44 protein-coding genes and 1 other RNA gene are annotated in these 45,840 nt (G+C 61.3%); 13 read left to right on the top strand and 32 right to left on the bottom strand.

What is annotated here, in order from left to right; genetic code table 11:
* Positions 1–80 precede the first annotated feature (80 nt).
* The 3 genes from U1A24_RS21055 to U1A24_RS21045 all read right to left on the bottom strand — a co-directional run bounded on the left by U1A24_RS21055 (position 81) and on the right by U1A24_RS21045 (position 5,904).
* Entirely contained in the window at positions 81–1,256 is a 1,176-nt protein-coding gene (locus tag U1A24_RS21055) for an aspartate aminotransferase family protein (protein WP_322323947.1), read from the bottom strand.
* Positions 1,257–1,548: 292 nt separating this feature from the next.
* Positions 1,549–4,254: a hypothetical protein gene (locus U1A24_RS21050; protein WP_322323946.1), complete on the bottom strand. Its 2,706-nt coding sequence runs from the start codon at positions 4,252–4,254 to the stop codon at positions 1,549–1,551.
* A gap of 312 nt (positions 4,255–4,566) precedes the next feature.
* On the bottom strand, positions 4,567–5,904 hold the full coding sequence (locus U1A24_RS21045; protein WP_322323945.1) for an 8-oxoguanine deaminase: 1,338 nt from the start codon (positions 5,902–5,904) through the stop codon (positions 4,567–4,569).
* A gap of 242 nt (positions 5,905–6,146) precedes the next feature.
* On the opposite strand from U1A24_RS21045, the gene U1A24_RS21040 reads away from it, so the two are divergent.
* Entirely contained in the window at positions 6,147–7,844 is a 1,698-nt protein-coding gene (locus U1A24_RS21040; protein WP_322323944.1) for a calcium-binding protein, read from the top strand.
* A 77-nt stretch (positions 7,845–7,921) separates the two neighbouring features.
* Here U1A24_RS21040 and U1A24_RS21035 read toward each other — a convergent pair whose 3' ends face one another.
* Both U1A24_RS21035 and U1A24_RS21030 read right to left on the bottom strand, forming a co-directional pair.
* On the bottom strand, positions 7,922–8,722 hold the full coding sequence (locus U1A24_RS21035) for an inositol monophosphatase family protein (RefSeq protein ID WP_322323943.1): 801 nt from the start codon (positions 8,720–8,722) through the stop codon (positions 7,922–7,924).
* A gap of 153 nt (positions 8,723–8,875) precedes the next feature.
* Positions 8,876–9,235, bottom strand: a complete 360-nt coding sequence (locus tag U1A24_RS21030) for a helix-turn-helix transcriptional regulator (RefSeq protein ID WP_322323942.1) — start codon at positions 9,233–9,235, stop codon at positions 8,876–8,878.
* Between the two features lie 406 nt (positions 9,236–9,641).
* Here U1A24_RS21030 and U1A24_RS21025 point away from each other — a divergent pair, with 406 nt between their 5' ends.
* Complete coding sequence (locus tag U1A24_RS21025) at positions 9,642–10,604, top strand: NADPH:quinone oxidoreductase family protein (RefSeq protein ID WP_322323941.1); 963 nt, start codon at positions 9,642–9,644, stop codon at positions 10,602–10,604.
* Here U1A24_RS21025 and U1A24_RS21020 read toward each other — a convergent pair.
* Entirely contained in the window at positions 10,601–11,473 is an 873-nt protein-coding gene (locus tag U1A24_RS21020) for a LysR family transcriptional regulator (protein WP_322323940.1), read from the bottom strand. The two genes, U1A24_RS21025 and U1A24_RS21020, sit on opposite strands and share 4 nt — an antisense overlap.
* A 134-nt stretch (positions 11,474–11,607) precedes the next feature.
* Here U1A24_RS21020 and U1A24_RS21015 point away from each other — a divergent pair, with 134 nt between their 5' ends.
* The 3 genes from U1A24_RS21015 to U1A24_RS21005 all read left to right on the top strand — a co-directional run bounded on the left by U1A24_RS21015 (position 11,608) and on the right by U1A24_RS21005 (position 13,134).
* Positions 11,608–11,838 (top strand): DUF1127 domain-containing protein, encoded by a 231-nt coding sequence (locus U1A24_RS21015; protein WP_322323939.1) that lies wholly within the window; start codon positions 11,608–11,610, stop codon positions 11,836–11,838.
* A 238-nt stretch (positions 11,839–12,076) separates the two neighbouring features.
* On the top strand, positions 12,077–12,811 hold the full coding sequence (locus U1A24_RS21010) for a Bax inhibitor-1/YccA family protein (RefSeq protein WP_322323938.1): 735 nt from the start codon (positions 12,077–12,079) through the stop codon (positions 12,809–12,811).
* Between the two features lie 116 nt (positions 12,812–12,927).
* On the top strand, positions 12,928–13,134 hold the full coding sequence (locus U1A24_RS21005) for a hypothetical protein (RefSeq protein WP_322323937.1): 207 nt from the start codon (positions 12,928–12,930) through the stop codon (positions 13,132–13,134).
* A 273-nt stretch (positions 13,135–13,407) separates the two neighbouring features.
* Here U1A24_RS21005 and rpmG read toward each other — a convergent pair whose 3' ends face one another.
* The 6 genes from rpmG to gatC all read right to left on the bottom strand — a co-directional run bounded on the left by rpmG (position 13,408) and on the right by gatC (position 17,627).
* Positions 13,408–13,575: a 50S ribosomal protein L33 gene (gene rpmG / locus U1A24_RS21000; protein WP_054005708.1), complete on the bottom strand. Its 168-nt coding sequence runs from the start codon at positions 13,573–13,575 to the stop codon at positions 13,408–13,410.
* Between the two features lie 330 nt (positions 13,576–13,905).
* Positions 13,906–14,338: RNase P RNA component class A (gene rnpB, locus U1A24_RS20995), an RNA gene on the bottom strand.
* A 12-nt stretch (positions 14,339–14,350) separates the two neighbouring features.
* Positions 14,351–15,025, bottom strand: a complete 675-nt coding sequence (locus U1A24_RS20990; protein ID WP_416173514.1) for an N-acetylmuramoyl-L-alanine amidase — start codon at positions 15,023–15,025, stop codon at positions 14,351–14,353.
* Positions 15,026–15,036: 11 nt separating this feature from the next.
* A complete protein-coding gene (locus U1A24_RS20985) occupies positions 15,037–15,810 on the bottom strand; it encodes a hypothetical protein (protein WP_322323936.1) in 774 nt (257 codons plus the stop codon).
* A 36-nt stretch (positions 15,811–15,846) separates the two neighbouring features.
* Positions 15,847–17,343, bottom strand: a complete 1,497-nt coding sequence (gene gatA, locus U1A24_RS20980) for an Asp-tRNA(Asn)/Glu-tRNA(Gln) amidotransferase subunit GatA (protein ID WP_322323935.1) — start codon at positions 17,341–17,343, stop codon at positions 15,847–15,849.
* Positions 17,340–17,627, bottom strand: a complete 288-nt coding sequence (gene gatC, locus U1A24_RS20975) for an Asp-tRNA(Asn)/Glu-tRNA(Gln) amidotransferase subunit GatC (RefSeq protein WP_322323934.1) — start codon at positions 17,625–17,627, stop codon at positions 17,340–17,342. Before gatC ends, gatA begins: the two co-directional genes overlap by 4 nt.
* 209 nt (positions 17,628–17,836) lie before the next feature.
* Here gatC and U1A24_RS20970 point away from each other — a divergent pair, with 209 nt between their 5' ends.
* From U1A24_RS20970 to U1A24_RS20950, 5 genes are all read left to right on the top strand, one after another.
* Positions 17,837–18,805 (top strand): aminoglycoside phosphotransferase family protein, encoded by a 969-nt coding sequence (locus tag U1A24_RS20970; RefSeq protein ID WP_322323933.1) that lies wholly within the window; start codon positions 17,837–17,839, stop codon positions 18,803–18,805.
* Positions 18,806–19,098: 293 nt separating this feature from the next.
* The gene (locus U1A24_RS20965; RefSeq protein ID WP_322323932.1) at positions 19,099–19,989 is read left to right on the top strand and encodes an S-methyl-5'-thioadenosine phosphorylase; all 891 of its coding nucleotides are present in this window, start codon (positions 19,099–19,101) and stop codon (positions 19,987–19,989) included.
* Positions 19,977–21,248, top strand: coding sequence for an SDR family oxidoreductase (locus tag U1A24_RS20960; protein ID WP_322323931.1), 1,272 nt, complete (start codon positions 19,977–19,979; stop codon positions 21,246–21,248). Before U1A24_RS20965 ends, U1A24_RS20960 begins: the two co-directional genes overlap by 13 nt.
* Positions 21,248–21,718: a DUF2269 domain-containing protein gene (locus tag U1A24_RS20955; protein WP_322323930.1), complete on the top strand. Its 471-nt coding sequence runs from the start codon at positions 21,248–21,250 to the stop codon at positions 21,716–21,718. Before U1A24_RS20960 ends, U1A24_RS20955 begins: the two co-directional genes overlap by 1 nt.
* A gap of 11 nt (positions 21,719–21,729) precedes the next feature.
* The gene (locus tag U1A24_RS20950) at positions 21,730–22,272 is read left to right on the top strand and encodes an adenine phosphoribosyltransferase (RefSeq protein ID WP_322323929.1); all 543 of its coding nucleotides are present in this window, start codon (positions 21,730–21,732) and stop codon (positions 22,270–22,272) included.
* 217 nt (positions 22,273–22,489) lie between these two features.
* Here the strand turns inward: U1A24_RS20950 and U1A24_RS20945 are convergent, their stop codons facing one another.
* The 12 genes from U1A24_RS20945 to coxB all read right to left on the bottom strand — a co-directional run bounded on the left by U1A24_RS20945 (position 22,490) and on the right by coxB (position 32,570).
* Positions 22,490–22,846: a DUF1428 domain-containing protein gene (locus U1A24_RS20945; protein WP_322323928.1), complete on the bottom strand. Its 357-nt coding sequence runs from the start codon at positions 22,844–22,846 to the stop codon at positions 22,490–22,492.
* Positions 22,847–22,949: 103 nt separating this feature from the next.
* Positions 22,950–24,362 (bottom strand): FAD-binding oxidoreductase, encoded by a 1,413-nt coding sequence (locus tag U1A24_RS20940; RefSeq protein WP_322323927.1) that lies wholly within the window; start codon positions 24,360–24,362, stop codon positions 22,950–22,952.
* Between the two features lie 33 nt (positions 24,363–24,395).
* Positions 24,396–24,941 carry a DUF1697 domain-containing protein gene (locus U1A24_RS20935; RefSeq protein WP_322323926.1) on the bottom strand — a complete coding sequence of 182 codons (546 nt, stop codon included), beginning with the start codon at positions 24,939–24,941 and terminating at the stop codon, positions 24,396–24,398.
* 40 nt (positions 24,942–24,981) lie between these two features.
* Entirely contained in the window at positions 24,982–25,566 is a 585-nt protein-coding gene (locus U1A24_RS20930; protein ID WP_322323925.1) for a GNAT family protein, read from the bottom strand.
* On the bottom strand, positions 25,566–26,840 hold the full coding sequence (locus U1A24_RS20925) for a pitrilysin family protein (protein WP_322323924.1): 1,275 nt from the start codon (positions 26,838–26,840) through the stop codon (positions 25,566–25,568). The genes U1A24_RS20930 and U1A24_RS20925 overlap by 1 nt, the downstream gene beginning before the upstream one ends.
* Positions 26,837–28,222 (bottom strand): threonine synthase, encoded by a 1,386-nt coding sequence (gene thrC / locus U1A24_RS20920; protein ID WP_322323923.1) that lies wholly within the window; start codon positions 28,220–28,222, stop codon positions 26,837–26,839. Before thrC ends, U1A24_RS20925 begins: the two co-directional genes overlap by 4 nt.
* 9 nt (positions 28,223–28,231) lie before the next feature.
* A complete protein-coding gene (locus U1A24_RS20915) occupies positions 28,232–28,900 on the bottom strand; it encodes an SURF1 family protein (protein WP_322323922.1) in 669 nt (222 codons plus the stop codon).
* Positions 28,901–28,964: 64 nt separating this feature from the next.
* Positions 28,965–29,771, bottom strand: coding sequence for a cytochrome c oxidase subunit 3 (locus U1A24_RS20910; RefSeq protein ID WP_322323921.1), 807 nt, complete (start codon positions 29,769–29,771; stop codon positions 28,965–28,967).
* Between the two features lie 27 nt (positions 29,772–29,798).
* On the bottom strand, positions 29,799–30,401 hold the full coding sequence (locus tag U1A24_RS20905; RefSeq protein ID WP_322323920.1) for a cytochrome c oxidase assembly protein: 603 nt from the start codon (positions 30,399–30,401) through the stop codon (positions 29,799–29,801).
* The gene (locus tag U1A24_RS20900; RefSeq protein ID WP_322323919.1) at positions 30,398–30,631 is read right to left on the bottom strand and encodes a hypothetical protein; all 234 of its coding nucleotides are present in this window, start codon (positions 30,629–30,631) and stop codon (positions 30,398–30,400) included. Before U1A24_RS20900 ends, U1A24_RS20905 begins: the two co-directional genes overlap by 4 nt.
* Entirely contained in the window at positions 30,631–31,563 is a 933-nt protein-coding gene (cyoE, locus tag U1A24_RS20895) for a heme o synthase (protein ID WP_322323918.1), read from the bottom strand. The genes U1A24_RS20900 and cyoE overlap by 1 nt, the downstream gene beginning before the upstream one ends.
* Positions 31,564–31,631: 68 nt before the next feature.
* Positions 31,632–32,570, bottom strand: a complete 939-nt coding sequence (gene coxB / locus U1A24_RS20890) for a cytochrome c oxidase subunit II (RefSeq protein WP_416173513.1) — start codon at positions 32,568–32,570, stop codon at positions 31,632–31,634.
* A 340-nt stretch (positions 32,571–32,910) separates the two neighbouring features.
* Between coxB and tldD the strand changes: the two genes are divergently transcribed.
* On the top strand, positions 32,911–34,344 hold the full coding sequence (tldD, locus tag U1A24_RS20885; RefSeq protein WP_322323917.1) for a metalloprotease TldD: 1,434 nt from the start codon (positions 32,911–32,913) through the stop codon (positions 34,342–34,344).
* A gap of 323 nt (positions 34,345–34,667) precedes the next feature.
* On the opposite strand, the gene U1A24_RS20880 is transcribed toward tldD, so the two are convergent.
* The 3 genes from U1A24_RS20880 to U1A24_RS20870 all read right to left on the bottom strand — a co-directional run bounded on the left by U1A24_RS20880 (position 34,668) and on the right by U1A24_RS20870 (position 36,823).
* Positions 34,668–35,789, bottom strand: a complete 1,122-nt coding sequence (locus U1A24_RS20880) for an aminotransferase class V-fold PLP-dependent enzyme (RefSeq protein WP_322323916.1) — start codon at positions 35,787–35,789, stop codon at positions 34,668–34,670.
* A gap of 120 nt (positions 35,790–35,909) precedes the next feature.
* Positions 35,910–36,368, bottom strand: coding sequence for an Lrp/AsnC family transcriptional regulator (locus U1A24_RS20875; protein ID WP_322323915.1), 459 nt, complete (start codon positions 36,366–36,368; stop codon positions 35,910–35,912).
* Positions 36,365–36,823 carry an Lrp/AsnC family transcriptional regulator gene (locus tag U1A24_RS20870; RefSeq protein ID WP_322323914.1) on the bottom strand — a complete coding sequence of 153 codons (459 nt, stop codon included), beginning with the start codon at positions 36,821–36,823 and terminating at the stop codon, positions 36,365–36,367. Before U1A24_RS20870 ends, U1A24_RS20875 begins: the two co-directional genes overlap by 4 nt.
* A gap of 127 nt (positions 36,824–36,950) precedes the next feature.
* Here U1A24_RS20870 and ilvC point away from each other — a divergent pair, with 127 nt between their 5' ends.
* Together ilvC and U1A24_RS20860 are read left to right on the top strand one after the other, a co-directional pair.
* On the top strand, positions 36,951–37,973 hold the full coding sequence (gene ilvC, locus U1A24_RS20865) for a ketol-acid reductoisomerase (protein ID WP_322323913.1): 1,023 nt from the start codon (positions 36,951–36,953) through the stop codon (positions 37,971–37,973).
* A gap of 114 nt (positions 37,974–38,087) precedes the next feature.
* On the top strand, positions 38,088–38,573 hold the full coding sequence (locus U1A24_RS20860; protein WP_322323912.1) for a hypothetical protein: 486 nt from the start codon (positions 38,088–38,090) through the stop codon (positions 38,571–38,573).
* Positions 38,574–38,773: 200 nt separating this feature from the next.
* On the opposite strand, the gene glmM is transcribed toward U1A24_RS20860, so the two are convergent.
* The 5 genes from glmM to U1A24_RS20835 form a co-directional block, all read right to left on the bottom strand.
* Positions 38,774–40,117, bottom strand: coding sequence for a phosphoglucosamine mutase (gene glmM / locus U1A24_RS20855; RefSeq protein ID WP_322323911.1), 1,344 nt, complete (start codon positions 40,115–40,117; stop codon positions 38,774–38,776).
* Complete coding sequence (gene folP / locus U1A24_RS20850) at positions 40,114–41,124, bottom strand: dihydropteroate synthase (RefSeq protein ID WP_322323910.1); 1,011 nt, start codon at positions 41,122–41,124, stop codon at positions 40,114–40,116. Before folP ends, glmM begins: the two co-directional genes overlap by 4 nt.
* Positions 41,125–41,169: 45 nt before the next feature.
* Positions 41,170–42,078 (bottom strand): dihydroneopterin aldolase, encoded by a 909-nt coding sequence (locus tag U1A24_RS20845; RefSeq protein WP_322323909.1) that lies wholly within the window; start codon positions 42,076–42,078, stop codon positions 41,170–41,172.
* Positions 42,079–42,234: 156 nt separating this feature from the next.
* On the bottom strand, positions 42,235–42,948 hold the full coding sequence (locus U1A24_RS20840; protein ID WP_322323908.1) for a cell wall hydrolase: 714 nt from the start codon (positions 42,946–42,948) through the stop codon (positions 42,235–42,237).
* 184 nt (positions 42,949–43,132) lie between these two features.
* Entirely contained in the window at positions 43,133–45,688 is a 2,556-nt protein-coding gene (locus tag U1A24_RS20835) for a putative PEP-binding protein (protein WP_322323907.1), read from the bottom strand.
* Between the last annotated feature and the right edge of the window lie 152 nt (positions 45,689–45,840).

Genomic DNA, 45,840 nt, shown 5'->3' with positions numbered 1-45,840 from the left:
CAGAGGATGACCAAAAGGTCAGCCCCATACTCGTCGGGACGCACAATGGGCAGCTTCCGCGCTGGGGTGGATCAGCCGCATTACGCCGCCTCAACCCGAAGGGCTGTGCGATCCAGCCGCGCCAAAGCCTCGGTGATATCGGCCTCGGGAATGTTCAACGCAGGTAGCAACCGCAGCACGTTATCCGCCGCAGGCACGGTCAGCAGATGCTCCGAATACGCCGCCTTCACCACATCAGAGTTCAGCGCCTTGCACTTCAGCCCAAGGATCAAGCCCTGCCCACGCACGGCCTCAAACACCGTCGGGTGCGAGGCCACCAGCCCCTCCAACCCCTGCCGGAACTGCGCCGCCTTGCGCGACACGCGCTCCAAAAACGCGTCTTCGGCGACGATCTCCATCACTTTCGCCCCCACAGCACAGCCCAACGGGTTACCGCCATAGGTCGAGCCATGCGTGCCCGCCACCATGCCGCTGGCGGCATTTTCGGTGGCCAGCACCGCGCCCAACGGAAAGCCGCCGCCGATGCCCTTGGCGACCATCATGATATCCGGTGTCACACCGGCCCATTCATGCGCAAACAGCTTGCCAGTGCGGCCCACGCCACATTGCACCTCGTCGAAAATCAACAACGTGCCGGTCTCATCGCACAGATCGCGCAGCAATTGCAGGAAAGCGTCCGAAGCCACCCGAATGCCGCCCTCGCCCTGCACCGGCTCGATGATCACCGCACAGGTGCGGGTGGTGATTGCGGCGCGAACAGCCGCCTCATCCCCCCATTTCAACTGCGAAAACCCCGGCATCAGCGGGCCAAAACCCTTGACCATCTTCTCTGCCCCTGAAGCTGCAATTGCGGCAGTCGAGCGGCCATGGAACGCGCCCTCAAAAGCAATGATATCGACCCGGTCGGCCATATCATTGTCATAGTGATATTTCCGGGCCATTTTTATCGCCAGTTCGCAGGCTTCCGTGCCGGAATTGGTAAAGAACACCGTGTCGGCAAAGGTCTTGTCCACCAGCAGCGCCGCCAGCTTTTCCTGCTGCGGAATGCGGTAGAGGTTCGAGACGTGCCACAACTGCCCCGCCTGTTCGGTCAAAGCCTGCACCAGCGCCGGATTGGCATGGCCCAAAGAGTTCACCGCAATGCCTGCGCCCAGATCAAGGTATCGGCTGCCATCCTCTGCCGTAAGCCAAGAGCCTTCGCCTTTGACGAAAGCCATCGGCGCGCGGTTATAGGTGGGCAAAACAGCGGTGATCATGGGCAGGGCCTTTCACGGGAAAGCCTAGGCGTAGCCAAGGACATGTGGGAGAGTCAACGAGGGATGCCCCAAACGCAGGGCAAAGCGGATCAGACGTCAGGCTTACAAGCGCTGGCGTCGGGGACGGGCAATAAAGGCGGTCCGGGTGATCATGATCTGGGGATTAGCCGAAACCCGCAGGGCTGTAAATCAAAACCTGTGAAACCATCGCCCGCCACGCAAAAAATACGCTCCGAAAAATGCCACAGGGCCGGGGATCACCCCGGCCCTGTGCTTTGTTGTCTGGCGCGGATCAGACGAACAGAATGTCGCTGCCCGAAAGCAGGAAGTTCGCTCCGGCAAAGCTGCCGGTAAGGTCGATGTGCAAATCGGCCCCCGCAGTGGCATCCAGCCCGATATGCAGCGTGCTGACGCCGCCCGCGCTGGAAACCTGAACCCCGCCGGTCAGAAGCGTGCCGCCATTGCCAGCCCCGACCGACCCGGTGACAGAATAGCCCGACAACCGGATCAGATCCCCCGCACCGAAATCGCTGATCAGATCCTGCCCCGCGTTGTAAAGATCGCTGAAGATGAACAGGTCGGCCCCGCTGCCTCCGGTCAGGGTGTCATCACCCTTGCCGCCGTCAAGGAAGTCAGTGCCGGCCTTGCCGTTCAGCGTATCCGACAGATCAAAGCCGTAGATGTGGTCACTGTAAGCAGTCCCCGCCACGTTCAGATGATCCACCCCGGCTATATCAGCGGTATAGCTGCCATCGGCGGCCTGAAGCCGCGTATAGCCGCTGCCGATATACCACTCGCGCAGGCCCTCCGTTGCCAGCGACGCATCCAGCGTCAGCGTGTCGATACCAAGCCCAAGGTCGACGCTTTCATAGATGCCACGCCCCAAGTTCACCACATCATCGCCGTTGCCGGTAGCAAGCGTATCGCTGCCACTCGCCGCCGCGAGGTTGATCACGTCAGCCCCGGCTCCGGTGGTCAGGCTGATGTTCTCAATCGTGGCCAGCTTGGTGCCGACCCCGATGATGGTGCCAGACCCTGCCGCCGTCAGCGTCAACGTGACCGCCGTGGCTAGGTTGCCGTAATCACCGATATAGGTATCCCGGCCAGCCCCCCCGACAATGCTGTCCAGTCCGCGGTAGCCGTTCAGCACATCATCGCCATTGTTGCCGACCAACGTATCGCCCGAGGCACCCCCGTTCAGCGAGTCATTGCCAAGCCCACCAGTCAAGGCAAACCTTTCCATGTTGATCCAATCCACGCGCGCCGTGCCATCTGCCATTTGGTAACGGTAAAACCCGCTTCCAACATAGACGTTGCTGACGGCACTGGTCGCCGAGGCATAGTTCAGCGTCATAAGATCACTGCCGCTGCCGCCATCCAGTGTATCAAAGCCCAAGCCACCGTTCAGCTTGTCATTGCCGCCCGAGGTCGCGATGTAGTCGTTCAGCGCATAGCCCTCGGTGCTGATCACATCGGCAAAGTTGCCAGTGGTCAGGCTCAGCCGTTCGATTGCACTGACCGAAAGACCAAGGCCCGTCACCTGCGCGGCAGTCTGGCTGGCCGTCGCATCAAACAGGGCAATGCTCTGCGCCGACAGATCGGCCGTCCACAGATCGTTACCTGCACCGCCATCAAAGGTGCCGTCGCCGGTGCCACCGTTCAGCGTGTCATCGCCACCGTTGCCGATCAGCGTGTCGTTCAGCGCACCGCCGGTCAGCGCGTCATCGCCTGCACCACCGCGCAGGTCATAGGTCTCGAAGTAACGGAAATCCAGCCGATCGCCACTTGTCGCCTGATACCGCCACCAATCCGAGCCGACATAGCTCAGGCTGATGCCCTGACGCGGGTCGCTGATCGCGCTCCAGTCCATCACCAACTTGTCAACGGTGCCAACACCACCGTCAGCGCTGTCCACACCGCGTCCGGTTGACACCAGATCGTTGCCGTTGCCGGTCGAGATCACATCGTTATAGATGCCAGCCAGCGCCGTGACTTGATCAGCGCCATTGCCGCCGGTGAACTCGATACGCTCGATCCCGGCAAGCACTGCACCATAGTTGGTGGTCTGCGTTTGCAGGTTGATCTGCGTGGCCGCCGAGCGGGCCGAGGTATCAACCCGCCAGATATCAATGCCGTCACCGCCGCTGACATTGTCGACACCGCCGCCCGAGGCCAACAGATCGTTACCCGCATTGCCGGTCAGCGTGTCGTTCATCTCACCGCCATACAGCACATCGCCGCCCGCGCCACCGATCAGGTCATAGCGCTCGAAACCCTGATAATCCAACCGATCCGTGCCGTTGCCATAGCGATACCAACCGCTGCCGACATAGACATTGCTGATGCCCGCATTCGGATCGGTCATGCCCGACCAATCCATCCGCAACGTATCGACATCATCGCCGCCATGCGCGCTATCGACGCCCCGGCCAAGCGCCACATAGTCGTTGCCAGCAGCAGTCGATACATCATCATTGGCACGATAAGCAGCGGTGTTGATCACATCCGCCCCCGCCCCCGTGTTCAAAGAGATCGCCTCAATGCCACTCAGCGTCACGCCGCTGCCGACCACTGTCGAAACCCCGACGCCCAACAGGTTCAGGCTAACGGCGCTGGCAAAGGTGGAATAATCCGCGACCCAACGGTCCATACCGGTTCCGCCGACGATCGTATCGGCCCCCAGCCCGCCCTCAAAGCGATCATTGCCCGCGTTGCCCACCAGACGGTCAGCCAAAGCGCCGCCGATCAGCAGATCAGAGCCCGCCCCGCCCGTGATATCATAGCGTTCGAAGTTCACAAAATCGACCGTGGTGCGCACGCCATCGGTGTAGCGGTAATAGCCGCTGCCCACATAAGTATAGCCGATATCCCCTCCCAAAGATGAGAAATCCAACACCAGCTTGTCGTTTCCCGCCAGCCCGTCGACCGAATAGGTGCCGGTCGGCGTGACCGTGACGATGTTGTCACCAGTTGTCGTCGGAGTACCGATAATAGCCATGATATCCTCCAGAGTTTGCCCTAACTCTCGTATTCTGATCTCTGAATACGGGGGGAGCCATGATCTGGAACAACACCGAAAACCGGGTTCCATGGTAGGATAAAGGCAGCAATTACACGCTGGGAACCGAATTTTCAGCGCCAGCGCCGGATCAGCCCGCCGCTTTCAATCTGATGGCCAAGATGCGCAATCTCAAGTTGAGCATGTGTATTGGCGCGCAAGCCTAAGCCGCGTCCTTCCCGACACCCAGACCATACCAGCCGACGAATCAGGCTCTGTTTCAGCCTGCGTCAAAACGTCCGGGCACAGGGTTCAGCCCGCCAACCGCCGCGCCAACTGGTTCTGCCGCACGATCACCTGCGGCAGATCAATCGTCGCCATCTGGCCATCCCGCACCACCGCGCGGCCCTCGACGAACAAATCCCGCACCCGAGTCGGCCCGCACAGGATCAAACTCGCCACCGGATCCCAAGACCCCGCGGCCTCTATCCCCGACACATCCCAGATCGCAATATCGGCGCGCTTGCCAACCTCCAGACTGCCGCAATCGCCCCGCCCCAGCACCTTTGCGCCGCCCAAAGTGGCAATCTCCAACGCGTCGCGCGCCGCCATCGCATCCGCCCCGCGCGACACCCTTTGCAGCAACAGCGCCTGCCGCGCCTCCAGAATCAAATTCCCCGCGTCATTGCTCGCCGAGCCATCCACCCCCAGCCCCACCTTCACCCCCGCATCCCGCATCAAACGCACCGGCGCAATCCCCGACCCCAGCCGACAATTCGAACACGGGCAATGCGCCACCCCAGTGCCCGACCTTGCAAACAGATCAATCTCACCCGCGTCCAGCTTGACACAATGCGCGTGCCAAACATCTTCACCCGTCCAGCCCAGATCCTCGGCATATTGCCCCGGACGACAGCCAAATTTCGCCAGCGAATAGGCAATATCTTCATCATTCTCGGCCAGATGGGTGTGCAACATCACGCCCTTGTCGCGTGCCAAAATAGCAGCCTCGCGCATCAGATCGCGGCTGACCGAGAACGGCGAACAGGGCGCAATCCCCACCCGCACCATCGCGCCCTCACCCGCATCATGGAAACGGTCGACCACCCGGATGCAATCCTCAAGGATCGCCGCCTCACGCTCCACCAGACTGTCCGGCGGCAATCCGCCATCCGAAACCCCAATGCTCATCGCCCCGCGCGTCGGATGAAACCGCAGCCCCACCTCGCCCGCCGCCGCAATCGTATCATCCAACCGCGATCCATTCGGGAACAGATAGAGATGGTCCGAAGTCAGCGAACAGCCCGACAGGGCCAACTCGGCCAGCCCGACCTGTGCGCTGACAAACATCTCCTCCGGCCCGAACTTCGCCCAGATCGGATACAGCGTCTGCAACCAGCCAAACAGCAGCGCGTCCTGCCCACCCGACACCGCCCGCGTCAGCGTCTGATACAGATGATGATGGGTGTTGACCAAACCGGGGGTGACCACGCAGCCCGCCGCATTGACCACCGCGCCCGAACTGACCAACCCCTGCCCCACAGCGGCAATCACCCCGCCCCGGATCAGCACATCGCCACCGGTAATTTCAGTCCGCGCGCCATTCATGGTGACAACGGCATCGGCATTTCTGATCAGAATTTCGGACATGGTGCTTCCCTTTGTGCCCAGCCTTCGGTGGATCGGGAACACGGCGCGCGACAGAAGGGGGAAGGACTCGGGCACCAGCGCGGTCAGATTAGCGTGACAACCTGTCACAGGGCAAGAGCGCCCAACTTCCCACCCCATCCGCCCCGATTTGCGCAAGATCACGGCGCGCGCGCCAACGGCATGGCAGCCTTTCAGCGTTCCGGGAACAACTGTTTCCCTCCAGCGTCAGGAAAGAGAACCACATGTCGACCTACACCATTCAAGGCTTCTCGCGGGTCATCAACTATGACTCGGGCCTGTATCAAGACTATGCTGGCACCACGATCCAAGCGGTGCGCCAAGACCCAGATAGCGATTTTCTCTATAGTTATCCGTGGATTGATGAAACCGGCATGGGTCCGAAATTCGCCGAAGTGATCGACCCTTGGTCGCAAAACGCCGGCCTGACCCGCGAAGGCAGCACGCCCCTGGACATGTGCGATGACAGCTTTTGGGCCGAGCGTCAGGTGTTTTCCGTGACCTGGGCCACCGGCAAGACCGCCTATGTCTACGCGATCTTTCAACCGGTCGAGGGCATCGAGCATTACTTCATCATCGGTGGCGACATCCCGACGATCACCTCGCTGGCGACGCTGAACAGCTTTTTGGCTCAGCCGCATGACTATGTGCTGGATGGCCCGTTTGAAGCGGGCAACGCCATTGCCTTGGCAGGCTTTGCCAACACCACGGTCAGCCAGGACGATTGGGTCACGGCGCGGGCAGATGAAGCGCTGCACTGGAATGCCGGGTTGGGCAATGACACCATCACCGGCAATACCGGCAATGATGTGCTGAACGGCGGCGCGGGCAATGATGTCATCACCAGCGGTGGCGGGTCGGATACAATCTGGGGGGCTGCGGGTGACGACAGCCTCACCGGCGGCAGCGGCTATTCCAACCTTCTGGGCGGTGAAGGCAATGACACCCTGATCGGTGTTTCGAGCTTTGGCGAGTTTCTCAGCGGCGGGGCTGGCAATGACTATATCGAAATCACCGATGGCCAGCAGATGGGCGACATCTGGGTCAACCACGGCCACACCAGCGGCGGCTCGGGCGATGACACGATCTACGGCGGGCTTGCGGGCGATGTCGTGCAGGGTGGCAATGGCAATGACATGATCGTCAGCAACGAAGGCGATGACTGGGTGCAGGGCGGTAATGGCAATGACGAGATCTACGGCTATTCCGGCAATGATCGGCTGGACGGCAATGCCAATGCCGACTCGGTGATGGGTGGCACTGGCGATGACGTGATTGATGGCGGAACCGGCATCGACTCGCTTTATGGTGAAGAGGGCAATGACACCCTGCTTGGCGGCGCTGACGCGGACGACGTCTTCGGCGCGCTGGGCGACGACAGCCTTTCCGGCGGCACTGGCAATGACCGGCTTTACGGCGATGCGGGCAATGACATCCTCAACGGCGATACTGGCAACGATCAGGTCTATGGCGGGGTGGGCAACGACCTGTTGCGCGGCAGTGGCGGCAATGACCTGTTGCGCGGCGATGCCGGGGCGGACACCCTTTATGGCGATGCGGGCATCGACACGCTTTGGGGCGGTGCCGGGGCTGACGTCCTGATCGGCGGGATCGGCGCGGATGTCTTCCGCTTTACCACGCTGGCCGACTCGACCGCTGCCGCCAAAGACAAGGTTCTGCTGTTCGAGCTGGGCATTGACGACATCGACCTAGCTACCCTTGACGCCAACCCCGTCCTTGCCGGCAATCAGGCCTTTACCTTCATCGAGACCGACGCCTTCTCGGCGGTGGGTCAGGTCAGAGTATCCATCGTCGGCACCAGCAGCCAGATCGAGGTCAATACGGTCGGCACCAGCGGGGCTGAAATGGTCATCCTGGTGCAGAACGTGATCGGGCTTCTGGCAACAGATTTCCTGCTCTGACCAAAGCTGCAACCGGAAAGGGCGGACCCCACGGTCCGCCCTGTTCCACATGTCCACCAAAAGATTCGCCGAAAGGATTAGCCGTTCAGCAAAGCCAAAGCCTCGGCGTGGATCGCCTTATTCGCCGCCGCCAGCACCTGCCCACCCTCCAGACAGGGCCGCCCCGACCAATCGGTGACAATCCCGCCCGCAGCTTCAATCACCGCAATCGGCGCTTGCACGTCATAGGCCTGCAACCCGGCCTCAATCACCAGATCAATCTGCCCCGCCGCGATCAGGCCGTAAGCGTAGCAATCCATGCCATAGCGCACCAGCTTGGCTTTCGGCGCCACCCGCCGGAACGCCGCACCCTCCTCGGCCGTGCCCACTTCCGGGAACGTGGTGAACAAAATCGCCTCCGACAACGGCCGCGCCGCCCGCGTGCGCAAAACCTTGCGCCCCATCGGGCCATTCACCTCAGCCCGACCCAAGCCGCCCTCAAACCGCTCACCGATATAGGGCTGGTCGATCACGCCATAAATCACGCCATCCGCGTCACGGACCGAGATCAGCACCCCCCAGGTTGGCGTTCCCGACAGATAGCCGCGCGTGCCGTCAATCGGGTCCAACACCCAAGTCAGCCCCGACCTGCCCACAACCGGCGCAAATTCTTCGCCCAGAATGCCGTCATCCGGCCGCGCCCGCGCCAGAATCGCGCGCATGCGTTCTTCCGACAGCCGATCCGCCACCGTCACCGGGTCAAACCGCACACTTTCCTTGTTATCCGCCGTCAGACCATCGCTGCGAAAATGCTGCAAGGTCGCCACACGCGCCGCATCCGCCAGCTCTGCTGCTGTGCGGATGATGTCCTGCGCCTCGATGTCTGAAAATTTCGTCATGTTTCACCCTCAAGGAAGGGCAAACGCCCGCCGCCCGCAATGCCAGCCATTGGCTAAGCAGTTGCGGGCGAGGGGTCAAGCCTTGTCACCGACGTGATTGGGGGCAATTCACGCAGTGGCAACGCGGCTTCACTGGTTACACAGGTTCACTGGTTACGCAGCTTCACTCAACACGCGGGCCAGATCGAACAACCGACGCCGCTGAGCTTCCGGGATCGCGTAATAAGACCGCACCAATTCCAGTGCTTCCTTATCCGCCATCATGTCATGCCCAGCTTGCGTGGCTTGCGCACCCTCGGCCAGACCTTCGAAGAAGAACGCAATCGTCACCCCAAGCGCATCGGCAATATCCCACAGCCGCGAAGCCGAAACCCGGTTCATCCCGGTCTCATACTTCTGGATCTGCTGGAATTTGATACCGACCTTGTCAGCAAGCTGCTGCTGCGTCATGCCAATCATCCAGCGGCGGTGGCGGATGCGTTTGCCGACATGTGCGTCAACGGGGTGCTTCATAACAGTCTCCACTTTCAATGCTACCTTAACACCTTTCTATAAGCAATTTTCGTGCCAAAATTTGCAAACCGAACTTTCTCCTCAGATTTCGCCAAAGCTCTCTAAAAACCTGTCTTTTTGGATATGTCCAATTATACAGGCGGACAAGAAACAGCCGCCAGATGTGGGGCACACCCCCACGCGTTTACGCAGACTCGCAAACTCACCCCTAGCGTGTTCTTCATTTTGCATTGCATTTTGCAATACATCTTGGCGAAAATTCGCATTTTGCTATGATATATCTCTCTGGTATCGTTTCCACGACGTCATTTTCACCGCATCTCTAGGCTCAGATTTCGCGCCAGATTTTTTTTTGGCCTTTGCCTGCCATTTCTGCCACCAAAGGTGCGGAAAACCGGAGACGAAGATGCAGATTTGGCAGGTTACAGCCTTGGACAGCCCCGCAACGCGCATGCAGGCCAGTGTGCCCACACCCCAAACCGGGCAGGCCCGCCTGAAGATCGCGGCCGTCGGGCTGAACTTCGCAGATCTGTTGATGGCGCAAGGCAAGTATCAAGAACGCCCCAACCTGCCGTTCACACCGGGGATGGAATTCGCCGGCATCATCGACGCCCTCGGCCCCGAGACCCCCGACACCCTGCCCCCCGGCACCCGCGTCGCCGGTTTCGCCAGCCACGGCGCATTGGCCGAATATGTCACAGCGCCCGCCGCGACCCTGATCGCGCTGCCTGACAGCATGAGCTTCCAGCAAGCCGCCGCGTTCCAGATCGCCTATGGCACCTCGCATCTTGCCCTCGCCCACAAAGCCCGCCTGCAACCCGGTGAGACTCTGCTGGTGTTTGGCGCTGCCGGAGGCGTCGGCCTGACCGCCGTTGAAATCGGCAAACGCATGGGGGCCACGGTGATCGCCTGCGCCCGTGGCCCGGAAAAGCTGGAAATCGCCCGCGCCGCCGGGGCCGACATCACCATCGACAGCGACACGCCCGATCTGAAAGCCGCCCTGAAGGCGCTCGGTGGCGTCGATGTGGTCTATGATCCGGTCGGCGGCCCTGCCTTCAGCGCCGCGCTTTCAGCCTGCCGCCCCGAGGGCCGTCTGCTGACCATCGGTTTCGCCAGTGGCCAGCTGCCCGACATCCCCGCCAATCACCTGCTGGTGAAAAACCTCAGCGTGATGGGGCTATACTGGGGCGGCTATCTGACCTTCGCGCCGCAGATCCTGACCGACAGCCTGCGCACCCTGCTACAGTGGTTCTCGGAAGGCGGCCTGCGCCCCCATATCAGCCACGAGCTGCCCTTTGCCGATTACCTCAAAGGTCTGGACCTACTGAAAACCCGTCAGGCCACCGGCAAAGTTGTGATCACACTTTAAGCAACCGACCGGATCGCCTTTGCCTGATAAACCTGCCGGATCATCGTGGCCAAGGCCGAGATCGCCTCGGAATGCACCGGATCGGCGACATACATATTGACCTTGATCACCGCCAGATCCGGCAGCGTGCCGCCATGCGCGATGCGTTCGACAAACGGCGGCTCTGATCCCGCCAGCACCGCATGCACCGCCAGATCCGCTGAGACCGAGGCCTCGATCCCGCGCGTATCATCGCTTTCCACCGCCATCTCCCACGGCATCCCCGCCGCGTTCAACGCCGCCTGCACGCCTTGCCGGAAGATGCAGTTATGCGCGAAGGCCAGCCGCAATGGCCGCCCCTTCCACGCCGCACCCTCTGGCGCGCCGACCCAGACCAGCGGTAGTTCCGCCAAAGTCTGCCCGGCAGGATCAACCGATTCCTCGGTGGTCAGGATCACATCACACTCGCCGCGCGCAAACTGCGCTTTCAGCACCCGCGTGAAGGATGAGGTCAGCGAGACCTTCATCTTCGGATATTCCTTGGCAAACCGCCGCAGCACCTGCGGGATCGCCGGATAAACAATATCATGCGGCACCCCCAGCACGATCTCACCCTCGTGCTGATCCTGGGTCAACCGCCCAAACACCTCGTCATTCAGCGACAGCATCCGCCGCGCATAGCCCAGCAACTGCTCACCCGAGGCCGTCAGCCCAACCTGCCGCGCCGAGCGGTCCAGCAGCTGGGTGTCCAGCATTTCTTCCAGCCGCTTGATCTGCATCGACACCGCCGATTGCGTCAGGTTCAAAAACCCCGCCGCGCGGGTGACGCCACCAGCATCCGCGATGGCCACAAAAGACCGCAACGAGGTCATATCCAGATTTCTTGCCATATCACAAATCCTGATGCGAGAAGTCAAAAGCATTCATTTTCATAATGTCACCGATTCGGGCATAAGGATCAAGTGCTGTGATGAAACAAACGACTCACATCACCGATGACGATGAACCCTGAAAGGATACGACCATGTTCGCCTCGCTCCACACCTCCACGCTGGCAGTTGCCCACGTGCAGTCGCGCGGCACTCTCGCGGATCTCAGCAAACGCCTGCGTTTGGCTCTGACCGCCCGCCGCCAGCGCGCCCAACTGGCCCGCCTTGACGATGCCATGCTGGCCGATATCGGCGTCACCCCGCGCGAAGCCGCAACCGAAGCTGCCCGCCCGGCATGGGATGTGCCCAGCAACTGGCTGCGCTAAGCGGTTCGGGATTTCCGAAAAGCAATAGTATCGGACCGCGCGTGCGCGCCAAATCACCGGTAGCGGTTTGCGATTCAATATGAATTTGAACCGCTAAACCCCCAGTTAAACCCTTATTTACGGTTCAAGGATTTCCTGTAGCGGAAATCCTTGAAATAGTAGGGCACAACCCCGATATTGACCCCATCAGGTATAGCAGGGTTCTGCGACCACCTTCAGTCCATAATCGGAGGCTTCCATGGCTGACTATCAGACGATCCGCCCCTCGGGCCAGACCGCCGGCGTTGGCGCGCGGAGCGCACAGATCGACGCAGGGCTGCGCGCCCATATGAATAAAGTTTACGGGCTGATGTCCGTGGGCATGCTGCTGACCGGCGGTGTTGCTTGGGCCGTCGGCACCAATGATGCGATGGTTCAGGCCATCTTCGCGACGCCGTTGAAATGGGTGGTGATGTTCGCACCGCTGATCATGGTCTTCGCGTTCAGCGCGCTGATCAACCGTCTGTCGGTCGCCGCCGCACAACTGTTCTTCTACGTCTACGCGGCCGCAATGGGCCTGTCGCTGTCGTTCATCTTCGCGGTCTACACCGACACCTCGATCGCCCAGACCTTCCTTGTCACCGCCATCGCTTTCGCGGGTCTCAGCCTCTACGGCTATACCACCAAGAAAGACCTGTCGGGCATGGGCACGTTCCTGATGATGGGCCTGATCGGTCTTATCGTCGCCTCGATCGTGAACATCTTCCTCGCCTCTTCGGCGATGGCTTTCGCAATCTCGGTGATCGGCGTGCTGATCTTCGCAGGCCTGACCGCCTATGACACCCAGTCGATCAAGAACACCTACCTGCAACACGCAGAAATGGGTGATCAGGAATGGCTGGGCAAAGCCGCGATCATGGGTGCGTTGAACCTGTATCTCGACTTCATCAACATGTTCATGTTCTTGCTGCAATTCCTCGGCAACCGCGAATAAGCAACAGCGCTGAACCTGATCTTTCAAACCCTGCCAGCCCCGCGCTGGCAGGGTTTTTCTTTTGTGCGGAACCCCGCGCCAACCGAGGCGTTGTCTTGCCACAGGAGGAGCGGATCATGACAAAACTTGACCAGACCAAACAGGCCGCCGACACCAAGTTCAACGTGCAGGCCGAGGCGCAAAAGCACAAGATGGATGCGGCGGCCACCAAACACGCCAACAAGATCCCCGGCAACACCGAGCCGAACGCCGGTGGCCAGAACCGCGAGGCCGGCGACCGCAAGGCCCGGCAGAATGACCGCGCCACCAATGGCGGTGAATGATTTCAAAACATCAGGGCCGGGTGCATCCCCGGCCCTTTGCTTTGCCGGAAACTGCCTAAAATTTATCTAAAATTTTGCGTTTCTCTTCTTGCGTTGCTCTTTTGGAAATACTCGCGGGGGAGGCGCTCTTCGCGCCGGGGGAGGCAGCCCCCTTTTTGGGAGCTGCGCAGGCGGCGGCCGTCCCCTATCTGGCCTGCAACAATCCGATCATCCAAAACGAAAAACCGCGCCCAAAGGGCGCGGCACTTCCGATTGAACGAAAGCCTGAAGATCTTACTTGATCTTGCCTTCTTTGTATTCAACATGCTGACGCTTGACGGGGTCATACTTGTTGACCGTCATCTTTTCGGTCATGGTCCGAGCATTCTTCTTGGTCACATAGAAGTGCCCGGTGCCAGCCGTCGAGTTCAGACGGATCTTGATCGTCGCCGGTTTGGCCATAGTCGTCTCTCCTGCATCAAGGCAACACCGTTGCCCTGCGAAATCTCTTGAAGCCTGCCTTTTACGGATCACCGGGGCAGAGTCAACAGCCAAACCGCAAGTTCTGCGATCTATGGGTGATCTAATTGCGCGCGTGCCGCGCAAGTCTCTTGAGCGCTTGCGCGCGGTGGGTGCTTGGGGCGACTGGACCGCAGGATTTCGGTTACAGGAGGTGCCAAAAGCCTTGGATTTTGAGTATTTGCAAAAGAGCAACTCACAGCCGCTGCGCATTTCAAGCTGCGAGATGCTTTCGCAAATAGCAGAGGTCTGCGGTATCGCTGCGGTCGAAAATTGCGCGGATGGCCTATAAGCCGGATTTTGTCCAAGAGCTTGCGCTCTCTGGATGACCATTCCTCTGCCACCCGTGTTACCACGGGCAGTCAAGCTGCCAACCCGGACCTCTGGGCTGAAGATCCCTGTGGTGGTCTCCGCTATCGCCGCCAGCTTGCGCCTTTGTCAGTCGCGGACCTTACCACGCGAGGCCCCTATTCGGCATTGCTCCGGGTGGGGCTTGCCATACCGTTCTTGTTACCAAGACCGTGGTGGGCTCTTACCCCACCGTTTCACCATCACCATGGAACCGTTCAACTTGCGCCGAACACCATGGCAGTCTTTTCTCTGTGGCGCTTTCCCTGGGGTTACCCCCGCCGGGCGTTACCCGGCACCCTTCCTTCATGGAGTCCGGACTTTCCTCGGGTTTCCCCGCGGTCATCCAGCCATCCGCGCGAGGTGGGACTTATGCTTGCGCAGAGGCGACGTCAACCGCGAAGCGCTGCGCCAGATCGCAAGCAAGCCCCGCATCGACCCGGTCAAGCGGCCCAAACGCCCAAGGCCGAAACCGCAGCCGGAACGCCGCCAGCAGGTCTGCCTCGGGCGCCTCCGGGTAGCCAAAGCGCCGCAGGGCAGGCAGGAACGCAGCTGCATCAGCCTCGGCAGCCGCGGGCCACACTGCCAGCCCCTGCAACGCCAGCCTGCGCCAGTCAAACCGTGCGCCGGGATCACCCTTGCGCGCCGGGGCCATATCCGAATGCGCAATCACCCGGTGCGCAGGAATGGCCCAACGCTGCATGATGCCGCTGAGTAAATCCTCCAGCGCTGCGATCTGCGGCTCGGCAAACGGTTGCCGCCCGGTATTGGCCAACTCGATGCCAATCGAGGCCGAGTTCACATCCGTAACCCCCGCCCAAGCCCCCGCGCCCGCATGCCACGCCCGCGCGACCTCTGGCACCAAGGCCTCAACCTCGCCCGCTTCCGAGATCAACCAATGCGCCGAAACCTCAAACGCCGGATCGCACAGCCGTGCGCGCGCCTCGGCGCAGCTGGCCATAGCGGTGTAATGGATCACGATGAGGGATGGCAAAACGCCGCCCCGCCGGTCGCCATAGTTGGGCGAGGGCCAAGGCGGCGTGATCGCAGTCAAGCTCAATTCTGAACGGCAGCCCGGAACGGCGTCGGATCCCACGCACAGGCATAGCCGTCGCCATCCGGGTCGAGACCCTTGCGATCCCGGTCCGGCCCGCCTGCCGCCAGAAACGCCTCTTGTGCCAGATCTGGCGAGGGGAATTTCGCGCAGGCCGCGTTATAGCTGTTCAGCCGCAGGCTGGAACGCTTGTACATCTGCGTGCCTTTGGGGTGATTGGCCGAGATCGCATATTGCACGATATTCGGCGCATCCCCTCCCGAACGCTGCGGCAGCGCCGTCGGCTGATCGACCTGATATTGCGCGCGGTTACGTTCGATCCGGGCCTTGTCGCTTTCGATGGTTTCGCGCGCGCTCACGGCCTCAAAGTCCTGCTCATCCGAGACCCCGGCATTGGCCGCCGAGCCGGGAATATTCGCCATTTCCGATGTGGTTTCCACAATCCCCGCAGGCGCGTTGCCGCGCGGCCGATTCGCCCCGCCAATCACCGCGCCCTGGGGTTGCCCGTAGGGCTGGGCATAGGGCGAGCCTTGCGCCTGCGCACTTAGCGGCACATTGGTCGGCGTCAGCGCAGTATCAGTGTTCTTGCCCTCGGCCTTGTCAATCGCCGCCAGCGCGCCGCCCGGCGTAAAACCAGCAGGCGGCGTCGAGGCGGCCGGAGGCGTTACGTTGAAGTCCGTATAATCCTGAAACCCCACACCTGCACCCGAATCGGGCACCGAGGTTCCACACGCGGCCAACCCAAAGGCGGCCAAAATCATCACAGCGCTACGCATCGTCTCTGCCTCGGCGGTTCATTCTGATATTGGCGCTTACCACCATTTATCCGGCTTGGCCACAAAGCCTGCAGCCCGCTCCAAAACATAAGCGTGATTGAGCAATCCGGCCTCATCCCAAGGTCGCCCCAGCAGTTGCAGCCCCATCGGCAGCCCCTTGCTGTCCAGCCCCATCGGCACCGCCACCCCCGGCAATCCGGCCAAGTTTGCGGTCACGGTGAACACATCGTTCAGATACACCTCAACCGGGGTCGCCTTGTCCATCTCTCCCAGCCCAAAGGCCGAGGTCGGTGTCGCAGGTGCCAGGATCGCCTCGATCCCCGCCGCAAACGCCTGCTCAAAGTCGCGCTTGATCAGCGCCCGCACCTTGCGTGCCCGGTTGTAATAGGCGTCATAGAACCCCGCCGACAGCACATAGGTGCCGACCATGATCCGCCGCTGCGTCTCTGGCCCAAAGCCCTCGGCCCGGGTTTTCTCATACATCTCGGTGATGCCATCGCCCGCAGCCAGTGCCGCCCGATGCCCATACCGCACCCCGTCATAGCGCGCGAGGTTGCTCGACGCCTCCGCAGGCGCGATCACATAATACGCAGGCAACGCATATTTCGCATGCGGCAGCGAGATATCAACAATCTCGGCCCCCGCATCGCGCAGCATATCCCGCCCCTGCGCCCACAACGCGTCAATCTCCGCCGGAATGCCCTCAATCCGGTACTCGCGCGGAATACCGATCTTCTTGCCGCGAATATCCCCGGTCAAAGCCGCTTCAAAATCCGGCACCGCCATATTGGCAGAGGTCGAATCCTTCGGGTCATGCCCCGCCATCGCCTGCAAGAAAATCGCCGCATCGCGTACCGATTTCGTCATCGGCCCCGCCTGATCCAGAGACGACGCATACGCCACGATCCCCCAGCGGCTCACCCGGCCATAGGTCGGCTTGATCCCGGTCGTGCCGGTGAACGCCGCAGGCTGCCGGATCGACCCGCCGGTATCCGTCCCGGTCGCAGCCAAACACAAATCCGCCGCCACCGCCGCCGCCGATCCGCCCGAAGACCCACCGGGAGTGCGCAGCACATCATCGACCTTCCACGGGTTCACCGCAGGGCCATAACAGCTGCTCTCGGTCGACGAACCCATCGCAAACTCGTCCATGTTCAGCTTGCCGAGCATCACCGCCCCGGCGCCAAACAGCTTCTCAGTCACCGTCGATTCGTACTCCGGCACAAACCCCTTCAGGATGTTCGACCCGGCCTGCGACGCCACCCCCTTGGTGCAGAACACATCCTTGATCCCCAACGGAATCCCGCACATGTCCGGCGCATCGCCCGCCGCAATCCGCAGATCCGCCGCCCGCGCCTGCTCCAGCGCCATCTCCGGCGTCTTATGCACAAAGACGTTCAACGCATCGCCCGCGTCCATTGCCGTGAGGCACGCCATCGTCAGATCAACCGCCGAAATCTCGCCGTTGCGCAACGCATCCCGCGCCGCCGCAATGGTCCAGGTGTTCGCCCCACCCGACATAGACGCGCTCATTCCACCACCTTCGGCACTGCAAAAAACCCTTCCCGCGCGTCCGGCGCATTGGCCAGAACCGCCGCCTGCTGATTGCCATCCGTCACCACATCCGCCCGCCGCGCCAGCCGCATCGGCGTCACCGACACCATCGGCTCGATGCCCGAAACATCGACCTCATTCAGCTGCTCCATGAACCCAAGGATGCCAGACAACTGCTCGGCGAGCTTCGGCAAAGCCGCTTCCTCCACCCGGATACGCGCCAGCTTGGCCACCTTGCGCGCGGTGTCGATGTCGATGGACATGGGGTCTCTCCGCAATTTGATTGCGCGACGTTTACCCGCCAAGCCCCGATGCCGCAAGTAGGGTGGACGTCCCCCATCAGACAACCCATCGCACCCAACCCATACCAGCCAACAAACGGATTACCGCTTGCGAGCGCAGCATAATTCACCCACGCTCGCACAAGGCAGTCCCGCAAATCACGCCTGTAACCCGTTGGAATTTGGTAAGTATGCTCGATGCCGCCTATAGCGTAAAAGCCGCACACCGGGCTTTGCGCGTGTTTTTGCCAGAAGAAGAATTCGCACTGGCCTCCCTCAAAGACCCCACAAAGCTTTATGATACATGGGTATTTCGCTGCAAACTGCGCGGCAAGAACACCACTTTCGTCTGCAAACTCAGCACACCAGACGCGCAAGGCCGTGCAAAAATATCGAACCAGTATGATCGGCTCAAATCAACCCATGCCAATCTGAAAAACCCTCTCCTGACGACACCACAAGCCTTGGCCTTTGTGGAAAATGAATGCGCCCTGATCATGGAGCATGTGAAGGGTGACTCGCTTCAACACCTGCTGCCACAATTTTCAGATATCAGCGAGGCCAGCCCCTATCTCAGACAGGCAGGCCGCTGGATTTCCAGTTTCCAACAGTCCACGATGAAATCTGCCGCATTCGATGCCAAGCCGCACATGAACTGGCTGATGAAAAAGCTCGAACGGCACCAAGAAAAGTCGATCGTCATTCCTGACTACGATGCGTTCATGGTTCACTTTCACCAACTTGAGCAACGCGCCGCTGAAGCTCAAGCACGGCCATCCCTGCGCTGCGTGACGCACCGAGACTTCCACCTCGGCAACTTGATTTTTGGCCGCAAAGGTTTGGTCTATGGCATCGATTTTGAAAACAAGAAGGAGGATGACGCGCTTCGCGACGTCGTCTCATTTCTGTTCGATTTCATGATGAAATGGCGTGGAAATGCCCCCGGAATTGCAGGTTTCCAAACCGCCGCTGCGGGTTTTTGGGAGGGATACGCCGACCACTCAACCGCACCTACGGTGCTGGAGTTTTTTCAGAAGTTCTCAGCCCTGAACGGATGGTCTGGCTTGGAGGCGCGCAAGCTTGCAGATCAAAACAAGCAACAAAGGTTGGAGAGTTTGAAACAATTGGCGGAAACTGCCCTCCTCGACATTGCACGCTGATGTGTCAGTCAATCGGGCCGGTCCCGCCGCAAGATGAGTATCCACCGCACCGCCCAGCAATTTGCTCTTTCTAAAATACTCCCGCGCGGAGCACTCCCCAGCCACCCCACACGATTTTCAAACTTATGCAGCGTTGCACCCCCGATCTTAACCCCGCATTAACCATACCCCCCACCCCCCTAAAATTCCCCCATAAAAACAATGGTCCCGAGTTGGGACCGCCCCGAAATCCCGCTTCCCCTGCCCGCAATCCGCCCCTAAACTCCCTGCGAACACCAAGCCCGGAGCCCGCAATGACCCCCAAGCCCCCCGCCCCCATGATCGGCGTCATCGGCGGCTCTGGCGTCTATCAGATCGACGGCCTCGAAGGCGCATCCTGGGTCAAAGTTCCCACCCCCTGGGGCAAACCCTCGGATGAAATCCTGTTGGGTCGCCTCAACGGCACCCCGATGGCCTTCCTGCCCCGCCACGGCCGCGGCCACGTCCACTCCCCCACATCCGTGCCCTACCGCGCCAATATCGACGCCCTGAAGCGCCTCGGCTGCACCGATATCCTCGCGGTTTCAGCGGTGGGAAGCCTCCGCCCCGATTACCACCCCGGCGATTTCGTGCTGGTCGACCAATACATCGACCGCACCTTTGCCCGCGAGAAGAGCTTCTTCGGGCAAGGCTGCGTCGGCCATGTCTCCCTCGCCCACCCCACCTGTCCCCGCCTCGGCCAAGCATGCCTGCAAGCCGCCCGCGAAGCCGGGATCAAGACCCACGAAACCGCCACCTACCTCGCGATGGAAGGTCCGCAATTCTCGACCCTCGCGGAATCCCGCCTCTACCGCAGCTGGGGCGCCGATGTGATTGGCATGACCGGGATGCCCGAAGCCAAACTCGCCCGCGAAGCCGAGCTTTGCTACGCCTCGCTCGCCATGATCACCGATTTCGATTGCTGGCACCAAGACCACGGCGCGGTCGACGTGGCCGCGGTGATCCAGACCCTGACCGCCAACGCCCACGCCGCCCGCAATCTTGTCACCAACCTGCCCGCGCTGCTGCCCGATCACCCGACCTGCCCGCACGGCTGTGACCGCGCCCTGACCTACGCGCTGATGACCGCGCCCGACAAACGCGACCCAGACCTGCTTGCCAAACTCGACGCCGTGGCGGGGCGCGTGCTGAAATGCCCGAACTGAAAATGAAAGTGCTGGTGCTGGGGGCCGACGGTTTTATCGGCCGCCACATCGCCTTTCATCTGCGCGAAAACGGCATCCAAGTCACCGCCCAAGCCCGCAACCCCAGCAAACTGGCCCGCATGGGCTTTGCCACCCTGCACGCCGATTTCAACAACCGCGCCACCCATGCCCCCGCCTTCTGGCAGCCGCATCTTGATGCCAACACCCATATCATCAACGCCGCTGGCCTGCTGACCGGGACCACCCGCGCCTTTCAAGCCGTGCATGTCACAGCCCCCGCAGCCGCCTATGCCGCCCGCCACCCCGGCACGCAGGCCCTGCTGATCTCGGCCATCGGCATCGAGGCCGACACGCCGTTTTCGCACTGGCGGCGCGAGGGCGAAGCCACCGCCCGTGCCGCCGAGGCCACCATTCTGCGCGCGGGCCTTGTGCTGGCCGACACCTCTTACGGCGGCTCCTCCTTGATCCGCGCCCTCGCCGCCCTGCCCTTCGTCACCCCGGTGATCGGCACGGGCGAGCAATCCTTCAACCCGATCCACGCCAGCGACCTTGCCGCCGTGGCCCTGCACTGCCTGCAATCGCCCCCCGGACCCGGCACGTGGCAGATCGGCGGGCCGCAGACTGTCAGCCAAACCGGCATGCTGCGCGCCACGCAAAGCTGGCTCGGCCTGCCACACCGCCCGCTTTGGCACATCCCGCTGCCCCTTGCCCACCGCTTGGGTCAAATCGGCGACGCGCTGCACATCGGCCCGATTTCCGCCACTTCGGTCGCGCAACTGGAACAGGGCGTTCTGGCCGATCCCGCGCCGCTGCTGGCGAAACTCCAGCACCACCCCCGCCCTTTCAGCCAATTCCTGCAAACCCGCCCGGCGGGCACGCAAGACTTGTGGCAGGCGCGGCTTTATCTGCTGAAACCGCTGATCCGCCTGACCCTCGCCGCCCTCTGGCTCACCTCGGCAGCCCTCGGCCTGCTGCTACCGCCCGAGACATACCTCGCCCAGATCGCCCTGCCCCCAACGCTCGCGCTGATCCTCGCCAAAGCCGGAGGCCTTGCCGACGCCGCCCTCGGTATTGCCTTGCTGCGCAACTGGCGACCCAAAACCACCGCGATTCTGCAAATCATGATGGTGCTGGGCTACACCCTTGGCCTGACGCTGATTGCCCCGGCGCTCTGGCTTGACCCATTCGGCGGCCTGCTGAAAAACCTGCCTATCCTCGCCCTGCTGCTGGCCCATCTTGCCCTGACCGAGGAGCGCTGATGGACGCGTATCTGACTGCCCGCTGGCTGCATATCCTGTCCTCGACCGTGCTGTTCGGCACCGGCATGGGCACTGCGTTTCAGATGGTCTGGGCGATGCGGACGGGCCGCGTGGAAACCATCCACTCGGTTGCATCCGGCGTGGTGATCGCCGACTGGATCTTCACCACCCCCGCCGGGATCATCCAACCCCTCACCGGCCTCTGGTTGATCTACCTTGCGGGCTATTCGTTGATTGAGCCGTGGCTTCTGGCCACCTACGCCCTCTATATCTTCGCCTTCCTGTGCTGGGCCCCGGTTGTCGTCCTGCAACTCAAAATCCGCGACCTCGCTGCCGAGGCTCTTGCCGCAGGCACGCCCTTGCCACCACAAGCCCGGAAACTCTACCGCATCTGGTTCGCCTTGGGCTGGCCCGCTTTTGCAGCCCTTGTCGGGGTGTTCTGGCTGATGGTAAACAAACCCGACTTCTGAAAGGCCCGCCGATGTCCTCTGCCAAGAAAACCGTCAAAGACTACATCCGCACCATTGTTGATTTCCCACACGAAGGCATCCTGTTCCGCGATGTCACCACGCTGTTCGCCGATCCACGCGGCTTTCGCATGTGCGTTGACCAGTTGCTCGCCCCCTACGCCGGGATGCGGATTGATAAGGTGGTGGGGCTGGAAGCGCGCGGTTTCATCCTTGGCGGCGCTGTGGCGCATCAACTTTCCACCGGCTTCGTGCCGATCCGTAAAAAGGGCAAGCTGCCGGGCCAGACCATCAGCCAAGCCTATACGCTGGAATATGGCGAGGCGGTGGTCGAGGTCCACGACGACGCCATGCAGCCCGGAGAGAAAATCCTGCTGGTCGATGATCTGCTGGCGACCGGCGGCACGGCTGAGGCTGGCATCAAACTGATCGAGCGCCTTGGCGCGCAGGTGGTCGGCTGCGCCTTTGTCGTCGATCTGCCCGATCTGGGCGGGCGCAAAAAGCTGGAAGACATGGGCATGGAGGTCCACGCCCTCTGCGCCTTTGAGGGGCTTTAGGCGGCTCCAACTGCAAATGCCAAAAACCGCCTGCGTCCTCGGTCACACCGAAGTCACGCTAAACTGAAACCGCTTAACGGTCCGTTTACCGAATCATTCTAGACCTGAGCTTCTAAGGCCAACCCAGCCTTAGGGTGACGCTGCTTGCAACACGTTACCCACCCAACCCCAGCGCCCTGTCGGTTTACCGGCAGGGCGTTTCTTGACGCCTGACCCGCTACGATTGCGTATCAAAGATCGGATCAAACCCGCCCCAGACCATGCGCTTGGCGTCAAATGGCATATCCATCATGTTTTTCATGCGCGGATCGGTCTGCATCTTGGCTTCTGCGGCGTCAGAGGTCTGCTTGTCCGGCCATTCGATCCACGAAAATGCAATCGCTTCATCTTCGGTGGCCAATACCGCGCGTTTGAAGTCGGTCACTTTGCCGTCGGCAATCGTCTCGCTCCACGTTTCAACCATACGCAGCGCGCCGTATTCTTGAAAAATCGGCGCAACAGCCCGCGCAGAGTCGAGATAGGCTTGCTTGTTCGCCTTCGGCACCGCGACTATAAATCCCTGAACATAGCTCATGATTGGTCCTCCAGTTTCGGCATGATACCGCAGAAACCGCGAAACCTGCGGTCCGTTCCCCAATCCCCCCGACAGATGAACAAATTTCCGCCGAAACCGCGCGTTATCCGCGCAGCACCGCGCCCGGATTCATAATCCCCACCGGGTCCAGCGCCGCCTTGATCGCCCGCATCGCCGCAAGCTTGCCCGGATCGCCGTAACGCTCCAGATCCTCCACCTTCAGCCGCCCCAGACCATGCTCGGCAGACATTGACCCGCCCAATTCATCGACCAGATCATGCACGCAGGCCTTCACCGCATCGCGCTGATGCTCATAGTCTTTCCGGCTGCGGCCAAACGCCGGGAACACGTTGTAATGCAGATTGCCATCGCCCAGATGGCCAAAGCAATTCACCCGGAAATCGCCCATCGCCGCCAGCCGAGGCCCCGCTTTGGCGATGAACTCCGCCACCAGCCCCAAAGGCACCGAGATATCATGGCTGCTGACCGCGCCGATCATCCGGTTGGCTTCCGGGATTGCCTCGCGGATCCGCCACAACCCCGCCCGCTGCGCTTCCGACGCCGCAATGACGCCATCCGACACCAGACCGGCCTCCAGCCCAGCCTCAAACAGCCCGCCCAAGTGATCCTCGGCAAGCCCGAAGCCGCTCGGCAGGCCGATTTCGATCAGCACCATCCATTCCGGCATCCCGATCGGCAGTTTCACCTCGGGGATCCGTTCGGCCAGAAATTCCAGCCCCATCCGCCCGATCAGCTCGAACGCCGACACCATCCCCGACAGCCGCGTCTCGGCCAGTGACAGCAACCGCAACGCAGCCGCGGGGCTTTCCACCGCCAACAACGCCGTGCCAATCACCCCCGGCTGCGGATACAGCCGCAGACTGGCGGCGGTGATCACGCCCAAAGTCCCCTCGGCCCCGATCAGCAGATGCCGCAGATCATAGCCGGTGTTATCCTTGCGCAACCGCTTCAAGCCGTTGAAAACGCTGCCATCCGGCAGAACCGCCTCAATGCCCAGACACAAATCCCGCGCATTGCCATAGCGCAGCACGTTCAGCCCGCCGGCGTTGGTGGACAGGTTGCCACCAATCCGGCAGGTGCCCTCTGACGCCAAAGCCAGCGGAAACACCCGCCCCGCCGCCGTCGCATGGGCCTGCACATCGGCCAGGATCATCCCGGCCTCGACCACCAGCACGTTTTCCTCTGGATAGCTGCCGCGCAAAGCCGCCATCCGCTCCAGCGACAGCACCACAGGCGCTGGCCCTTCAGACATCAACTGCCCGCCGACCAGCCCGGTGCCGCCACCCCAAGGCACGATGCCAACCCGCGCACTTGCACAAGCCCGCACCACCGCCGACACTTCCGAAACTGTCCGAGGCAGCGCCACCACCCCCGCCAAACCCTGCCAGCGCCCGCGCGGCTCTTCCAGATAGCGGGGTTCTGCTGCGCGCAAAGTCCCATCGGGCAGCAGCCGACGCAGATGATCAACAAACGCAAGGTCGGCAGGGTTCAGCATGGTGTCGTCTCACTCAAGGTCTTGATCGCAGGCTCACACAGTGATCGTGCGGGCCAAAGCTGCAATCGCCGTGGCCGAGGTCTGGTTGCGCGCGGTCTTCACCATGCTCAGACCCGTCTCCAGCTTCGTCGCCAGAACCGAGCGCCCGATTCCGTTCGGTGCTAGCAGATATGCCGCCTTGTCAGTGAACAAGATCTGCTCACCATTCGCCGCATGGGCCGACAAAGTCTGTGCCGCCGCAGCCGCCGCAGGGCTGGCGAGGAAATAGATATGCACCGCAGCGCCATCCGCCGCACCCTGCTTTTTGAACGGGTTCGCCGCCAAAATCGCATCATATTCTTTCAGCGTCATCACGAACATCGGCGGCGCAAAGCCGAAACGCTCTTTCATCGCGGTGGTGATTTTCGTCTCAACCTCGGCCACGCCCGGATCAAGATACACCGCATTGCCGCTTTGCAGATGGGTGTGGATTTGCTGAAGCCCTTGTTCCAGCAGCATTTGCCGAAACTCCGGCATCGGCAGGCGGTTGGCGCCCGACACATTCACGCCGCGCAGCAGCAGGACTTTCACTTCACTCATAGGGCTCTCCAGACAGGACCCCACCCGCTCCGGCGTAGGATTAGCCTACGTCCGTGCGACCACGTCGGTCGTTCCGTAAGTTGGCGTATAACACATGGTTCCGCCAGCGCCCGTTGATTTGCAAATAAGATTGCGCGACGCCTTCATATTTAAAGCCGGATTTCTCCAAAACCCCGCGCGAAGCAAGGTTTTCCGGCAAACACGCACTTTCAATCCGGGAAAGGTCCAGTTGTGCGAAGGCGAAATGCACCAAAGCCTGCACCGCTTCCTTCATATAGCCGCGCCGCGCAAACGGCGCACCGATCCAATAGCCCATCGTGCCCGCCTGCACCGGACCACGCCGGATGTTGTCCAGCGTCACAGCCCCCAGCAACTGCCGATCCTCACGACGAAACATCAGCATCGGCAAGGCCGTGCCGGTGGCTTCCGCCCGCCCCGCCCAATACACCCGGTTGGTGAACGCCTTACGGCTGAGGTGGTCGTGCGCCCAGACCGGCTCCCACGGCGTCAAATGCTCCACCGAAGCCTCGCGCAGACCCGCCCAAGCTTTGTAGTCGCCATGCACCGGCAACCGCAAAGTCATTCGTTCGGTTTCAACCGTGGGGCGGCGGCGGAACGATAGCATTATGCCGCCAGACGCTTGCGGATATCCTCAAGCGAGGGGGCATCCGCAACCGGGCCATACAGCGCCAGCGCCGAATCCGACCCTGCGAGCTCGCCAGCATAGCGCCGCACATCACCCACCGTCACCGCGTCAATCCGCGCGACAGCCTCATCGACCCCCGGCACCCGGTCATAAATCGCCAGCAACCGCGCGATGCGTTCGGCCCGAGACGACGGGCTTTCCAGCCCCATCAGCATCCCCGCCTTGATCTGCGTCCGCGCACGGGCCACTTCGGCCTCAGACATATCATCCGCCGCGCGCTTCAATTCATCCATCGTGATCTGGGTCAGCTCGCCGATTTCCTCGGCGCTGGTGCCTGCATAAAGCGTGATCTGGCCTGCATCCTCATAAGCCCCCGACTGCGCGAAGATCGAATAGCAAAGGCCGCGTTCTTCGCGCACCTTCTGGAACAGGCGGCTCGACATGCCGCCGCCCATCGTCATCGCATAGACCTGCGCCGTATAAACGTCCGGGTGCCGATAGCCGGGCGCATCAAACGCCATCGCGAAATGCACCTGCTCCAGATCCTTGACCTCACGACGCTCCGAGCCTTTGAAGGTCGCCGCCTGGAATGTCGTCGCAGGTTTGGCCTTCATGCTGCCAAACATCGCCTCGGCCTGTTTCACAATCGCGTCGTGATCGACAGCACCCGCCGCCGCCAAAATCATCTGGCCGGGCCCGTAGTGTTCAGCCACAAAGCCCTGCAAATCCTTGCGGGTGAAAGAGGATACACGCTCTTCCGGCCCCAGAATCGTGCGACCAAACGCCTGATCGGGATAAGACGCCTCTTGCAGCCAATCGAACACGATATCATCCGGCGTATCCAACGCCTGACCGATTTCCTGCAAGATCACATGGCGCTCAACCTCGATTTCCTTCTTATCGAAGGCCGGATTGAGAACAATATCGCCAATCACATCCAGCGCGAGGCCAACATCCGCCTGCAACACCCGTGCGTAATAGGCGGTCATCTCGCGTGAGGTATAGGCGTTGATGTAACCGCCAACATCCTCAATTTCCTCAGCAATCTGCAAGCTGGTGCGCCGTTTGGTGCCCTTGAACGCCATATGCTCCAGAAAATGCGCGATGCCGTTCTGCTTGGGCTTTTCGTGCCGCCCTCCCGCCATCACCCAGATCCCGGCGCTGGCAGACAGCAGCCCCGGCATGTTTTCGGTGACGATGCGGAAGCCGTTCGGCAGAGTGGTCAGACGCAGACCGGCAGATGCAAGGCTCAACGGGCAATCCTTTCGCGGATCAGCGCCTGCAAAGCGCCCAGATCATTCGGCACACGCGTGACACGTTCCGGGCGGTCAAACAAGTCCGCCATGCGCGGCGGCAGTTGCGGCCGCACGCCCATTGCCGCCTCAACCGCATCGGGAAACTTCGCCGGATGCGCCGTGGCAAGGGTGATCATCGGGGCCGCGCTCAGATGCTCCTCGGCCACCTTCACCCCAACGGCGGAATGCGGGCACAGGATTTCCCCAGTTGCCGCGTAGGCCTTCTGAATCGTCGCGGTGGTTTCTTCTTCCGAACAGCGCCCCGACGCAAACGTCTCGCGCAGCATCGCCATAGCCCCTTGGGAAATATGGAACCCGCCCGCTTTCAACTCTTCCATCAAAGCCGAAATCGCAGCCCCATCGCGGCCATAGGCATCAAACAACGCACGTTCAAAGTTCGAGCTGACCTGAATGTCCATCGACGGCGAGATCGAGGCCGTCACCCCGTTCTGCACATAATCCCCGGTCTTCATCGCCCGGTCGAGAATGTCGTTCTGGTTGGTCGCGATCACCAGCTGCTCGATCGGCAACCCCATTTTCCGCGCGATATAGCCCGCGAAAATGTCACCGAAATTGCCCGTCGGCACAGTGAAGCTGACAGAACGTTCCGGCGCGCCCAAAGCCACCGCCGCGCTGAAATAATACACCACCTGCGCCAAAACCCGCGCCCAGTTGATGCTGTTCACCCCCGCCAGACGCACACCATCACGGAAGGCGAAATCGTTGAACATATCCTTCACGCGGGCCTGGCAATCGTCAAAATCGCCATCCATCGCCAAGGCATAGACATTCGCCTCAGACGGCGTGGTCATTTGACGGCGCTGCACATCACTGACACGCCCATGCGGATACAGAATGAACAAATCGACATTGGCGAGCCCCCGAAACGCCTCCATCGCCGCCGACCCGGTATCGCCCGAGGTCGCCCCGACAATGGTAATCCGCTCGCCGGTTTTGGCCAAAGCCGCCTGCATCATCTGGCCGATCAGCTGCATGGCAAAGTCTTTGAACGCCAAAGTCGGGCCGTGAAACAGCTCCAGCAGGAAATGGTTCGGCCCGAGTTGCACCAAAGGTGCGCGCGCCGCATGGCCAAAACCCGCATAAGCCTTGGCCAGCAGCCCCTTGAACTCGGCATCCGTGAAGGTCGAGCCCAGATACGGCCGCATCACCCGAAACGCGATTTCCTCATAGGGCAAACCCGCCAGCGCCGAAATCTCAGCCTTCGACATCGCAGGCACGACCTCTGGCACATACAGCCCGCCATCGCGCGCCAGCCCTGTCATCATCGCTTCGCTGAAATTCAAAACCGGAGCCTGCCCCCGCGTCGAGATATACCGCATCCGTCCCCCCTAGATTTGCCGCCTGATACGCCAGACCAGCCCCGCTGTCATCACCGCCCACACAAAGGCCAGCGAAAACCATGTGATTGCATAGCCCCAATGATCATTGGGAATAGACGATGTATCAATCGGCATCGCCTCGATCCCGTCGCCCGTTGGCACACGCGCGACAATGAATGTCGGCTCGGTGTGCAAAACTGCCGCCATCGCGTCGGCATCACGGGCAAACCACAGCCCGGTCTTGGCATCAGGCGGTGGGGTAAATTCATTGCTGTCGCGCGGCCACATCAGATTGCCCTGCACCGTCACATCGCGCACATGCAGCGCCTTGTGCTTGTCATCATCTTGCAGAAAGCCGCGGTCCACCAGCAAGCGCCGCCCGTCTGCCATCTGCAAAACCGAGATCACCTGCACCCCGGCGCCAACCATCGGCTGACCCGACAGCACATACAGCGTCTCTCCGGTAAACTGCCCCGCTGCGATCACCGGGCGATAGCGATCGCGTTCAGGGTCCAACACCGCAGGCACCACCACCGCAGGCTCGGAAATCCCCGCCGTCATCTCATCCAGTTGCGCGCGTTTTTCATACATGCGCTGCACTTGCCAGATGCCAAGGCTGCACAGAAATGCCACGCCCGCCAAACCCAGCAGCAGCGCAGACATCAAACGGAATTTCATGACCAAACCCTGAAAAAGCTGCGCGGGCCGCATCGGGCCCGCGCGCTGTCTTCGTTCTGAAGGCTTACTGGCCGCCCCAGATGTAAACGGCAGCGAACAGGAACAACCAGACCACGTCCACGAAGTGCCAGTACCAGGCCGCAGCCTCGAACCCGACATGCTGTTCGGCGGTGAAATGGCCCTTGTAGGTGCGGATCAGACAGATCGTCAGGAAGATCGTGCCGATCACCACATGGAAGCCGTGGAACCCGGTCGCCATGAAGAAGGTCGCGCCATAGATGTTTCCGGCAAACCCGAAAGCCGCGTGGCTGTATTCATAGGCCTGGAAGAAGGTGAACAGCACGCCCAAGGCAATCGACAGGATCAGGCCCTGCTTCATGGCTTCGCGGTTGTTGTTCTCATGCACCAAGGCGTGGTGCGCCCAGGTCGCAGCACAGCCCGAACACAGCAGGATCAGCGTGTTGATCAAGGGCAGATGCCACGGATCGAACAACACGATGCCTTCAGGCGGCCAAACGCCATCTTTCAGCGGCGACAGCGGCCCCATCGGATACATCGCGTGTTTGAAGAAGGTCCAGAACCATGCCGAGAAGAACATGATCTCCGACATAATGAACAGGATGAAACCATAGCGCAGACCGATCCGCACCACCGGGGTGTGATCGCCGGTCTGGCCCTCATGCACCACTTCAGCCCACCATGCATACATGACGTAAAGCACGAGCGCGAAGCCGATCAGCCCCATCCACGGGCCCGAACCGTGCATCCACAGCACCGCCCCAAACAGCATGATGAACGCGCCAAGCGCACCGGCAAACGGCCAGATCGACGGCGGCAGAATATGGTAGTCGTGGTTCTTGGCGTGGGCCATGATTGGGTTCCCTCGGTTTTCTTAGTTTTATTCTAGCGCTTTGGCGGGTGCGTCGGCAAGAGCGGGCTGGACAGCAAGGGCCGCCTGTTTTTCCGGTATATCAGCGACGTGGAAGGTGTAAGACAAGGTGATTTCCTTGATCAGTTTCGCTTCCGGGTCTTTCATGATCTCGGGATCAACGTAAAAGCTGACCGGCATCTGCACCCGCTCACCGGGCTGCAAAATCTGCTCGGTGAAGCAGAAACACTCGATCTTGGTGAAATAACCGCCCGACTGATCCGGCGTCACATTATAGCTCGCCTGCCCGCCCACCGGCTTGTTGGTCGGGTTATAAGCCTCATAGAAGGCAAGCCCGGTCTCGCCGATGCGAATGGTCATCGACGGCTGCATCGCGCGGAACTCCCACGGCATCCCGGCTTCAAGCGAGGCGTCAAAGCGGATTTTCACCGTCTGATCCAGCACCTCAGCCGCACCGCCCGAGGCAGACACCGATGTGGTCCCGGCATAGCCCGTTACCCGGCAGAACCAGTCGTAGAACGGCACCGCCGCAAACGACAGCGACAGCATCAACGCGGCCACCCCGGCCAGATAGGCTGCGGTTTTCTTCTGCGCGCTCACCGATTTCCTCATGGGCTGACCTGCGGCGTGGCGGGTGCCGGTGCAGGCTCTTCCGGCGCAATGGGCACGGTCGAGCCGAACATCCCCGGCATGTCATTGGCATGGCCCAGATCGCCCTGCGTCACCTTCACCACGGTCAGCGCAAACACCAGCGCGACAAAGCTGACCAGCGCCAGCCCCACACCCAGATTGCGCGAAAACCGCCTGCGGTGAATCTCATGTTCCGGTGTAGGAAATGCCATCACCAGCCCCCCATTCCATAGGTATGCAGCACGGCTTCGGCCAGCAACGCGCCAAAATGCAAGAACAGATACAAAAGTGAGAACCGGAACACCGATTTCTCCACCTTGTAGTTGTCAGCCTCTGCCACCGCCTCATCGCGCCGCCAGATCCGGTAGGCCCCGCGCAAAAACTCGGCATTCAGCAGCACCGACACCGCCATATAAACCGGCCCGCCGATCGAGGTCAGCCCCAGACCAAGCGCAAACGGAATCAGGGCCAGCGTATAGCCCAGCACATGGTTGCGCGTGACCCGCTTGCCATGCGTCACCGTCAGCATCGGCACCCCGGCTTTCGAGTAATCCTCGTTCATGAACAAGGCCAAAGCCCAGAAATGCGGCGGCGTCCACATGAAGATCAGCATGAACATCAACGCCGCCTCAACCGAGACAGATCCCGTCACCGCCACCCAGCCGATCATCGGAGGGAAGGCCCCAGCCGCGCCGCCAATCACGATATTCTGCGGCGTCGAACGTTTCAGCCACATCGAATACACGACGGCATAAAAGAAGATCGTGAACGCCAGCAACGCCCCCGCCAGCAGATTGGTCGCCAGCGCCAGCATCACCACCGAAATGCCCGACAGCGCCAGACCAATCGCCAAAGCCTCACCCGGCTGCACCAGCCCCGCAGGCACCGGACGCCCCTTGGTCCGGCGCATGATCACGTCGATATCGGCGTCCCACCACATGTTCAGCGCACCCGAAGCCCCAGCCCCCAGCGCAATGAACAAAATCGCCGCAAACGCCTCGACAGGGTGCAACCGCACCGGTGCCACCAGCAGCCCGACCATCGCGGTAAACACCACAAGCGACATCACGCGCGGCTTCAAGAGCTGCACGTAATCGCCAAATCCCGCTTCTTTCGGGGCCTCAAAAGACCGGATATCGGTCATAACGTCCTGGCTTTCTGGTATAGGGAAGGCCCCCAACTGCGGGAGCCCTCTTTGCCATAGCTTGGGTCTCAGTTTGCCGCGAGCCGGATATTGCCCGTGGTCGTCGCCTGCGCGATCCACGCGTCATAAGCCGCCTGGCTGACCACTTTGACGGTGATCGGCATATAGGCATGGTCCTTGCCGCACAAAGTGGTGCATTGGCCGAAATAGACGCCCTCACGGTCGGCCTTGAACCACAGCTGCCCCAGACGCCCCGGCACCGCCGATTGCATCACACCAAAGGCTGGCATCGCCCAAGCGTGGATCACATCCGCGCCGGTCACCTGCATCACCACGGTCTTGCCCACCGGGATCACCACGGCGTTGTCGGTGGCCAGCAGGAAATCTTCTTTCTTGTAGCCGTAATAGGCCAGCTTCTGCACCGCGACATCGCTCATCACATTGGCGGTCGACATCGGCTGATCATCGCCCCAGCCTGCGGCAGCGTCATCAATCTTGGTCGCACCGTCTATGCGGAAAGCGTCGAACCGCAGCGTCTCATCCTCGGCAACCTTCACATCCGGGTATTCATAGGACCAGTACCACTGGTTCCCCGTCGCCTTGATGGTGATATCGGCCACCGGAATTTCCTGCTGGGTGAACAAGGCGGGCAGCGAGAACGAGCCGATGAACACCAGAATCAGGATCGGCACGATGGTCCATGCCACTTCCAGCGGCGAGTTATGCGTGAAGGTCGCAGGCACCGGGTTCCGTTTCCGGTTATACCGCACGATGATATACAGCAGCAGCAGCGTCACAAAGGCCACGATCAGGCCGATGATGATCAGGATCATATGATCCAACCATTGCAGATCGCGCGCGATGTTGGTCGCGGCGGGCTGATGCTCGGTGCCATACGGAACCGGAGCCCCCACGGTTTCCAAAGCCTGCGCCATGGCGGTGCCCGACTGCATCAGCAGACCAAGGCCAGCTACTGCGGCAGCGTTGAAAGACGACATAAGACGCATGTTCATTTCCCGTATCCAAGGGCGGCTTGCATACCGCCTTTTTGACCATGCCCAAACAGGGGGCAGAATCCCGTTATCTCTGGCCTGTGAAACCATATTAGCCGCTTCCCGACAAGAGTAAGCTGCGGCAAAACCGCCCCACTTGCGCCAGATCAAAGCAAAAATCCCACGCAGCAGCGAAGCGCGCGGTGTTGGCAACAGCCGAGCCGCATCGCACGCAATCGCCGCAGCTGGCCCGCACGTCGCCGTGAAAACCCCAAACCGCGCCTTGCGATGCCCCCGCCCGCCGCCTAAGTTCGCTTCAACCGGGCCAAATCGCGCCCTGAAAGGCTCCGTGCTGATGTCCACCGCCTCCACCGACACCCCGTTCCGCCCGTTCGAGTCGCATCTGGACGAAGCCACAGCCCTTGCCACCCTACGCGCCGCCACCGCTGGGGCCGATGATGGCGAGCTGTTCTTTGAACGCCGCCGCTCCGAAGCCATCGTGCTCGACGATGGCCGCATCAAGAATGCCAGCTACGACGCCTCCGAAGGCTTTGGCTTGCGCGCGGTGCGGGGTGAGGTCGCAGGCTACGCCCATTCTACCGAAATCTCTGAATCCGCGCTGAAACGCGCGTCAGAGACCGCCCGCTTGGCCGTAGGCGACGGCGGCGGCACGCTGGCCGATGCCCCCGCCCGCACCAATATCAAGCTTTATGGCGACGCCGATCCGATGGCCGATGCGGTCTTTGCGGTGAAAATCGACCTGCTGAAAGAGATCGACGCCTATGCCCGCGCACTTGATCCGCGTGTGGTGCAAGTCTCGGCCACCATCGCCGCAGGCCTGCAAGAGGTGGAAATCCTGCGCCCCGAAGGCCTGCGCTACAGTGATGTGCGCCCGATGGCCCGGATGAACGTCTCGGTGATCATCGAAGACAAGGGCCGACGCGAGCAAGGCGGCACCGGCGGCGGTGGCCGCTACGGCTTGGCCGCCCTGATGGAAGCCAGCCACTGGCAGCCGATGCTGAAAGAGGCCCTGCGCATCGCTCTGGTCAACCTCGATGCCGTCCCCGCCCCCGCAGGCATGATGGATGTGGTCTTGGGGCCCGGCTGGCCCGGCATCCTGCTGCATGAGGCGATTGGCCACGGGCTGGAAGGTGACTTCAACCGCAAGAAAACCAGCGCCTTCGCGGGCCTGATGGGCCAGATGATCGCGGCCCCCGGCGTCACCGTGCTGGATGATGGCACCATCCCCAACCGGCGCGGCTCGATCTCGGTCGATGACGAAGGCACGCCGTCGCAGAAAAACACCCTGATCGAAGATGGCCGCTTGGTTGGCTATATGCAGGATCGCCAGAACGCGCGGTTGATGGGGGTTGCCGCCACAGGAAACGGTCGGCGCGAAAGCTACGCCCATATCCCGATGCCCCGCATGACCAACACCTATATGCTGTCCGGCAAGGATGATCCGGCTGGCATCGTCGCCTCGCTGAAAGACGGCATCTACGCGGTCGGCTTCGGCGGCGGTCAGGTTGACATCACCAACGGCAAATTCGTGTTCAGCTGCACCGAAGCCTACCGCGTCCGCAATGGCGTGATCGGCGAAGCGGTAAAGGGTGCCACCCTGATCGGCGACGGTGCCACCGCGCTGAAACAAATCCGCGCCATCGGCAACGACCTGAAACTCGACCCCGGCATCGGCAACTGCGGCAAAGCCGGCCAATGGGTGCCAGTGGGGGTAGGCCAACCCACCCTGCTGATCGGCGGCCTGACAGTCGGCGGCTCGCAAACCTGAGACGGCCTCCAGGACGATTTTCAACCCGAAAATCGGGGCCCGGCCCAAACGCTCCACCCATGCGACAGGCCGCAACACGCGGCCTGTCCACTTGAGCACCGCCCCCGGATTTGCTCTTTTCGAAATACTCCCGTGCGGAGCACTCCCACCACAGCAACCCAAAACAACAGCGCAAAACCCGCAGACCCGCGCGCCCGGACCACGATTTTCGGCCTTCCCGAAAATCGCCTCCCCGGCGGCAGCAATCCTTACCAATGGGTTAACGACATACCGCTAACCCCCTGATAAATAACAATCCGCCCCCCTGTCCACACGCGGACAGATCACAAAACCGCGTCCACCCCGCGCCGCAACCGCGCCACCGTGGCCCCAACATCAGCCAACTTGTCCAACCCAAACAACCCCAGCCGAAAAGTGCGGAACTCCGCCCCCTCGCCCACCTGCAACGGCACCCCGGCGGCAATCTGCATCCCCAATTCCCGGAACTTCGCGCCGTTCTGCACCGCCGGATCCTCGGTGAAACTCACCACGACGCCCGGAGCCTGAAACCCCTCCGCCGCCACCGAAGCCACACCCTTTTCAGCCAGCAGCCCCCGCACCGCCGTGCCCAATGCCCACTGCGCTGCCTTGGCGGCCTCAAACCCCATCGCCTTGGTCTCCAGCATCGCATCGCGGAAGCCAACAATCGCATCGGTCGGCATCGTGGCATGATACGCATGCCCGCCACCCTCATACGCCGCCATGATGCTGCGCCATTTCTTCAGATCCAGCGCGAAACTGTTCGAGGTGGTCTCCGCCAACCGAGCCTCCGCCCGCGCGCTCATCACCACGATCCCCACCGCCGGAGAAGCCGACCACCCCTTCTGCGGCGCGGAAATCAGCACATCCACGCCCACAGCCTCCATATCCACCCAAACGCAGCCCGAGGCGATGCAATCCAGCACCATCAGCGCCCCCACCTCATGCGCCGCCGCAGCCACCTGCGCGATATAGTCATCCGGCAGAATGATCCCCGACGAGGTCTCGACATGCGGCGCAAACACCGCTTCTGGCCGCACCTCACGAATCTTCGCACAAACCTCCTCGACCGGAGGCGGTGCAAAAGCCGCCTGCGCCCCATTTCCCGAAGCCCGCGCCATCACCACCGTCGGCTCGGCAAACCCGCCCGCCTCAAAGATCTGGCTCCAGCGATACGAAAACCACCCGTTCCGCACGATCAAGGCCGAGCCCTGCCCAAACTGCCGCGCCACCGATTCCATCGCGTAAGTCCCGCCACCCGGCACCAAAGCCACCGCAGCGCCGTTATAAACCTCACGCAAAAGCCCCGAGACCTCGCGCATCACGCCCTGAAACTTCGCCGACATGTGGTTCAAAGACCGATCGGTGAACACCACCGAGAATTCTTCCAACCCATCCGGGTCAACATGAGCATGGGGCAGTTTCATCGCAGCACTCCTGATAAGCTTTGCCGCAATCTAGCGGCAATTTCCCGCAACGCCGCGCAAAAACCGACACCTCCTTCACGCTTTTCGCAGAAGGCCTTGTCGCTAAATCCTGAAAGTCCGCTACCCCAAAGGCCCCGGCCGCCGCTCCTCGGTCAAGAGCACATTCGCCTCCACCTGCCCCACCCCCGGCAAAGTCATGATCCGCCGCCGCAGCACCCGCTCAAAATCCGCAATGTCCCGCGCCACCACCCGCAATCGGTAATCGAACAGCCCCAGCACATGCTGCACCACCTGCACTTCCGGGATCGCCATCACCGCCCGCTCAAAATCCTCCAGCGAAACCCGTCCCTTGGTGGCCAGCTTCACCCCCAGAAACACCGTCACCCCAAAGCCCAAAGCCGCGCGATCCGCATCGACGCGGGCCCCCGCAATCACCCCAGCCGCCTCTAACCGCTTCACGCGCCGCCATGCCGCTGGCTGTGACAGCCCGAACCGCCGCCCCAACTCCCCCGCCGACACCCCAGCATCCAAGCCCAGATCCCGCAAAATCGCCCGGTCCAGATCATCCAGATCAATCATAGCGGCAGCCCTTCCGAATCCTTGATCGTCGCGATCAGCATCAGCGCATCGACCTCCGCGATATGCGGCAAAGCCAGAATCCGCCGCCGATACACCTCTTGATACTGTGCCATATCCCGCGCGATCACGTTCAGCCGCACATCGACCCGGCCCAGAAACGTCTCAATCGCCACCACCTCCGGCACCTCACGCGCCGCGGCAATAAACTCGTCAAACGCCCGAGGATTGGTCTTGTCCAACGTAAACCGCAACGACACCTCAACCTCATAGCCCAGCTTGCGCCAATCAATCACCGCCCGCGCGGGCGCAATCACCCCGGCTTCGGTCAACCGCTCCAACCGTCGCCACAACGTCGCCTGCGTCACCCCGGCCCGCTCAGCCAAATCCGCCCGCGGCAGCCCCGGTTCTGCCAGATGATGTCGTAAAATCCTGCGATCCGTATCATCTATCTGCATGATCTATCCGAAAATTGCGATTTAGCGCATGATCTATCCAGTAAACTGCAAAAATAGTCAAACAATGCACGCGAAACACCGGAGAAATCCCTATGCTGCGCCCATCAACCCAAGAAGGAGCGCCCCAATGCGCGTCTATTACGACCGTGACTGCGATGTGAACATCATCAAAGACAAAAAAGTCGCCATCCTCGGCTACGGCAGCCAAGGCCACGCCCATGCGCTGAACCTGCGCGATTCGGGCGCGAAGAACCTTGTTGTCGCCCTGCGCGAAGGCTCGCCCTCCGCCAAGAAAGCCGAAGGCGAAGGCCTGAAGGTCATGGGCATCGCTGAAGCCGCTGCTTGGGCCGACCTGATCATGTTCACCATGCCCGACGAATTGCAGGCTGAAACCTACAAGAAATACGTCCACGACAACATCCGTGAAGGTGCGGCGATTGCCTTCGCCCACGGCTTGAACATCCATTTCGGCCTGATCGAGCCGAAAAAGGGCGTCGACATCATCATGATGGCGCCGAAAGGCCCCGGCCACACCGTGCGCGGCGAATACACCAAAGGCGGCGGCGTGCCCTGCTTGGTGGCTGTGCATACCGATGCGACCGGCAAGGCGATGGAAATCGGCCTGTCCTATTGCTCGGGCATCGGTGGCGGCCGCTCCGGCATCATCGAGACCAACTTCCGTCAAGAATGCGAAACCGACCTGTTCGGCGAACAAGCCGTTCTCTGCGGCGGCTTGGTTGAGCTGATCCGTATGGGCTTTGAGACGCTGGTGGAAGCCGGCTACGAGCCGGAAATGGCCTATTTTGAATGCCTGCACGAAGTGAAACTGATCGTCGACCTGATCTATGAAGGCGGCATCGCCAACATGGATTACTCGATCTCGAACACCGCAGAATATGGCCAATACGTCTCCGGCCCGCGCATCCTGCCGTATGATGAGACCAAAGCCCGCATGAAAGCCGTGCTGTCCGACATCCAATCTGGCAAATTCGTGCGCGACTTCATGTTGGAAAACGCCGTGGGTCAGCCGACGATCAAAGCCTCGCGTCGTTCGAACGACGAACACCAGATCGAACTGGTCGGCAAAAAGCTGCGCGACATGATGCCTTGGATTTCCAAAGGCAAAATGGTCGACCGCGCGCGGAACTAAGCGGGCGGTGGGTTTCACCCACCCTACGATAAAGACGAAGGCCGGAGCATTGCTTCGGCCTTTTGCATTCGCGCTGTAGCGCTATAGTCTACTTATCAGAACACGCCAGAGGTCATGAGTTTGTTCAATCGCACAGCGCTTTACGACACAACCAATCACCGAGTGTTCATCGCGCTGAATGTTGCGGCGGCTATCGGTGCTGGGCTTGTCACATACATATGGGCGGGCCGTGCTGACCTATATGAGATGAGTCTCTTTTACTTTTTTGCTTATCTCATCTGGTTTTTCGCAATCCTCTTTCTCGGCGGACCGATATGGTTTGCGATGCACAAATTCGGTCTGCGCCACTGGCTTCATGCAAGCCTCGCGGGCGGTGTTGTGACGGGCACCACATGGATTGCACTGATGACCAATTTGTTTACTGGCTATTCCAGTTCACTGGTTTCGGCGAGCAATTCTAAGGGTCAGACGTGGAAAGATCATCAGTTAACCGCCTTGGGTTGGTCAGATGCGCTAAGGACTTCCCTATGGATCAGCCTGCTTGGTGTCATCCTCGGCTTGATCATCTGGCGCGTCGCCTACAGACGCGTACCGGTTTGATCTTATGACCAGCCTTTTGCGGAAGCCCCACACTCCGGCGCAGCCAGTTTGCTCTTTTAGAAATACTCTGGGGGTCCGGGGGTGAAACCCCCGGCGCGGACCGAGGAAACCCGCCTCAAAAGCTTAAAACCTCCTAAACGGAAAATCACAACCCACTGTTATTCATACAAATTCCAAATGGTCCCAACTCGGGACCGCCCTCAAACCGCAGCCTGAACCGCCCCGACGATCTCATCCACCACATCCCGCAGCATTGCCTCGTCCTCGCATTCCGCCATCACCCGGATCAGCGGCTCGGTGCCGGATTTGCGGATCAAAATCCGCCCCTTGCCTTTGATCGCCGCTTCCTTCGCCGCGATCACCGCCTTCACCGCCTCGGTCTTCAACGGCTCCAACCCCGGCGCGTAGCGGACGTTTTTCAGCATCTGCGGCACGGTTTCAAACTGCCGCACCAATTCGCTGGCAGCCATCCCCGACCGCGCCATCTCGGCCAGAAATTGCAAGCCCGCGATCAGGCCGTCGCCAGTGGTGGCATAGTCGGTCATCACGATATGGCCCGACTGTTCGCCACCCAGATTGAACCCACCGCGCCGCATCGCTTCCACGACATAGCGGTCCCCCACGGAGGTCCGCTCCAACCGCAGGCCCCGGCCCGTCATAAACCGCTCCAGCCCCAGATTGGACATCACGGTGGCGACCAGAGTGCCGCCCTGCAAGCGGCCCTCATCCGCCCAACGCCCCGCCAACAGCGCCATGATCTGATCGCCGTCAGCCACCCGTCCGGTCTCATCCAAGATCATCACCCGGTCGGCATCGCCATCAAGACTGATGCCAACATGCGCGCCATGCGCCACCACGGCCTCGGCGGCGGTCTGGGTGTAGGTCGACCCACAGCGCTGGTTGATGTTCTTACCGTTTGGGCTGACCCCCACCGGGATCACCTCAGCCCCGAGTTCCCACAAAACCTCGGGCGCGGCCTTGTAGGCGGCACCGTTGGCGCAGTCGATCACCACTTTCAGCCCGTCCAACCGCAGCCCACCGGGGAAGGTGGTCTTGACGAATTCCTGATAGCGTCCAACGGCATCATCGATCCGCTTGGCGCGACCGATGTTTTCCGGTTGGGCGAGCACGATATCGGCCTCGACCATCGCTTCAATCTCGATCTCTGCGGCGTCGGACAGCTTGAAACCATCCGGGCCGAAGAATTTGATGCCATTGTCGTGGTGCGGGTTGTGGGAGGCAGAAATCATTACCCCCAGATCAGCTCGCATCGAACGGGTCAGGAACCCCACCGCTGGCGTCGGCACCGGACCAAGCAGCAGCACATTCATCCCCGTACTGGTCAGCCCCGCCGTCAAGGCGTTCTCTAGCATATAGCCGGACAGCCGCGTATCCTTGCCGATCACCACCCGATGCGCGGTGCTGCCATCGCGGCGGAAAAACCGACCCGCTGCGGCCCCCAGCTTCAAGGCCATCTCGGCGGTCATCGGATAGGTGTTGGCGGTGCCACGCACGCCATCGGTGCCGAAAAGTTTGCGGGTCATGCCGCGCCTCCTGTTGTTGCGGCCTGCCACAAGGACAAAGCCTGACGGGTCTCAGACACATCATGTACACGGATCATCTGCATCCCCTGCGCCACCCCGGCAAGGGCGACGGCCAGACTGCCGGGAAGCCGTTTCTGTGCATCCGCCTCGGCGCTGATCGTGCCGATGAAGCGTTTGCGCGAGGCCCCCAGCAGCACCGGCACGCCCAAATTGTGGAACAGCGACAGCCGCGACAGCAGGGTCAGGTTGTGCTGGAGGGTTTTGCCAAAGCCGATGCCGGGGTCAATCGCCAGTTTGTCGCGCGGGATGCCTGCGGCCTCTGCCTCTGCCAGACGGCCGGCGAGGGCGTCGTATACATCCAGCAGCACATCATCATAATGCGGGTCGACCTGCATCGTCTCGGGCGTCGCAATCGAGTGCATCAGGATCACCGGGCGACCCGATGCTGCCGCCACCGCGGCCATGGCCGGATCAAACTGCAGCGCCGTGACATCGTTCAGGATCGTGGCCCCCGCCGCAAAGGCGGCATCTGCCACCGCTGCCTTGCGGGTGTCGATGGAGATTGGCACATCAAGGCCACCGTCTCGCAGGGCCGCAATGACGGGGGCGGTGCGCGCGGTTTCTTCGGAGGCTTCAACCTCAACCGCGCCGGGCCGGGTGCTTTCACCGCCAATGTCCAGAATGTCGGCCCCTGCCGCCATCTTGCGCGCCTGCATCAGCGCGGCTTCGGGGCGCAAGAACAACCCGCCATCGGAAAAGCTGTCGGGTGTCACGTTCAGGATGCCCATGATGCGCGGGCGGTCCATCGACAAGCCGCCGAAATCTGCGCGCTTGGTGGAAAGCCTGCGCCGGGTCGCATCATCCAGATCCGAGGCTGGCACCAGCATTGGCGGCGCGTCGCGGTCGATCACTTCAACATGCGAGAACCAGCACCAACCGCCAGCCAAGGGCAAAGCGCCAGCAGGACGGGCGGGGTCGGTCATCGGGATGGGGCGGATATAGGTCATGGACCTGTGGTAAAACTCTAAACCTTGTGTCGCAAGGGGGAAGCTTTAAGCCTGCTGCACCGGCACGCGGCTTCCCGCCGGAAGTGCAACATCGCCGTGAACCACCAGACGATCCGCCGCCATCAATTCTGCCAGCCAAAGGGCAAGCGCCACTGGCTCGCGGCTGTGCGGGCCATCGACGGCGTCCAGCACCAATTTCGACGGCGCCCAGACCACCATCTGCCCGCGCTTGATCGCCCAGTCGATTTCGGTCCGCGTCGCCATTACCACACAACGCGGATCGCGGGCGGCCAGCACCCAAGCGTTTTGCTCGATCGCCAGCAGATCAACGCGGCGCTGGGTGGGTTTATGGCCGGTCTGCGGGCGGGCCATGTCGGGCAGGCCCACGGTCAGGATCACCGGGCGGCCTTGGGCTTGCCAGCCATCCAGCCGCGTCTCCAGATCAGCCGCCATGATCGCCGCATTGTCGAGGAAGACCACCAACGGATGTACGGCGGCTTCTTCGCCATCCTGCCCCATAACCTTGACAGCGGTCTCAGCCCGGCTGCGCACGATTTCAACGCCGAGTTTATAGGGGCCGACATCCAGCTTTTCGATCCGCACGAACACCCGCATCGCTTGCGGCTCGGCAAGGATGCGTTCGGCTAGGCGCTCGGCAAGGGTTTCCAGCAGGTTCAGGCGTTCGGCAGCAAGCTCTGCCGCAATCGCTTCGGTCAGGGTGTCGTAAGACAGGATCAGATCTACATCGTCGTTCAACGGCTGTGCAGCGGGGCGCACCTCGACCACGATGTTGAACAGCACGCGCTGGGTGTGACCACGCTCTTTCTGAAATGCGCCAATATCAACCTCGACGATATGATCGCGCAGGCTGATGCGATCCCGCGGATCGGCGGTGGCCGAAGCGATGGAACGTTCCTCCGGGTGGGCGAAGGCTTGGGCGATGTCGCTGGTCATAGGGCCCCCGAAAGGCAAAACGCATTCAGGGCAAGCTATAGCCTGCCCCGCACAGCGCCTAGTCCGAACCCGACAGGAAGCGCAAGAGGCGCGACCAAAGCCGATTTGCATTTCACGCGTTTGCCGGAAAGCAAACGCGCTAAGGGGAAGCCGTTCTTACGGCTGGCGATAAAACAGATGCGCGCCGATGGCAGCGGTCCGGTCAAATTTACGCGACCATGACGGGCTGACGGCGCGGGTGTGGAAATAGGTGGCGCCAGCGGTCAGCGCGCGCGGTGCGCCATCCAGCATCACCCGTGCAATGCGGCCCGCGACTTCCGCAGAAGTCCGATCTGTCATCACATCCTTGTTGCCGTCACAGGAATAGGAAAACGCACAAGAGCCACTGCCGCGTTGCTGCACGACGCCGCAGATGGTTTTGGGATAGCGCGGGCTGTCGACACGGTTCAGCACCACCTCGGCCACGGCGAACTGACCTTGCAGCGTCTCACCGCGGGCTTCAAAATAGATTGCGGTTTTCAGGCATTGCCATTGCGCATCGCCGGTGGCAGCAGGCTGGCTCATCAGCCAATCGGGGGTGTAGCTGATCAAGACGGGATTTTTCGGCCCGGATTTCTTGTCGGCTTTCGCAGCTTTGGCTGGCTTCTGCGGCGCAGGCGCAACCAGCTTCGGCCCCACAGCCATCGCCGTCAACATCTCATCGGGCAGCGTATCGAAGGCCTTGTGTTCAGCCCCCAGCAAGGATGCCATCTGCGACCCCATCAACACGGTCGGGTCGTTGGACTGGCTTACCGTCACATCGGCAAAGGCCGCCCCGCTTAGGACGCACAGCGCCGCAGCGGCACTCGTCCAGGCTTGGTGGAAGCGCATATATCAGTATCCCGGTCTGTTTCAGCAATGCCGGATGGGAGCAGCCCCACGCGACGAGGAACTGGCCTAGTGAAGGAATTTGCAGCGGTCCACCCGCGTGGCAAAATTACAACGTGAATTTCGTACATTTGAGCGGATTTCCGCGCAAAACCTTAAAGCGATACATTCACTTCGCCGCACAAATTCATGATATTGTGGGTATTTTCCGAATATCCACACGATCAGCCAATGCCAGATGAGCCGCCGCCAAGCGCGCCAAGGGCACCCGATACGGGCTACAGGACACATAATCGAAGCCGGCCTTGCGGCAAAAGCCAATCGATTCGGGGTTACCGCCATGCTCGCCGCAGATCGAAACTGTCAGGTCAGGCCGCGTCGCACGACCACGTTCACAACCGATCAGCAGCAGTTCTCCGACGCCATCAACATCCAAAGTGTGGAACGGATCTTCCGGGAAAACCCCCTGTTGAACATAGGTGTTCATGAACCGGCCCGCATCATCGCGCGACAGGCCATAGGTCATCTGCGTCAGATCATTGGTGCCGAAAGACAGGAAGGCCGCGTGCTGGGCGATCTCTCCGGCGCGCAGGGCGGCGCGCGGGGTTTCCACCATCACACCCAGTTTGAAATCAAACGCCACGCCGGATTTTACCCGCACCGCAGCGGCCACCGCGTCGATATGGGTCTTGACCAGCTCCACCTCGCGCCGCGCCGAGACCAGCGGAATCATGATTTCCGGCACCACCGGCGCGCCTTTGCGGGCGACTTGAACCGTCGCCTCAAAGATCGCCTGCGCCTGCATGGCGTAGATTTCCGGCAAGACCACACCAAGGCGCACGCCGCGCATCCCCAGCATCGGGTTGAACTCGGCCAGGGCTTCGGCGCGGCGGGTGACTTCCGACAGCGGGCGATCAAGCGCCTCGGCCAGTTCGCGCAGGCCCTCGCGGCTATGCGGCAGGAATTCATGCAGGGGTGGGTCGAACAGCCGGATGCAGACGGGCAGGCCCGCCATGATCTCGAACAGTTGTACGAAATCGGCACGCTGCATCGGCAGCAGGCGGGCAAGCGCTGCAGCACGGTCTTTGGAGGTATCGGCGAAGATCATTTCGCGCATCACCACAAGGCGGTCTTCGTCGAAGAACATATGCTCGGTGCGGCACAGACCTATGCCTTGCGCTTCAAACTGCCGGGCCGTCGCAGCATCCGCTGGGGTGTCGGCATTGGCGCGGATGCCAATGTCACGGAAGCTGTCAGCCCAGCCCAGCAGCTTGCGGAAAGCGTCGTCCAAGGCGGGGGCGAGCATTTCGGCAGCACCGGCCAGCACGTCGCCCGTGGTGCCGTCAACGGTAATCAGATCACCCTCGCTGAACACGCGGCCATCGGCAGCGACAAGGCGTTTCTCCTTTGGATCCAGACGGATACCCGATGCACCCACCACACAAGGCACCCCCAAACCGCGTGCGATCACGGCGGCATGAGAGGTGACACCGCCGCGTTCGGTGACAACGCCGACCGCCGCATGCATACCGCGGATATCTTCGGGCGCAGTTTCGCGGCGCACCATGATGCAGGGTTCATCGCGCGCCGCTGAGGCTTGTGCGGCTTGCGACGAGAACACGATCCGACCCACCGCAGCACCCGGAGAGGCCGCGATGCCCTTGGCGAACACATCCCGCGCCGCACGCATATCGACTTGCGGGTGCAGCAATTCCGACAGCGCGCGGGGTTCCACGCGCAGCACCGCTTCCTCGCGGCTGATCACACCATCATCGGCCAAAGCCACCGCGATTTTCAGCCCCGCGCGGGCGGAGCGTTGCACTTTGATCGCGTCCAACACCGAGAGTTTGCCATCTTCAATGGTGAACTCGATCTGCATTTCTTCGCGCAGCTTTTGCCGACAGACAGCGCCGTGGCGGATCAGGTCGGCAAAGATTTCCGGGGCGATATCTTCCAAAGACGGGCCGCGCTTGTCGCGGGTGAGGTAAATCGCTTCGGTCTTTTTCAGCGCATCGCGACCTTGGGATTGCCCAAGATAGCGGCCCTTCACCAATGCCAATCCGGTCACCGGATCAATGAATTGCATGACACCCGAGCCGGAAATCCCCTGCCCGATGCCTTGCGCCATTTCCTGCACCACAAGCCCCAAAGCGGCCTCTACCGGCGCCCCTTTGGCTTGGCGCAGTAGGCGGGCAGAAGTGCCCTCCCACGCGCGGGCCATCGAACGCAGGACTTCCGAAAGCTGTTGCGCGGGGTCTTCCGGGAAGGGTTCTTCCATTTCGCGTTCATAATGCCGCAGCGCATCGCGCAAGCTATCGGCATTCGGTTTACCGGAATCGAACATATCAGGGTCGAGGCGAGCGACATGGGTGGCATAGGCTTGCACAAAGCGCAGATAGAGCGCGTCAGCGGCTTCGCGGCCATTGGTTTCTACAAGGCGGTCATGCTGGGCGGCGTTCATACCGATGTTAAGCACGGTGCCGGGACCGCCCCAATCGGGGTTCTCGGGCGAAGGCCGCACGGAAATCAACGGCATAGCGCCGAAATGCGTCAGGATCGCTTTGACATCTACCGGATGGCCCGCCGCAATCGCGCGGACGGTTTGGGCGGGCAGAGCCACGGTTTCGGGTACAGGCAGGTCAAGCCGGACCAGCCGTTGCAGGCATTTTGCGCGCCAACCGTGGGCTGGGGTGCGGATGTCCGCACTCGGGGTGATCTCGGCGAACTCGGCGATTTTCTGCACTGCGGCACCTTTACTTTGCGGGCGCAGGATACACTTGGTGCGGCGTGGTGCAAGCTTAATGGGCGGCGTTCATACCGATGTTAAGCACGGTGCCGGGACCGCCCCAATCGGGGTTCTCGGGCGAAGGCCGCACGGAAATCAACGGCATAGCG

The sequence above is a fragment of the Cypionkella sp. genome (assembly GCF_034376685.1).
Lineage (GTDB): Bacteria > Pseudomonadota > Alphaproteobacteria > Rhodobacterales > Rhodobacteraceae > Cypionkella.
The sequence above is the reverse complement of the archived record's forward strand: the minus strand, read 5'-3'. Positions and strand labels throughout refer to the sequence as shown.

Excerpts from the sequence above, each read along its gene's own strand:
- U1A24_RS21055 (WP_322323947.1), bottom strand. The coding sequence starts at position 1,256 with ATGATCACCGCTGTTTTGCCCACCTATAACCGCGCGCCGATGGCTTTC.
- U1A24_RS21050 (WP_322323946.1), bottom strand. The coding sequence starts at position 4,254 with ATGGCTATTATCGGTACTCCGACGACAACTGGTGACAACATCGTCACG.
- U1A24_RS21045 (WP_322323945.1), bottom strand. The coding sequence starts at position 5,904 with ATGTCCGAAATTCTGATCAGAAATGCCGATGCCGTTGTCACCATGAAT.
- U1A24_RS21040 (WP_322323944.1), top strand. The coding sequence starts at position 6,147 with ATGTCGACCTACACCATTCAAGGCTTCTCGCGGGTCATCAACTATGAC.
- U1A24_RS21035 (WP_322323943.1), bottom strand. The coding sequence starts at position 8,722 with ATGACGAAATTTTCAGACATCGAGGCGCAGGACATCATCCGCACAGCA.
- U1A24_RS21030 (WP_322323942.1), bottom strand. The coding sequence starts at position 9,235 with ATGAAGCACCCCGTTGACGCACATGTCGGCAAACGCATCCGCCACCGC.
- U1A24_RS21025 (WP_322323941.1), top strand. The coding sequence starts at position 9,642 with ATGCAGATTTGGCAGGTTACAGCCTTGGACAGCCCCGCAACGCGCATG.
- U1A24_RS21020 (WP_322323940.1), bottom strand. The coding sequence starts at position 11,473 with ATGGCAAGAAATCTGGATATGACCTCGTTGCGGTCTTTTGTGGCCATC.
- U1A24_RS21015 (WP_322323939.1), top strand. The coding sequence starts at position 11,608 with ATGTTCGCCTCGCTCCACACCTCCACGCTGGCAGTTGCCCACGTGCAG.
- U1A24_RS21010 (WP_322323938.1), top strand. The coding sequence starts at position 12,077 with ATGGCTGACTATCAGACGATCCGCCCCTCGGGCCAGACCGCCGGCGTT.
- U1A24_RS21005 (WP_322323937.1), top strand. The coding sequence starts at position 12,928 with ATGACAAAACTTGACCAGACCAAACAGGCCGCCGACACCAAGTTCAAC.
- rpmG (WP_054005708.1), bottom strand. The coding sequence starts at position 13,575 with ATGGCCAAACCGGCGACGATCAAGATCCGTCTGAACTCGACGGCTGGC.
- U1A24_RS20985 (WP_322323936.1), bottom strand. The coding sequence starts at position 15,810 with ATGCGTAGCGCTGTGATGATTTTGGCCGCCTTTGGGTTGGCCGCGTGT.
- gatA (WP_322323935.1), bottom strand. The coding sequence starts at position 17,343 with ATGAGCGCGTCTATGTCGGGTGGGGCGAACACCTGGACCATTGCGGCG.
- gatC (WP_322323934.1), bottom strand. The coding sequence starts at position 17,627 with ATGTCCATCGACATCGACACCGCGCGCAAGGTGGCCAAGCTGGCGCGT.
- U1A24_RS20970 (WP_322323933.1), top strand. The coding sequence starts at position 17,837 with ATGCTCGATGCCGCCTATAGCGTAAAAGCCGCACACCGGGCTTTGCGC.
- U1A24_RS20965 (WP_322323932.1), top strand. The coding sequence starts at position 19,099 with ATGACCCCCAAGCCCCCCGCCCCCATGATCGGCGTCATCGGCGGCTCT.
- U1A24_RS20960 (WP_322323931.1), top strand. The coding sequence starts at position 19,977 with ATGCCCGAACTGAAAATGAAAGTGCTGGTGCTGGGGGCCGACGGTTTT.
- U1A24_RS20955 (WP_322323930.1), top strand. The coding sequence starts at position 21,248 with ATGGACGCGTATCTGACTGCCCGCTGGCTGCATATCCTGTCCTCGACC.
- U1A24_RS20950 (WP_322323929.1), top strand. The coding sequence starts at position 21,730 with ATGTCCTCTGCCAAGAAAACCGTCAAAGACTACATCCGCACCATTGTT.
- U1A24_RS20945 (WP_322323928.1), bottom strand. The coding sequence starts at position 22,846 with ATGAGCTATGTTCAGGGATTTATAGTCGCGGTGCCGAAGGCGAACAAG.
- U1A24_RS20940 (WP_322323927.1), bottom strand. The coding sequence starts at position 24,362 with ATGCTGAACCCTGCCGACCTTGCGTTTGTTGATCATCTGCGTCGGCTG.
- U1A24_RS20935 (WP_322323926.1), bottom strand. The coding sequence starts at position 24,941 with ATGAGTGAAGTGAAAGTCCTGCTGCTGCGCGGCGTGAATGTGTCGGGC.
- U1A24_RS20930 (WP_322323925.1), bottom strand. The coding sequence starts at position 25,566 with ATGCTATCGTTCCGCCGCCGCCCCACGGTTGAAACCGAACGAATGACT.
- thrC (WP_322323923.1), bottom strand. The coding sequence starts at position 28,222 with ATGCGGTATATCTCGACGCGGGGGCAGGCTCCGGTTTTGAATTTCAGC.
- U1A24_RS20915 (WP_322323922.1), bottom strand. The coding sequence starts at position 28,900 with ATGAAATTCCGTTTGATGTCTGCGCTGCTGCTGGGTTTGGCGGGCGTG.
- U1A24_RS20910 (WP_322323921.1), bottom strand. The coding sequence starts at position 29,771 with ATGGCCCACGCCAAGAACCACGACTACCATATTCTGCCGCCGTCGATC.
- U1A24_RS20905 (WP_322323920.1), bottom strand. The coding sequence starts at position 30,401 with ATGAGGAAATCGGTGAGCGCGCAGAAGAAAACCGCAGCCTATCTGGCC.
- U1A24_RS20900 (WP_322323919.1), bottom strand. The coding sequence starts at position 30,631 with ATGGCATTTCCTACACCGGAACATGAGATTCACCGCAGGCGGTTTTCG.
- cyoE (WP_322323918.1), bottom strand. The coding sequence starts at position 31,563 with ATGACCGATATCCGGTCTTTTGAGGCCCCGAAAGAAGCGGGATTTGGC.
- coxB (WP_416173513.1), bottom strand. The coding sequence starts at position 32,570 with ATGCGTCTTATGTCGTCTTTCAACGCTGCCGCAGTAGCTGGCCTTGGT.
- tldD (WP_322323917.1), top strand. The coding sequence starts at position 32,911 with ATGTCCACCGCCTCCACCGACACCCCGTTCCGCCCGTTCGAGTCGCAT.
- U1A24_RS20880 (WP_322323916.1), bottom strand. The coding sequence starts at position 35,789 with ATGAAACTGCCCCATGCTCATGTTGACCCGGATGGGTTGGAAGAATTC.
- U1A24_RS20875 (WP_322323915.1), bottom strand. The coding sequence starts at position 36,368 with ATGATTGATCTGGATGATCTGGACCGGGCGATTTTGCGGGATCTGGGC.
- U1A24_RS20870 (WP_322323914.1), bottom strand. The coding sequence starts at position 36,823 with ATGCAGATAGATGATACGGATCGCAGGATTTTACGACATCATCTGGCA.
- ilvC (WP_322323913.1), top strand. The coding sequence starts at position 36,951 with ATGCGCGTCTATTACGACCGTGACTGCGATGTGAACATCATCAAAGAC.
- U1A24_RS20860 (WP_322323912.1), top strand. The coding sequence starts at position 38,088 with ATGAGTTTGTTCAATCGCACAGCGCTTTACGACACAACCAATCACCGA.
- glmM (WP_322323911.1), bottom strand. The coding sequence starts at position 40,117 with ATGACCCGCAAACTTTTCGGCACCGATGGCGTGCGTGGCACCGCCAAC.
- folP (WP_322323910.1), bottom strand. The coding sequence starts at position 41,124 with ATGACCTATATCCGCCCCATCCCGATGACCGACCCCGCCCGTCCTGCT.
- U1A24_RS20845 (WP_322323909.1), bottom strand. The coding sequence starts at position 42,078 with ATGACCAGCGACATCGCCCAAGCCTTCGCCCACCCGGAGGAACGTTCC.
- U1A24_RS20840 (WP_322323908.1), bottom strand. The coding sequence starts at position 42,948 with ATGCGCTTCCACCAAGCCTGGACGAGTGCCGCTGCGGCGCTGTGCGTC.